Source organism: Microbacterium sp. NPDC059771 (assembly GCF_042732495.1).
GTDB lineage: Bacteria > Actinomycetota > Actinomycetes > Actinomycetales > Microbacteriaceae > Microbacterium > Microbacterium sufflavum.
Genome location: NZ_JBHWHK010000001.1, coordinates 1 through 56483 on the forward strand (window position 1 = coordinate 1; position 56483 = coordinate 56483).

The window sequence follows — 56483 nt, forward strand, 5'->3', positions numbered from 1 at the left end:
CTCCGACCGCGGTGCCCTCGGTGGTCGCCGTGAACCTCTACCGCATCGCCCAGGAGTCGCTCACGAACGCCCGCCGTCACGCAGGACCGGGAGCCACGGCCGATGTGCGGGTGCGCTACGACGACGACGGCGTCGAGGTGGAGGTCGTGAACACCGGCCGCGCGATCGCCCAGTTGCGACCGGGCCTCGGGCAGCTCGGGATGCGGGAGCGCGCGACGGCCTCGGGGGGCACGCTGGAGGTGGCGCCGCGGCCGTCCGGCGGGCTGCGCGTGCGGGCCCGGGTGCCCCTCGCCCCGGTCGCGGCGGGAGCGAGCCGATGAGCGCCGGCGCCATCCGCGTGCTGCTCGTGGACGACCATGCGCTGCTGCGCACCGGGTTCCGCACGATCCTGGAGACACAGCCCGACATCACGGTGGTGGGCGAGGCCTCGACCGGAGCGGAGGCCGTGGCCCAGGCGTCCGCCCTGCTCCCCGACGTCATCACGATGGACGTGCAGATGCCCGACATGGACGGCATCGAGGCCACCGAGCGGATCGTCGCGGATCCGGCGGTCCGCGCGGCCATCGCGATCATCACGACGTTCGACCGCGACGACTACCTGTACCGCGCGCTGGATGCCGGGGCCAGCGGCTTCCTGCTGAAGAACGCCGGGGCGGAGGACCTGATCGCCGCGGTCCGCGCCCTCGCCGCGGGTGACGGCATGCTGGCGCCCGAGGTGACGCGGCGCGTGCTCGCCCGGTTCTCCGCGGTGCCCGCGCCGGCCCCCGCGTCGCCCGCGCCGGTGCCGAGCTCCGCACGCACGAACCCCGCGCTCGCCGAGCCGCTCACCGAGCGGGAGGCCGAGGGGCTCGCGCTGCTCGCGGATGCCCGCAGCAACGGCGAGATCGCGCGGGCGCTGTACATCGGCGAGGCGACCGTGAAGACGCACGTGTCGCGCATCCTGCAGAAGCTCGGCGCGCGCGACCGGGTGCAGGCCGTGGTGCTCGCGCACCGGCTCGGGCTCGCCTGACGCGGCCGGGGACCGGGCTCCGCGATAGCCTCTGAGCCATGCCGGAAACCGCTCCCCTGTCGCGCCCGATCCTGGCCGGGGTGGTCACGGCACTGGTCGGTTTCACGAGTTCGTTCGCCGTGGTGCTCGCGGGACTCGACGCGATGGGCGCGACCGCGGCGCAGGCGGCCAGCGGGCTGCTGGCGGTGACGGTGACCATGGGCATCGCGTGCGTGGTGCTGGCGTGGCGCTACCGGATGCCGATCACGGTCGCGTGGTCGACCCCCGGCGCCGCGCTGCTGGCCTCCACCGGGGCGATCGAGGGCGGATGGCCGGCGGCCGTCGGGGCGTTCCTGGTCACCGCGGCCCTGATCCTGCTCACGGCGCTGTGGCCCGCGCTCGGCGCCCTGATCGCCCGCATCCCTCCGTCGATCGCGCAGGCCATGCTCGCCGGGGTGCTGCTGCCGCTGTGCCTCGCACCGATCACGGGCGTCGTCGCGAACCCGTGGGGCGTGGTCCCGGTCGTGCTCACGTGGCTGGTGTTCGCGCGCCTCGCGCCGCGCTGGGCGGTGCCGTTCGCGTTCCTCGCCGCGGCCGCGGTGGTCGCGGTGACCCTGGTGGCGGAGGGCGACGCGGTCGACCCCGCGGTGCTGCTGCCCCGGGTGGAGCTGACCGCTCCGGTGTTCACGGTCGGGGCGCTCGTGGGCGTCGCGCTGCCGCTGTTCATCGTGACCATGGCCTCGCAGAACGTGCCGGGCATCGCGATCATGCGCAGCTTCGGGTACGAGGTGCCGTGGCGTCCCGCGATGCTCGTGACCGGGCTCGGCACGGCGCTCGGCGCCACCGCGGGCGGACACGCGATCAACCTCGCCGCGATCAGCGCGGCCCTCGCGGCCTCCCCCGATGCCGATCCCGATGCGCGGCGCCGCTGGGTCGCCGGGGTGTCGACCGGGGTGTCGTACCTGGTGCTCGGCGGGTTCTCGGCGGCCTTCGCGACGCTCGTGGTGCTGGCCCCCCAGGCCGTGATCCCCGCCGTGGCCGGGCTGGCGCTGTTCGCCGCGTTCGGCTCGGCCGTGCAGCAGGCGATCGGCGACCCCGGCGAGCGCCTGCCCGCCGTCGTCACGTTCCTCGTCGCCGCGTCGGGCATCGCGGTGCTGGGTGTGAGCGCCGCGTTCTGGGCACTGGTCGCCGGCCTCCTGGTGCGCACCGTGCTGCACGCCTTCCACCGCTGATCCCCTCCGCCCCACGGCTGAGGAGGGAAGGTCCGCCGCACGGGGGATGCCCTGGAACACGGGGCTCCGTAGCGTGAGGGGCATGACAGGACTGCTCGAACTCTCCGGCATCACCAAGAGCTACGGCTCTCGGCGCGTGCTCGACGACGTCTCCTTCACGGTCGCCCCCGGGCGCCTGACGGGCTTCGTCGGCGGCAACGGCGCCGGCAAGACCACCACCATGCGGATCGTCCTCGGACTGCTGTCGTCGGACGGCGGCCGCGTCGACCTCGATGGCGCCCCGCTCACCACCGCGGACCGCCGCCGCTTCGGCTACATGCCCGAGGAGCGCGGCCTGTACCCGAAGATGAAGGTGCTGGAGCAGATCGTGTATCTCGCGCGACTGCACGGCTTCGCCAAGCAGGATGCCACCGCGCGCGCGACCGCGCTGCTCACGGAGCTCGGGCTCGGGGAGCGGCTGAACGACACGATCGAGTCGCTGTCGCTCGGCAACCAGCAGCGCGCGCAGATCGCCGCCTCCCTCGTGCACGACCCCGAGGTGCTGATCCTCGACGAGCCGTTCTCCGGGCTCGACCCGCTCGCGGTCGACGTGGTCGCCGGTGTGCTGCAGTCGAGCGCCGCGAAGGGCGCCTCGATCCTGTTCTCCTCCCATCAGCTCGACGTGGTGGAACGCCTGTGCGACGACCTCGTGATCCTCGCCGGTGGCACGATCCGCGCCGCGGGGTCGCGTGACGCCCTGCGCGCCGAGCACGCCCGCGACCGCTACGAGCTGGTGTCGGCGGGTGACGCGGGCTGGCTGCGCACCGAGCCGGGTGTCACCGTGATCGACTTCGAGGGCGGCTACGCCCTGTTCGACGCCGACGGTCCGGAGACGGCGCAGCGCGTGCTGCAGTCGGCGGTCGCCCGGGGCGACGTCGCGAGCTTCGCCCCCAAGCACCCGTCCCTCGCCCAGATCTTCAAGGAGGTCATCCAGTGAGCGCCCCCACCCCCTCCCCCACGCGCACGCCCAGCGGCATCTGGCTCGTCGCGGAGCGTGAGATCGGCTCGAAGCTGCGCAGCAAGGCGTTCCTGATCTCCACCGGGATCCTGCTCGTGCTCGCCCTCGCGGGTGTCCTGTTCGGCGGTTTCGCGAGCAAGAACACCGAAACCATGCCGGTCGCGGCGACGGCCGACACCGCCTCGGTCGTCTCGGCGATCCCGAACGTCGAGGTCACCACGGTCGCCGACGAGGCCGAGGCGGAGGAACTGGTCCGCGCGGAGAAGGTCGACGCGGCCGTGCTCCCGGCGAGCGGCACCGAGGGTCACACGGGTTACTCGATCGTCGCCCTGCAGGATGCTCCCGGCTCGCTGGTGTCGGCACTGTCGCTGTCGCCCGAGGTCGTGATCCTGGAACCGGTCACCACCAACCCGCTGCTGCGGTACTTCATCGCGATCGCGTTCGGCCTGGTGTTCATGATGGCCGCGGCGACGTTCGGCGGCACGATCGCGCAGAGCGTCGTCGAGGAGAAGCAGACCCGCGTGGTGGAGGTGCTGCTGTCGGCCATCCCCGCGCGCACCCTGCTGGCCGGCAAGGTGGTCGGCAACACGGTGCTGGCGATGGGGCAGATCCTCGCGCTGGCGGCCGTGGCGACGATCGGCCTGATCGTCACGGGTCAACGCGAGGTGCTGACCACGCTCGGTGCCCCGATCCTCTGGTTCGCGGTGTTCTTCCTGTTCGGGTTCATCCTGCTCGCGGCGATGTTCGCCGCGGCGGCCTCGATGGTGTCGCGCCAGGAGGACATCGGCTCCACGACCACCCCGATCACGATGCTGATCATGGCGCCGTACATCCTGGTGATCGTGTTCAACGACAACCCGCTGGTGCTGACGATCATGTCGTACGTGCCGTTCTCCGCCCCGGTCGGCATGCCCATGCGGCTGTTCGTCGGCGAGGCGCAGTGGTGGGAGCCGCTGCTGAGCCTCGTGATCCTGCTCGCGAGCTGCGTGGCCGCGATCGTGATCGGCGCGAAGATCTACGAGAACTCGCTGCTGCGAATGGGCTCGCGCGTCAAGCTCTCCGAGGCCCTGCGCGGCTGATCCCGCACGAGGAAGCCCCCTGCACCGCGGAGGTGCAGGGGGCTTCGGCGTGTGTGCGGCGGCGGGTCAGATGACGCCGTCGGACAGCGAGGTCGGGTTGCCGAAGCGGTGGTTGGTGATCGACACGGCCTGCTCGTGCAGGAACGGCAGGATCTCCACGCGACCCGCACCCGTCACCGCGTGCGACCACACGGCCACATCGGGCGAGCCCTCGAGCGCCTGGTACAGCGCCGTGGCGTCGCCGCCCACGAGCCGCACGCGCTGCCACGACCGGGCGCCCTTCGCGTAGCGCTTGGTCCAGGCCGCGTCGGACTCCGTCTTCACGGCGACCCCGGCGCCGGAGAGGGCCTTCGCCACGCGCGACGGCAGCGCCGCGGCCGACACGGTGAACGGGCTGCCGCTGCGCAGGGCGGCCGCGAGCACACGCACACCGTCGACGAGCGTCGCGCCCTCCGCGAGGCGCACGTCGACGGCGACCGGGCGGTAGCGGAACACGTTGCGCTCGACCCCGAGGCCGGACTTGTCGCTGACCGCCCCGAACTCGTCCACCCAGGCGCGCTCGTCGGAGGCGGCCGCGCGGTGCAGCCACTCGATCGCGGCCGGGTCGAGCTCGGGCGCGGCGGCCTCGAGCAGCCCCGACACCGCGGGGGTCATGGCGGCACCGGGCGCGGCGGCGGGCAGTTCGGCCGCCCGCCACTCGCCGAGGCCGAACAGGTAGTTCGGGCCGCCCGCCTTGGCGCCGGCGCCCACGGCCGAGCGCTTCCACCCGCCGAACGGCTGCCGCTGCACGATCGCGCCGGTGATGCCGCGGTTCACGTACAGGTTGCCCGCCTCGACCCGGTCGAGCCAGGTGGCGACCTCGGCGGAGTCGAGCGAGTGCAGGCCGGCGGTGAGGCCGTAGTCCACGGCGTTCTGCAGGCGGATGGCCTCGTCGAGGTCCTTCGCGTGCATGATGCCGAGCACGGGGCCGAAGAACTCCGTGAGGTGGAAGTACGAGCCCTCGCGCACACCGGTCTTCACGCCGGGGGTCCACTGCTTCCCCTCGTCGTCGAGCTTGCAGGGCTCGACCAGCCAGCGCTCGCCCTTGTCGAGCGTGGTGAGCGCCGTGAGCAGCTTGCCGTTCGCGGGTTCGATGATCGGGCCCATCTGCGTGGCGGGGTCGTCGGGGAGCCCCACGCGCATCGAGGTCACGGCGTCGACGAGCTGCCGCTCGAACCGCTTCGAGTCCGCGACCGAGCCCACGAGGATCGCGAGGGAGGCGGCGGAGCACTTCTGTCCCGCGTGGCCGAAGGCGCTGCGGGCGACGTCGGCGGCGGCCAGGTCGAGGTCGGCGGAGGGTGTGACGATGATCGCGTTCTTGCCGCTGGTCTCGGCGAGCAGCGGCAGGTCGGCCCGGAACGAGCGGAACAGCTGCGCGGTCTCGTAGGCGCCGGTGAGGATGACCCGGTCGACCTGCGGGCTGGCGACCAGGCGGGTGCCGAGGTCGCGCGAGGCCAGGTCGACGAGGGCGAGGAGGTCGCGCGGCACACCAGCGGCCCACAGCGCCTCCACCATCACGGCACCGCAGCGCTGCGTGAGCTTGGCGGGCTTGATGATCACACCGGAGCCCGACGCGAGGCCGGCCAGCACGCCGCCCGCGGGGATCGCGACGGGGAAGTTCCAGGGCGGTGTGACCACGGTGACCTTCGACGGCACGAACTCCGCGCCCGTCACGGCCTCCAGGTCCTTCGCGCGCTCGGCGTAGTAGTGGGCGAAGTCGATGGCCTCGCTCACCTCGGGGTCGGCCTCGGCGATGGTCTTGCCCGCCTCGTTGGCCATGATCTCGATGAGCTGTCCCCGGCGCGCGGCGAGCTCGTCGCCCGCGCGGTGCAGCACGGCGGCACGCTCGGCGGCCGGCAGCGCCGCCCACCGCTCGGCGGCGGCGGTCGCGGCGGTGAAGACCGCGTCGAGCTCGGCCTCGGTCTCGATGCGGGCGGCGGCGATCGCGTCACGCCCCAGCGTCGTGGAGACGGAGCGGCGCAGGATGTCGCGACCCCAGGCGCGGTTCGCGGCGAGCGCGGGGTCGCTGTCCGGCTGGTTCGCGAAGCCCTCGGTCACGCCGGCGGGGCGCTCGTCCGCCCGGTTCTGCGTGCGGTGCGGTGCCGGAACCCGCTGCGACTCCGGCAGCCCGGCGTCGGCGGCGAGGGCGGCGAGGGAGCGCTCGAACCGCTCGCGCTCACGCGTGAGCAGGGTCGGGTTCGACGCGAGTTCGAACACGGCCGACATGAAGTTCTCCGGGCTCGCGTTCTCCTCCAGGCGGCGCACGAGGTAGGCGATCGCGACGTCGAACTCGGCGGGGTTCACGACCGGCGTGTAGAGCAGCAGGCGGCCGACGTCCTTGCGCACGGCCTCGGCCTGACCGGTCGCCATGCCCAGCAGCATCTCGTACTCGACCGCGTCGGTCACGCCGCGCGCCTTCGCGAGGAGCCAGGTGTAGGCGATGTCGAACAGGTTGTGTCCGGCGACGCCGATGCGCACCGCGTCGAGGCGCTCGGGGGTCATGGCCCAGTCGAGCACCCGCTTGTAGTTCGTGTCGGAGTCCTGCTTGGTGCCGTAGGTCGCGAGCGGCCACCCGTGCACGGTCGCGTCGACCTCTTCCATCGCGAGGTTGGCGCCCTTGACGACGCGGACCTTGATGGGCGCCCCGCCCTTGGCCCGGCGGGCGGTGGCCCACTCCTGCAGGCGCTGCATGGCACCGAGCGCGTCGGGCAGGTAGGCCTGCAGCACGATGCCGGCCTCGAGGTCCTCCAGCCCGGGCTGGTCGAGGATGCTCGTGAAGGCCGCGATCGTCAGGTCGAGGTCGCGGTACTCCTCCATGTCGAGGTTGATGAACTTGGCCTTGCCCGCAGCCTCCGCCTTCGCGGCGAGCCGGTAGAGCGGCGTGAGCTTCTCGACCACGTCGGCGACGGCCTCGTCGAACGACCACATCGACAGCTGGCTGACGACGCTCGACACCTTGATCGACACGTAGTCGACGTCGGGGCGGGCGAGGAAGTCGTACGTGCCCTGCAGGCGGCGGCCGGCCTCGCGCTCGCCCAGCACGGCCTCGCCGAGCAGGTTGAGGTTCAGGCGGTTGCCGGTCTTGCGCAGCTTCGCGATCGCGGGCCCGAGCTTCGACGGGGTGGCGTCGAGCACGAGGTGGCCCACCATCGCCCGCAGCACGCGACGCGAGATGGGGACGACGACGCCGGGGAGCTTGGGCGCCCAGAAGCCGCCGGCCTTGATCGCGGCACGCAGGTAGCCGGGCAGCAGCGTGGGGGTGATGTCGCTGAGCTCGGCGAGCTTGCGGCCGGCGACGCGGAGGTCTTCCGGACGCATGACGCCGTCGACGAAGCCGACCGTGAAGTCGAGACCGTTCGGGTCTTTGAGCACCTCGGAGAGGCGCTGAGCGGCGGGCTCGACGGGGTGGGTCTCGCTCTCGGCGAGCCAGCGCTGCACGAGTGCGGCGACCTCTTCCGTGCGGGGCGTGGTGTCGTCGATGACGGTCATGGGCGGGGTTACCTTCCTCGGCAGCGCACACCCGGGTGACGTGTGCGGCTGGATCATTGTCCAGCCGCTCGGTAGGCTCCGTCTATCAACCGATTCGAGTGGATTCTGTTCACTCAGACTTAACGGACGCGAGGCCCCGTGCTCGACATCACCCGCCTGCGCATGCTCGTGGAGCTGTCGCGTCGTGGCACGCTCTCCGCGGTCGCCGACGCACTGTCCTACAGCAAGGCCTCGGTGTCGCAGCAGCTCGCGGCCCTCGAGCGCGACGTGGGCGTCCCCCTGCTGCGCCGGGTGGGGCGCGGCGTGCAGCTCACCCCGCAGGGCACCGTGCTGGTGACCGAGGCGATCGGCATCCTCGACCAGCTCGAGCACGCCAGGGTCGCGGTCGCGGAATCGCTCACCGAGGTGACGGGGACCGTGCGTCTGGCCGTGTTCCAGTCCACCGCCCACTCGCTCCTGCCCCGCGCCCTCGCCGCGCTCGCGGAACGTCACCCCGCCCTCCGGGTCGAGGTGACCGAGCGCGACCCGGAGTCCGCCCTCGACGCGGTCTCCGGCCGGGAGGACGACCTCATCCTCGCCGAGCAGTATCCGGGGCACAGCCGTCCGATCCACGCCGATCTCGACCGGGTGGCGCTCGCGCACGACGCGATCGCGCTCGCCCGGCGCCCCGGTTCCCCCGCGCACGGCGACCCCGCGACGACACTCCGGTCGACCAGCACGGCCCCCTGGGTGCTGGAGCCGGCGGGCACCGCCTCGCGCGCCTGGGCCGAGCAGCTGTGCCGCACCGCGGGGTTCGAACCGGACGTGCGCTTCGAGCTCGCCGACCTCACGGCGCACATCCGCCTGATCCACGCCGGGCTGGCCGTCGGGCTGCTCCCCGAGCTGGTGTGGGCGGGCGACACCCCGACCGTCGACCTCTCCCCGCTGCCGCGCTCCCCGCGCCGCGAGATCTTCTCCTCCGCGCGACGGGTGTCGGCCGCCGCCCCGTCGATCCGCGCCGTGCGGGCCGCCCTCGCCGACGCCGCCTCGCACAACCTCCTCGACTGATCCGCCCGGTCATCCGCGAGGAGGACGCGCCCCGGAGAGCCCCGGGCTATCCTCGGCAAGATGTCGCTCTTCCCTCCCCGCCTCCCGGCCGCCCGGCACTTCGCCCTCACCTGGGGCATCACGGAGCAGTACGGGGGGATGACGAGCGCGATGCTGCGCCGGTCCCGCTCGTTCCGCCGGATCGGGGGCGTCGACGTCGACCTGCTGACGCTCGACGACGGCCCCGACTACCCCGAGCTCTCGGAGCGGCTGCGGGCGAAGGGCGAGCTGATCGACGGGCTGCGCATCCGCAACCTGTGGGACGAGCTGCGCGCCACCCCGCCCGCACCCCGGGGCGTCATCCCGACGCTGCCGCCGCTGCTGGCCCCGGAAGACGACGACACCGTGCGCGAGCACGACGGCGTGGTGCTCAGCCGCGCACGCCGAGACGGGGACGGACACCTGTCGGTCGACCGGTTCCGCCGCGACGGCTCCCTCCTGGCGACCGAGCGCGAGGGGGCGGAGCGGCGCGTGGTCGTCTACGGCGTCGACGGGACCCCGCTGCGCTCCTGGCGCACCAGCTGGGGGCTGTACCGCTGGTGGTTCGACCGCCTGACGGCGGGGCGCGCGAGCTTCCTGCTGGTCGACTCGAAGACCGCCGCGCGACCGGTCGCGGGATACCGCCGTGACCACGTGACGACCCTGCACGTCGTGCACGCCTCGCACCGGGTGGCCGGACGCCCGCGGACGCTCCGCGCCTCCCGGGAGGGCGTCCTGCGGCGCGCGGGAGACTTCGACGAGATCGTGGTGCTGACCGAGCGGCAGCGCAGCGACCTCGTGGAAGACCTGGCGGCCCTGGGCGTGCAGGCCCGCGTGCGCACGATCCCGAACGAGGTGACGCTGCCGCCCGCGGTCTCCGCACCCCGTCCGGCCACGCGCGGCGTGGTGGTCGCGTCGCTGGACAAGCGCAAGCGCCTGGGCCACGCGATCGAGGCGCTCGCGAAGGCCCATGCGGCGGACGCCCGGATCGAGGCCGACGTCATCGGCGAGGGTCCGGACGAGCCGACGCTCGCGGCGCGCATCCGCGATCTCCGCGCCGAGGAGTGGATCCGGTTGCGCGGCTTCGACCCGCACGCACGGGAGGAGTTCGCGACCGCCGGGTTCAGCCTGCTCACGTCGACGTCGGAGGGGCTGCCCCTCGTGCTCGTGGAGAGCATGGCGGCCGGGTGCATCCCGCTCGCCTACGACATCCGCTACGGCCCGGCCGACATGATCCGCGACGGGGTGAACGGCTTCCTGCTCCCCGAGGGCGACGTGGACGGGCTCGCCCGGCGGATCGCGGGGCTCGCCGCGATGCCGCCCGGGCGGGTCGAGGGCATGCGGAGGAAGGCGCGGGCCAGGGCGGCCGAGTTCTCCGACCGGGCGATCACCCGGCGGTGGGCGCGCGAACTCCGGGCCGCGTACGACGCGAAGCTGCTGACGGCCGCACGGGAGGCGCCGATGGGCGTGCGGGCGCGGCGACTCGCGGGCGTGGTGCGGCGCCGGGCCCGGTGGGCGCTCGGCCGCTGAGCATCCGCCGCTGACGCGCGGGAATATGCATGCGCATGTATGAGTTGGGTGGGGAGTAGCCCGGACGACGGCGTCCGATCCATCCCACCGTCCGAAAGGCACTTCCGTGAGCACTCCCGTCATCGACCGCACCGCCCCGACCGAGCACCCCGTCCTCGACGTCCTCGCCGGCCGCTGGAGCCCCCGCGCCTACGACGCGCAGAACGCGATCGACGAGGACAAGCTCGCCACCGCCCTGGAGGCCGCCCGCTGGAGCCCCTCCGCCAACAACACCCAGCCCTGGCGCTTCCTAGTCGCCCGTCGCGGCACCGCCCTCCACGCGCAGATCGTCGACGCGCTGATGGGCTTCAACCAGGCGTGGGCCGGCAACGCCGCGGCGCTGATCGTCGCGATCGCCGAGACCGAGACCGCCGACGGCACCCCGCTCACCCACGCCCTGTACGACCTCGGCCAGGCCGTGGCCCACCTCTCCGTGCAGGCGCACCATGACGGCCTCGTCGTGCACCAGATGAGCGGCTTCGACCCGGAGGTCGTGCGCGAGTTCGCCGACCTGGAGCCGCGCTTCACCCCCACCACCGTCATCGCGCTCGGCGAGCTGGGCGACATCGCTGCGCTGCCGGAGCCGCTGCAGGAGCGCGAGGTCGCCCCGCGCGTGCGTCGCCCGATCGCGGAGACCGTGCTCCTCAGCGCCTGAGTCGCGCGCACGCCGGCGCTCCGCCGCGACAAGGCCCGGTCCCCGCACGGGGCCGGGCCTCGCCGTATCGGGCGGCCTTTTGTGAGGGGTGCGGCACGACCCCCCGCACCTACAATCGTCGGCATGGCATTCCAGCGCAGGGTCAAGTCCGTCGAGCAGTCGATCGCCGAGACCCACGACGAGCAGAGATCGCTGAAGCGATCCCTCGGCGTGTGGGATCTCGCCGTCATGGGTGTCGCGGTCGCGGTCGGCGCCGGCATCTTCTCCGTCGGCGCCGAGGCCTCCGCGCGACACGCGGGCCCGGCCGTCATCATCTCGTTCATCATCGCGGCGGCCGTCTGCGGTCTCGCGATCCTCTGCTACGCGGAGTTCGCCTCCTCCATCCCGGTGGCCGGGTCCGCATACACGTTCACGTACTCGACGTTGGGCGAGTTCCTGGCCTGGATCATCGGCTGGGATCTCATCCTCGAGATGCTGATGGCCTCCGCGGTGATCGCCAAGTACTGGGGCGTCTACCTGGGCGACGCCGTGTCGCTGTTCGACCTGCAGATCCCGATGACGCTGCAGCTCGGCCCGCTCAGCTTCGACTGGGGTCCCGTCGTGATCGTGGCGATCTTCACCGTGCTGCTCGCGCTCGGCACGCGGCTGTCCAGCCGCGTCAACAGCGTGTTCACGGTCATCAAGGTCGCGATCGTGCTGTTCGTCATCGTCGTGGGGCTGTTCTTCATCAACGGCGCCAACTACACCCCGTTCGTGCCGCCGGCGCAGCAGGGCGTCGCCTCGGAGAGCGCCTGGACGCAGTCGCTGTTCTCCTTCATGACCGGCGCCGACCCGTCGATCTACGGCGTGTTCGGGATCCTCAGCGGCGCGGCCCTGGTGTTCTTCGCGTTCATCGGGTTCGACGTCGTCGCCACCAGCGCCGAGGAGACGAAGGACCCCAAGCGCACCGTGCCGCGTGGCATCATCCTCGGGCTCGTGATCGTGACCGTGCTCTACGTGCTGGTCGCAATCGTCATCACCGGGATGGTGTCGTACACCGAGCTGGCCAAGCTCGACGAGCCGTCGCTGTCCAGTGCGTTCGAGCTGGTCGGGGCGACGTGGGCGGCGCAGGTGATCGCGATCGGCAGCCTCGTGGGGCTCACCACGGTGGTCATGGTGCTGCTCATGGGTCTGGCGCGCGTGGTCTTCGCGATGAGCCGTGACGGCCTGCTGCCCCGCTCGCTCAGCGTGACCGACGCCAAGCGCGGCACCCCCATCCGCATCCAGCTGATCGTCGGGGTGGTGATCGCGATCATCGCCGGATTCACCGACGTGCAGGTGCTGGGCGACATGATCAACATCGGCACCCTCTCGGCGTTCGTGCTCGTGAGCATCGGGGTGCCGATCCTGCGCAAGAGCCGCCCCGACCTGGAGCGGCCGTTCACGGTGCCGCTGTCGCCCTGGCTCCCGTGGATCTCCGCGATCGCCTGCTTCTGGCTGATGCTGAACCTCAGCACCGAGACCTGGGTGCGGTTCGCGATCTGGCTCGCGCTGGGCCTGGTGATCTACTTCGCCTACTCCCGCCGGCACTCGCTGATCGGCCGGGAGCTGGAGCGCGACGCCCTCGGCGGCCTCCGCAGCCGGCCGTCGGACTGACGGCGAAGAGCCCCGCCCCGGGTTTCCGGGACGGGGCTCTCGTGTGGCGACGGAGTCTCAGTCATCGAGCAGCTCGGCCTCGATCACGTCGTCGTCGTCCTCCGCGGGCTCGGGCTCGGGGGTCGTCGACGTGAGCACGAGTCCCGAGCCGTCGGCCGCCACGTCCACGCGGACGGTGTCGCCGTCGCGCACGCCACCCGAGAGCAGCGCCGTGGCCAGCTTGTTCTGCACCTCGGTCTGGATGAGCCGGCGCAGCGGCCGCGCACCGAACATCGGGTCGTAGCCGCGTTCGGCGAGCCACGCCCGGGCGTCCGGGGTGACGGCGAGCGTGAGCCGGCGGTCCTTGAGCCGGTCGTGCAGCTGATCGACCGACAGCTCCACGATCTGCGCGAGGTCGTCCTCGCTCAGCGCGCTGAACATCACGATGTCGTCGAGCCGGTTGAGGAACTCCGGGCGGAACGCCTGCCGCACCAGCGCCATCACCTGCTCGCGCTTCTCGTCGGGCGAGAGCACGGGGTCGATGAGGATCGGCGAGCCGAGGTTCGAGGTGAGGATCAGGATCACGTTCGAGAAGTCGACCGTGCGACCCTGACCGTCGGTGAGGCGGCCGTCGTCGAGCACCTGCAGCAGCACGTCGAACACCTCGGGGTGCGCTTTCTCCACCTCGTCGAGCAGCACCACGCTGTACGGGCGCCGCCGCACGGCCTCGGTGAGCTGGCCGCCCTGCTCGTAGCCGACGTACCCGGGAGGGGCGCCGACGAGCCGGGAGACCGAGTGCTTCTCGCCGTACTCCGACATGTCGATGCGCACCATGGCGTGCTCGTCGTCGAAGAGGAACGCGGCGAGCGCCTTGGCCAGCTCGGTCTTTCCGACACCGGTCGGCCCGAGGAACAGGAACGATCCGGTCGGACGGCCGGGGTCGCTGATGCCCGCACGGGAGCGGCGCACCGCGTCGGACACGGCCTTCACGGCGTCCTTCTGGCCGATCAGCCGCTTGCCGAGCTCGTTCTCCAGGTGCAGCAGCTTCTCGCTCTCGCCCTGGAGCAGACGCCCGACGGGGATGCCCGTCCAGGCGGCGATCACCGCGGCGATGTCCTCCTCGGTCACCTGCTCGTTCACCATGCGCGGCTCGGTCGAGGTGGTCGCCTCCGCCTGCTCCGCTTCGGCGATCTCGCGCTCCAGCCGCTTGATGGTCTCGTACTCGAGCTTGGACGCCTTCGTGTAGTCGGCGTTGCGCATCGCGAGGTCGCGCTGGGTGACGGCGTCGTCGAGCTGCTTCTTCAGCTCGCCGACGCGGTTGAGCCCCTGACGCTCGCGCGCCCAGCGGGCCTCGAGGCCGGCGAGCTCCTTCTCCAGCTCGACCAGGTGCTCGCGCAGCGCGCCGAGGCGCTCCTTCGAGGCGGCATCCTTCTCGCGCTTGAGGGCCAGCTCCTCCAGCTTGAGCCGGTCGACCTGACGCTTGAGCTGGTCGATCTCGACCGGGGAGGAGTCGATCTCCATCTTGAGCCGCGACATCGACTCGTCGATCAGGTCGATGGCCTTGTCCGGGAGCTGCCGAGCGGGCAGGTACCGGTTGGACAGGGCGGCGGCCGCCACGAGGGCGCTGTCCGAGATCGTCACCCCGTGGTGCGCCTCGTAGCGACCCTTGAGGCCGCGGAGGATCGCGATCGTGTCCTCGACCGAGGGCTCTCCCACGTACACCTGCTGGAACCGGCGCTCCAGGGCCGCGTCCTTCTCGATGAACTCGCGGTACTCGTTGAGCGTGGTCGCGCCGATGAGCCGCAGCTCGCCGCGGGCCAGCATCGGCTTGAGCATGTTGGAGGCCGCGACGGAGCCCTCCCCGCCGCCCGCGCCCATGAGCACGTGCAGCTCGTCGATGAAGGTGATGACGCGCCCGTCCGATTCGGTGATCTCCTTGAGCACCTGCTTCAGCCGCTCCTCGAACTGCCCGCGGTACATGGCACCGGCCACGAGGGCGGAGATGTCGAGGGTGACGAGCTCCTTGTCCTTCAGCGACTCGGCCACGTCGCCCGCGACGATGCGCTGCGCGAGCCCTTCGACGACGGCCGTCTTGCCGACGCCGGGCTCGCCGATCAGCACCGGGTTGTTCTTGGTGCGACGCGTGAGGACCTGGCTGACGCGTCGGATCTCGCTGTCCCGTCCGATGACGGGGTCGAGCTTGCCCTCGCGGGCGCGGTCGGTCAGGTTGATGCCGAACTGCTCGAGGGCGGACTGCTGTTCCTGGTTCGGGGATCCGGTCTGCGGGGTGGTCATGCGCTCCTCCTGGAGGTACTCCTTCTGGTCGGCCCCGCCGCCGAAGTCCGGGGACGGGATGAAAAGTTGAGCCGTGTTGACTCAAGTTTACCATTCCGGGGGTCGCGCCTCCAGCCCGTCGTCACCCCTCCCGGACGATGGCATCCCAGACCGCGGCGGCGACCTCGCGCTTCGACCCCGACGCGGTGCCGGCCGCGGTACCGCCAGGACCGAGGATGTGCACGGTGTTCTCCGCGCGCTCGAAGCCGCGGTCCCAGCCGACCTCGTTCACCACCAGCAGGTCGACCCCCTTGCGCTGCTGCTTCGCGCGGGCGCGGTCGAGCATCTCGGCCTCGTCCTCCGGCGTCTCCGCGGCGAACGCGATCACGAGCTGCCCCGCGCGCCGAGCGGCCGCGAGCCCGGCGACGATGTCCTCGTTCTCCACGAGCTCGATCGGCGGCACGCCCCCGGTGTCCTTCGTGAGCTTGCGCGCCGACACCTCGACCGGGCGGTAGTCGGCCACCGCCGCCGCCATGACCACGACCTGGGCGTCCGCGGCCGCCTCGGCCATCGCGGCGGACAGCTCCGCGGCCGTGCCGACCGTGACCACCCGGATGCCCGGATGCCGCGCGGCCTCGCACACGTCGCCCGACACGTTCGCCGCCACCAGGGTCACCTCGGCTCCGCGGGCGGCGGCTTCGGCGGCCAGGGCGACCCCCTGCCGCCCGCTGGAACGGTTGCCGAGGAAGCGCACCGGATCGATCGGCTCGCGCGTGCCACCCGCCGACACCACCACCCGGACGCCGGCGAGGTCGCCCGGCGTGAGGAGGGTCTGCGCCACCGCGAACACCTCCTCCGGCTCCGCCATCCGCCCCGGACCGCTGTCGCCACCCGCCAGCTCGCCGTCGGCCGGACCGACCACGTGCACGCCGCGCTCACGGAGCGTTCCCATGTTCGCCTGCGTGGCGGGGTGCCGCCACATCTCCGCGTGCATCGCCGGGGCCACCAGCACCGGCGCCTCGGTCGCGAGCAGGGTGGTGCCCAGGAGGTCGTCGGCCAGCCCGGCGGCCATCTTCGCGAGCGTGTTGGCGGTCGCGGGCGCCACCACCACGAGCTCCGCGGCCTGCCCGAGCGCGACGTGGCGCACCTTCGCCACATCGTCGTGCACGCTCGTGGTGACCGGGTGCCTGCTGATCGCCTCCCACGTCGGCAGCCCCACGAAACGCAGGGCGTCCGCCGTGGGCACCACTGTCACGTCGTGACCCGCCTTCGTCAGCAGGCGCACCAGGTGCACCGTCTTGTAGGCGGCGATGCCGCCCGTGACCCCCACCACGATGTTCACGTCTCGATTCTGCCCCAGCCCGCCCCCGCCCGGGCCTGCAGGATCGCAGAGGGGCCGGGGACGCCGGCCCCGCGCACGTCGTCGACGCCGCGCCGGGAGGGCCCCGGCGCGCGCGGGCGACCTAGACTCGGGAGGGTGTGCACGGTCGTGATCGATGTCGAGACTGCCGGTTCGGCACGGCTCCTGGCCGTGCGAGACGAGGATCCCCACCGCGAGTGGGACGCGCTCGGCCCGTGGTGGCCGGAGCAGTATCCGGGGGTGATCGGCATCCGCGACCGCCGGGCGGGCGGGGCCTGGCTCGCGGTGAACCCGCAGGAGCGCCGCCTCGCGGTGCTGCTCAACCGTGCCGACGTGAACGACCTCCCCGGCCCCGCGGCATCGCGCGGATCGCTGCCGCTCGAATCGGTGTCGGGCCGTTCGCCGCAGGGCCTCCCCCGCATGCACGGGTTCAACCTGCTCGAGGTCGGGCCCGACGGCGCGCGGGTGGTGTCGTGGGACGGCGCGACGCTGCGCGAGACCCCGGTGACGCCCGGAACCCACATGATCGCGCACGACGACCTCGACGACGAGCAGACGCCGCGCATCACCGCGTGGCTGCCGGAGTTCCGCGCCCTCGGGCCCGCCGCGGCGAGCGCCGACTGGGTCGCGGAGTGGACGGCGCTGCTCGGGGCCTCCGCGGAGCTGTCACCCGAGGACGACCGCGCGATCATCCGCGACAACCGTCCGCACGGGTATCCGACGCAGTCACTGCTGTACGCCGTGGCCGCGGTCACCCCCGCGGGGGTCGAGGTGCGCGACGTCACCCTCCCGTCCCCCGCGCACTGGACCGCCTGACCCCCGGCGCCCTGACCCACGGCGCCCTGGCCCGCGGCGCCCTGGCCTTCCGGATCGAAACCGCGCCTTCCCGCGCCTCCCCCGGCCCGTTATCCACCCCGCACCGCCCGGCACCGACCCGGCGCGCCCGCGACTCAGGCCGCGGGCACCGCGTCGTCCGCGCAGGAGAACCGCGCTCGATAGGCCGTGGGCGTCACGCCGAGCACCCTGGCGAAGTTCTGCCGCAGCACGGCCGCCGAGCCGAAGCCGCACTCGCCGGCGATGTGCTCGAGCGGCAGGTCGGTGCGCTCCAGCAGACGCTGCGCGTGGATGATGCGCTGCCGGGCGAGCCACGCGGCGGGTGTCGCACCGTACTCGGCCTTGAAGCGCCGCGCGAACGTGCGGGGCGACATGAGCGCCCGGCCGGCGAGGTGGTCGACGCTGAGCTCCTCGCGCAGGTTCTCCACGGCCCAGTCGGCGACCGCGGCGAGGGAGTCCGACGGCGCCACCGGGATGGGGCGGTCGATGAACTGCGCCTGACCGCCGTCGCGCTGCGGCGGCACGACCATGCGGCGGGCGATGCGGTTGGTGATCTCGGCCCCGAGCTCCTGGCGCAGCAGGTGCAGGCACGCGTCGATACCCGCGGCGGTCCCGGCGCTGGTGATGATGCGGTCGTCCTGCACGAACAGCACGTCGGGGTCGATGTCGATCCGCGGGTACATCTCGGCCATGGTGTGCGCGTACATCCAGTGGGTCGTGGCACGGCGCCCGTCGAGCACCCCGGCCGCCGCGAGGATGAACGATCCGCTGCACACGCTCATGACCCAGGCGCCCCGGTCGACCGCGGCGCGGGCGAGATCGGTCAGACGCTCGTCGATGCGACCCCAGGTCGAGCGGGGCACGGGGCAGAACACCACGAGGTCGGCTTCGTCGGCGAAGGTCAGGTCGTGCTCGACGTTGACCGAGAAGCCGATCTTGGAGCGCACGACCCCGGGCTCCGGTGCGACGATGCGGAAGTCGAAGTTCGGCACGCCGTCGTCCGAGCGGTCGAGGCCGAACGCCTCGCACGCGACACCGAACTCGAAGGGGGCGAATCCGTCCTGGATGACGCAGGCGACCGTCTTCATGCACTCTCCCGGTTGGCAGTTTTCTGTCGTAGAGGGTCGTTTCTGCCACTCGTGGCCGTAACCCGCTGCGCGTAGCTTTTCTGCCATGATACTCATCATCGCGCTTCTCGCCATCGCCGGGTGGGCGGTCGTCGCCACGATCGTCGAACTGCGCCGCGACGGCTACCGCCCCACCCCGACCGACTGGAGCCGGGTCTCCGGTCGCGACGTGCACCAGCAGGCCGAGCCGGGTCACGGCTACCGCTGACCGTCGCACAACCCCCTCGTCGCGCCACGGCGGCGCGGCTACGCTCGGGGCATGAGCGACCCCCAGCAGCCCGCCGAGTCCGCACCCGTGCCGCCGCCGCCCGCCCCTCCCCTCACGGCCGAGCCGCGCTACCCCGCCGCGCCGCCCCCGGGGTACCCGAGCGCCGCGCCCTCCTTCCCCCGCCCCGCCGCATCGCCGGCCGCCCCCGCCTCGACGACCGCGGCTCCCGGTGCGACCGGCCCGACCGCGAACCCGTACGCCACCGCCCCGTCCGCGGCACCGGACGGCACCCCCTACCCGCCCGCGTACCCCACGGCCGTCACGCCGGGAGGCCCCGGGTACCCGCAGTTCCCGGTCGGCGCCCCGCCCCGCACCGCCGCCGACCGTGGCAGCTCGCTCGGCCGGGTGGCGTTCATCGTCGCGGTCGTGGTGTTCGCCCTCGACCTGCTCCTGATCCTCGGGCGCCCGTTCCTCTACATGGGCGACCGCGGCTACTCGCTGATCGGATTCGTCGAGGGCGCGTCGTCCGTCGTCGGCTTCCTGGGCTACGCGGTCGCGCTCGTGCTCGGTATCGTCGCCGCGCGCCGCCCCGGCTCCCGGCTGTTCGCGGGGATCGCGATCGGCATCTCCGGCGCCGGACTGCTCGGGATCGTCACCGTCTGGCTGGCCTCGATGTTCTACCGCTTCGTCTGATCGACGCCGAGAGTCCCGCTCACCGGCCGTCCCGCACGCGCTCGTACACCGCGACCATGGCGGCGGTGCGCGACGACTGGCGGAACGCCTCGGCGACCGCCGGAACGGGGGACGGAGCGGCGCCCGCGGCGATGTCAGCGGCGGCACGACGCAGCGTCTCCGCGAGGGCGGCGGTCCGCTGCGCCTCGCGCTCGCGCTCCGACGCGGTGGGGTCCGCCTCCGGTACGGCCCACAGCCCGCCCTCGAGCTCGGCCGCGATGTCGGGGTCGCACACCACCGAGGGCGTGCCGAGCGTCGCGGCCTCGAACGGGGTCATGCCCTGCGTCTCGAAGCCGATGGAGGTCTGGACGAGCGCGTCGGCGTCGGCGATGCGCGCGAGCGTCTGCGCGTAGGTGAGGCGCCCCGCGAAGGTCACGCCGTCGCGACCGGCGACGATCCGTTCCGCGGCCGCGCGCTGCGCGCCGCCCCCGATGACCTCCAGGTCGGCGTCGACGCCCGAGGCCACGAACGCCTCCAGGAACGGCAGCAGGCGCTTCTCCGGGCTCATCCGTCCGAGCCACACGAAGCGCGGACGCCCCGGGCGGCGCTCGGCGGGCGCCGCGGCGAGGGTGCTCGCCCGCACGTCGTCGTCGATGCCGTTCCAGATCACGTCGACGTGCGGGAAAACGCCGTTCTGCTCCAGACGCCGGGCGAAGTGACCGGAGGGCGCGGTGACCGCCGAGGCCCCGGCCGCGAGCCCGCGCAGGTACGACCAGCCGTCACTGCCCCCCACGCGGATCCCGATGCCCCGCAACGCGCGGCGGCGCCACGCGTTGAGCACCGCGAGCACGGGACGGTGCAGCGGGGTGACCGCCGCGAGGCCCACATCGACGCGGTTGTGCATGGTGTGCACCACGGGGAGCCCGTGTCGCTGGGCGTAGCGGTGTCCGATGAACGCCCCCCAGAAGTCGGCCTGCACGTGCACGAGGTCGACGGGAGGGCGCTGCGTCATGGCCCGGTCGAGGGCGCGGTCGGTGGCGCGACCCGGCCAGCTCATCGCGTACTCGCGGTCGAGTGTGATCGGGACGGACGGGAGGTCGACGTAGGCACCGGCCGGCACGTCGCCCTCGGGATCGCGGTGCGCGTGCATGCGCGGCGCGACCACCGTCACGGTGTGCCCCGCCCTCTCCAGAAAGGTCCGCTGCAGCCGCATCGACACCTGCGCGCCACCGAGGGAGTCCAGGTGCTGATCGCCGAAGAAGACGATGTGCATGCGGTTACTCCGGCAGCGGCTCGTCGCGGTACAGCGCCTCGAAGGTGTCGAGCGTGCGGTTGATGTCGTGGATCGCGACGCCGTCGAGCGAGGCGTGCTGCATCCGCTCGTACTCGCCAGGCGAGGCGGTGAGGACATCGGTCAGTCGCGCGGCGAGCTCGTCGACGTTGCCCGGCTCGAACAGGTGGCCGTTCTCGCCGTCGTGCACCAGGTGCGGCAGTGCCACCGCGTCCGCGGCGACGATCGGCAGCGCCGACGCCATGGCCTCCATGGTCGCGATCGACTGCAGCTCGGCGATCGACGCGATCACGAACAGGCTCGCGCGCGACAGCAGGGCGCGCAGCTCCTCGTCGGTCGTGCGGCCGTGGAACGTGACCCGGTCGGCGAGACCGAGCTGCGCGGTGAGGCTCTCGAGCTGCTTGCGCTGATCTCCGCCGCCGACGATGTCGAACGTCGTGTTCAACGCGGGGTCGAGCTTCGTCATCGCCTTGAGGATGACCTCGACCTGCTTCTCGGCCGTGAGGCGCCCGACGAACACCAGGCGGTTCTCCTCGCGCGGCGCGATCACCGGCGTGTACTGCGAGCGGTCGATGCCGCAGCTCACCGGGATGACGCCCTGCACCTCGACCGTTTTCTCGAGGAAGTCGGCGGCGCGGCGGGTCGGGGTCGTGATGGCGCGGGTGAGGTCGAACGTGCGCTTCGCATCGGCCCAGGCGAACTTCAGCACCAGGTCGTCGATGAACTTCGGCATGGTCGTGTGATCGAGGATGTTCTCGGCCATCACGTGGTTGGTCGCGATGACCGGGATGCCGCGCTGCTTCGCGATGCGCGCGAGGCCGCGTCCGATCACGATGTGCGACTGGATGTGCACGACGTCGGGCTGCACGCGGTCGAGCACCTTCCGCGCGTAGTGCTTGGAGCGCCACGGCCACACGAAACGCAGCCAGTCGTGCGGGGCCCAGCGCACGGACGGCAGCCGGTGCAGCGTCATCGGCTCGCCCTCGATCACCTCGGTGTGAGGCGCCGAGCGACGGTACGCCTGGTTGGGGGCGACCACGTGCACGTCGTGTCCGCGCTGGACGAGGCCGGCCGCGAGACGCTCGGCGAAGCGGGCGGCACCGTTGATGTCGGGCGCGAAGGTGTCGCAGCCGATCAGGATCTTCAGCGGGCGGGGGGCTTCGGCGGCGTCGGGGGACGCCTCGGTCGGATCGTCGGAGGGGGTCACAGACATGCTGCCTTACGATGGGGCGGCCAAGGGAAAGCCCTGGTCGGGCGCACGCAACTCTACCCGAGGGCCCTGGCCGGGCCGCCGAGGCATACCGGCATCCGCCCAGCCGGAGCCGTTAGCGTTGGCGCATGCGACTGACTGCCGACGCCGACCCCCAGCTGTGGATCCCCGTCACCGACTCCCTCGGTTGGAAGGGGCGCCGGCACCGGAAGGCCGCGATCCGCATGCTGCTGGGACAGGTGAACGCGGCGGTGGGGGCGACCGAGCGCCCTGGATCGCGCTTCGGCGCGTGGGCCATGAGCCAGGCCGCCCCGATGCTCATGAAGAAGGCCGACGGCCGCGTGCTGGTGTGGACGTGGAAGGCCGAGCCCGAGCTGGTGGTGGCGATGGCGACCGCCCAGGTGCTGACGCCCGATGTGCGCATCGCCCGGGCATCGATGCCCATGGAGTACGACGACACCACCTCGTTCCCGACGCGGCTCGGGGTCGGCGAGAAGCTGGTGGTCGCGATGCCGCCCTCGCCCGCGACGCCCCCGTTCACGACGTACACGTGGGACACCGGCACGCACCTGATCACGCTGACGGCGGTGTGCGCCGACCGGGAGCGCTTCGGCACGCTCGGCACCGCGCTCGACGACCTCGCCCGGAGCATCCGCATCGCCGACGACCTCACCGGCGGCGAGTCGCCCGACGTGCTGCGGCTGCCTCCGGCCTGACACCCTCGACGTCCACCGCCGGGTGCGGGGAGGACTCACGCGAGGCCGTGCGCGGCGAGCCAGTCCTTCGCGACAGTGGCCGGAACACGCACGAGCCAGGCGTCGGTGACGAGCTCCGCCAGCCGGTCCGCGTCCACCACGTCCAGGCGTACGAGCAGCGCCGGGTAGCCGTCGAAGTGCGGGATCGAGAACAGCGCCTCCGGCTCCGCGGCCAGCAGCGCTTCCTTCTCGCCCTGATCCGCCACGCGCACCGACAGCACCTCGCCGTCGGGCCACTGCCGACCGAGCTCGGCCAGCTGGCGCAGATCGGCGCCGGTCGGGCCGCGCAGCCCCGCGAACTGCCCCTGCGTCACGCGCCACCCGGGCAGACCCGTGTGACCGTTGACGGCCTCGGTGACCCCGGGCAGCGCGAGCGCGATCCGCCGCACGTCGTCGATCGTCGCCATCCCGTCATGCTCCCGCACGCCCCGCCCGCGCACAACGCCCGGGCCTGCGCGGGGTCAGCGCGCGATGCGGAGGGTGCGCACCTCGAACGGACGCAGGTGCAGCGCTCCACCCGTCCGCGCGTCGTCGAGGTCGTCCTCGATCAGGCTCACCTCGCGCACCTCGCGATGCTCGAAGCCGACCGCCAGCTCGCCCGTGGTCCGACGCCCGAGAGCTTCGTACACGCGCACGATCACGTCGCCAGAGCCGTCGTCGGCGAGCTTGACCGCCGACACCACGATGCCCTCGCCCGACACGCTCACCAGCGGCTCGACCTCGCGGGCACCGCGCACGACGGTGGGCAGCGCGTTGAACCGGATTCCCTCGGCCGTGGCGATCGCGGCGTCCGCGCCGATCACGAAGCCGACCTCGATGGCGTGGTGCCCGTGGTCGGTGTCGGGGTCGGGGAACCGCGGCGCGCGCAGCAGCGAGAGCCGCACGGTCGTGGTCACCCCGTCGTCACCGACCTCGCGCGAGGTGTCGTAGCCGTAGATCGAGTCGTTGACGAGCGCGGCGCCGAAGTCCTGCTCGCGCACCAGCACGAAGCGGTGCATCGAGGTCTCGAACTTCGCGGCCTCCCAGCTCGTGTTCGTGTGGGTGACGCGGGCCTGGTAGCCGAACTGGGTCTCGGCCTCGGTGTGCGACGCCTGGATGTCGAGCGGGAAGGCGAGCTTGAGCAGCTTCTCGGTCTCGTGCCAGTCGACCTCGTTGCGCAGTACCACGGTGCGCGAGTCGGGAGCGAGGAGGATGGTCTGCGTGATCGTCGACTCCGAGAACCGCCGCTCGACCACGATCGTCGCGACGCCGTGCACCACCGAGGCCTCGATCGACGACACCGCGGTGAGGTCCTCGACGCTGTTGCGGTAGTAGCGGTCGATGTCCCACGCGTCCCACATGTTGGGGAAGTCCTGGTGCAGCTGGAACAGGTTCGCGGCCCTGCCGGGCGCAACCGTCTCGCGGCCGGACGCCCTGTCGACCGCCGACACGATGAGGCCCTCCGCCGACACCACGACCGACACGAGCTCGTTCTCCAGGCGCCAGCCGCCGTCCGCTTCGGTGAGCGTCACCGGGCTCGCGGTCGGCTCCCCGACGAACGCCGCGCCCAGCGCCCGTCCGCCCGCGACCGAGGTCGGCTCGAACCGCAGCTCACGCTCCCCTTCCCCCGCGAGCGACCGGCGTGCGCGCTGCGCGATGTCGCGCGCCTCCGACAGCACGTCGGAGAGCACGGCGACGGCCTCGCGGTGCACCCAGGCGATCGAGGTGCCGGGGAGGATGTCGTGGAACTCGTGCAGCAGCACGGCCTGCCAGAGCCGGTCGAGCTCCGCCTGCGGATACGCGGCCCCCGTGCGCACGGCGTCGGTCGCGGCCCACAGCTCCGCCTCGACCAGCGCGTGCTCGGCCCAGCGGTGCAGCGCCTTCGTGGCGTGCTGGCTGGTGAGGGTGCCGCGGTGCAGCTCGAGGTACAGCTCGCCCACCCACACGGCGGGGTGCGGCAGCTCGGCCTTCGCGGCGTCGAAGAAGTCGTCCGGGTGCTCCCAGACGACCTGCGCGCTGCCCTCGAGGTCGCGCAGGCGCGCGGCCTTGCCCGTCATCTCCCGGGTCGTGCCGCCACCACCGTCACCCCAGCCGACCGGGGCGATCGACCGCGACGTGACGCGGTTCTCCTTGAACTGCCGCGCGGCCTTGGCGACCTCCATGCCGCTGAGCTGCGAGTTGTAGGTGTCCATCGACGGGAAGTGCGTGAAGACCTGCGAGCCATCGATGCCCTCCCACAGGAACGAGTGGTGCGGGAAGACGTTCTGCTGGTTCCACGAGATCTTCTGCGTGAAGAACCACTCGAACCCGGCGCGGCGCATGAGCTGCGGCAGCGCGGGCGAGTAGCCGAAGCTGTCGGGCAGCCACACGCCCTTCGACCGGATGCCGAACTCGCGCTCGAAGAAGCGCTGGCCGTGCGAGAACTGCCGCACGAGCGACTCGCCGGTGGGCATGACGGTGTCGGACTCGACCCACATGCCGCCCAGGGGCAGGAAGCGCCCCGCGGCGACCGCGGCTCTGACCCGCTCCCACACCTCGGGGCGGTGCTCCTTGATCCAGGCGTACTGCTGCGCGCTGGACATGCCGTACTGGAACTCGGACTGCTCGTCGATGAGCGTGGTCATGGACGAGGTGGTGCGGGCGACCTTGCGGATGGTCTCGCGCACGGGCCACAGCCATGCGGAGTCGATGTGCGCGTGGCCGACCGCCGAGATGCGGTGCGCGCTCGCCTCGGCCGGGGCCGCGAGCACGTCGGCGAGTCGGGCGCGGGCGTCGGCGGCCGTCTCGACGAGGCGCTGGAGGTCGAGCACGTCGAGGGCGTCGTCGAGCGCCTGGAGGATGCGCATGCGCCGCGGCGAGGTCGCCGGCAGCTCGGCCTGCAGCTCGAACAGCACCTCGATGTCGAGGGACAGGTCGAACACCTCGGGCTCGAACACCGCGAGGTCCATGCGGCGCAGGCGGTACAGCGGCTCCTTCGACGAGGTGAGGATGTCGCCCTCCTGCGTCGGAAGGAAGGGGTGGTAGTCGAGCAGCACCGGGTTCGACGCCCCCTCGAGGTACAGCTCGACGGGCTCGCCGCCGTGGGCGTTCTCGGCGATCGGCACCCACTGGTTGCGCGGGTTGATGCTCTTGATCGGCGTGCCGTCGGGGCGGTACGCGAGGGCCTCGCACTGGAAGCCGGTCATGTTCACGTCGAAGCCGAGGTCGATCAGCGCCTCGACACGGCGCCCCTTCCAGTCGGCCGGCACGCGCCCCGTGAGCTTGAACCACGTGGTGCCCCAGGCCGGGCCCCACAGCGACCCGACCGCGCCCGGCGCGAAGTCGAGCGCCAGCCCCTCGGCCGGCGGAATCGGCTCCCCGGGCAGTTCGTGCAGCTCGACGGTCAGCGGCACGGAGGCCGAGTGGATCGCGGGACGGATGCGCTCTTCCAGCACGCGCTTGACGCGGCCGACGGTGAGCGAGGTGTCGTCATGCATGGCTGTTCTCCGGGCTCGACGGTGAGGGGGCGTTCTGATGCTATCCGATTTACTAAAACGATCTAGCGATTCGAGTCTACGGCACATCCACGACGCTCCCGCGAGGCTAAACCGATCAAGTAGGGTGATGCCTATGGCCTCGGGGAAACGCGTCACGATCGCGGACATCGCGCGACTGGCCGGCGTCTCCCCAGGGGCCGTCTCCTTCGCCCTGAACGGTCGCCCCGGCGTGAGCGAGGAGACCAGGCAGCGCATCCTCGCGATCATCGAGGAGCACCACTGGCAGCCCAGTTCCGCGGCACGCGCCCTGGTCGGCGCCCGTGCCAACGCGGTCGGCTTCGCACTCGCCCGCCCCGCCCGCTCGCTGGGCTCCGAGGCCTTCTTCACCGATCTGATCGCCGGCATCGAATCGCGGCTGTCGGAGAGCAAGGTCAGCCTGCAGCTGCGCCTGGTCGCCGACATCGACGAGGAGATGGAGGTGCACCGCCAGTGGCGGTCGTCGAACCAGGTCGACGGCATCATCTACATCGATCCGCGCGACGACGACCCGCGCGCGGCGAACATCGCGTCGCTGGACGCCCGCGCCGTGATGATCGGGTCGGAGCCGTCCGCGGAGGGCGACGTGCCGAGCGTCTGGATCGGCGACGAGGAGGTGGCCGAGACGCTGTTCTCCTACCTCGCGGCCCTCGGGCACACCCGCATCGCGTACGTCGCCGGACCCGCCGAGCTCGAGCACACGCGCCTGCGCGCCGAGGTGCTGGAGCGCCTCGCGGCGGACGGCATCGCGGGCGAGGTCATCGCGACCGACTTCTCCCCCGCACGCGCCTCGGCGGTCACGCGCACCCTGCTCTCCGGCAAGCAGCGCCCGACCGCGATCGTCTACGACAACGACGTGATGGCGGTCGCCGGACTCCGCGTCGCCCAGGAGATGGGGCGCACCGTGCCGCGCGACGTCTCCCTCGCCTCCTTCGACGACTCGGTGATCGCCGGGCTCATCAACCCGTCCATCACCGCCATGACGCGCGACACGTTCGAGCTCGGCGAGCAGGCGGCCACGCTCCTGCTGCAGCAGATCGAGGCGGGCGCGACCCTGCCCAGCGTCGCCGGTCCCACCCCCACCCTCACGGCGCGCGAGAGCACGGCGCCGCCCGCGTCCTGACGCGCGCCGACGGATGGTGTCAGGCGTCGACGACGGTGTTGACCGAGCCGTAGCGGCCGACCGCGTCGCCCGCGAGGTCGGGGCGGATCAGCTCCCGGATGCCCCGAGCCTCCAGCACCGCGGGGTCTGCCGCGTCGGCCGAGGTGACCAGGGCCGGGTCGAGTCCGGCTGTGCACGCATCGACCCACGCCTGGAACACCGCCCCTCCCGGGCTCAGCGCGGCCCGGCTCACCGGCACGTCGCGCTCGTCCACCTCGACCACGATCCCGGTCGACCGCGCCGGGGCAGTCGTGCGCGCGCGCAGCTCGGGGATCAGCTCCGCGAACCGCCGGCCGATCGGCTTGGCCGCGCCGGACTGGTCGACCAGGCCGAGCGAATACTCCAGGTCGGGGAAGTCGCCCAGGTCGCGGCTCACGTCGTGGGAGCACCACCACGTGACGCCCCAGAGGTTCTCGGTCCGCGCCGAGGAGCGCAGCGTCGCCTCCAGGAACCCGGGCATCTCGTCGGCCTCCAGACAGTTCGACGGCGCCCCCACCTCCTGCAGCCACACCGGGCGCTGCGGGTCGGTCGCGAACGCCCGCGACAGCTCGATCAGATACTCGGCGTGCCGGTCGGCGGCGACGGAGCGACCGCCGTAGCGCTGCGCCGTGCCGTTGAAGATCCACGAGTGGATCGTGGTCATGTCGCCCAGGCGCGAGGCGTGCGCCGGGGTGAACCCGTGCTCGTCCATGTACCAGACCGCGTCGTACTCGCTGTGCACGTGAGGGAGTCCGGGAGCGGCCTCCCCCGCGGCCGCGAGCAGGGTCTCGATCCACGCCCCGGCCTCGTCGACCGTGACCGGCCACGGCGCGGGGTGCGTGTGCGCCGAGAACTGGTTGACCTCGTTGCCGAGCGTGAGGCCGAGGAAGTTCGGGGCATCGCGCAGCGCCTCCGCGAGCCGCTGCACCAGGGCGACCTGCCCGTCGAGCGCCCTCGGATCGGTGAACATGTTGCGGTCGTGCCAGGTGTACAGCCAGGCGGGCACGAAGTCGAAGCTCGACAGGTGGCCCTGGATCACGTCGACGCTCGCGTCGAGCTCGAACTCGGCGGCGATGTCGACCATCGCCCGCACGTCGTCGAGAGCCTTCGGGCGGATGAGGGTGCGGTTCGGCTGCAGCACGGTCCACAGCGGGAACACGCGCACATGGTCGAGGCCCAGTTCGGCGAGGGCGGCGAAGTCGCGGCGCACGTCGTCGGGCGTGAAGTCGAGCCAGGAGTGCATCCAGTCCTTAGACGGCGTGTAGTTCGCCCCGAACCTCAGGGGAGCGTCGAGAGCGCCACGCTGCGTCATGTGTTCGCACCTTTCGGACAGAGCCCCCCGACGAGGGCGGATCGCACCACTATAACGCTTGAGCAGCGAGACTGCGGCACGAGATTCCGCTCGCCGCCTGCGCTCCCCGCGCCCTCTCTTGACACCGGTGGATTCGGATGGTTTCATCAGCTAAAGCGCTGTAGTCCCGTCCTGTCGGACCCGCGCCGAATCGCCCGCCTCGAGGAAGAAGCACGATGAGAGTTCCCGCACGCATGGCTGCACTGGCAACCTTCACGATCGGCGCCCTCGCGCTCGCCGGCTGCACCGGCGGTGGCGCCGGCGCCGGAGACGCCGGGCCGATCGACACCTCCGGCGACCTGAGCGGCACGATCCAGTTCCAGACCTGGTCGCTCAAGAACGAGAAGTTCACGCCGTACTTCGAAGACCTGATCGACGCGTTCGAGAAGGAGCACCCCGACGTGAAGGTCGAGTGGCTCGACCAGCCCGGCGACGGCTACCAGGAGAAGATCCTCAGCCAGGCCAACGCCGACACCCTGCCCGACGTGCTCAACCTGCCGCCCGACATCGCCTACCCGCTGGTCGCCGCGGGCAAGCTGGTCGACCTCGATACGGCCGACCCCGACCTGAAGTCGGCGTACAACACGGGCGCGTGGGAGGCCTACAGCCAGTACCCGGGCGTCGACGGCACCTACGGTCTGCCGTGGTACCTGTCGAGCGATGCGTCGTGGTGGAACCTGGCCCAGCTCGCCCCCTACGGCGTCACGGAGCAGAACCTGCCGACCACGGTCGACGAGCTGCTCACGCTCGCCACCGACGTGGCCACCGAGTCGGGCGGCAAGGTGCAGCTGCTCTCCTCGATCCCCGCGCTCGACACCTTCACGGCCGCGGGCATGGAGGTCATCAACGACAAGGGCGAGTTCGACTTCAACACCGACGAGGCCGCCGCGATCATCCAGAAGTACGCCGACGCGTACGCCGCGGGCGCCATGCCCGCCGAGGCCCTCACCGGCGACTACGGCGGCAACGCCGAGGCCTACATCCAGGAGAAGGTCGCCTTCACGACCGGCGGCACCGGCTTCACGACCGATCTGCAGAAGGACGCCCCGTCGCTGCTGGCGAACACCGTCGCCACCCCGCGCCTCGGCATCGCGCCGCTCTACGTGCAGGGCCTGAACGTCTCCGCCGACTCCGACAACAAGGAAGCCGCACTCGCGTTCGCCGAGTTCGCGACGAACCAGGAGAACCAGGTGGCGTTCTCGTCGCTCGCGGTCGGGACCGCGCCCGGAACGGCCGAGGGCGGCGACCAGGTCGTGGAGAACATCGCCTCCTCCGTCACCGACGAGAAGCAGCTCGCCGCGATCGACACGGTGTTCGGCGCGATGAAGGACGCCAAGGCCCTGCCGTTCCAGTGGACGTCGGACATGGCGACCTACATGACGCAGCAGATCGCGCTCGCGGTCAACGGCGAGGCCGACCCGAAGGCCCAGCTCGACAAGATCGTCGAGTACGCCAACGCGAACCGCGTGGACCAGTGACCATGAGCGCGAGCACCGGCACCCGGCAGCGAAGGACGACGATGAGGTCCCACCGGTGGTTCACCCCGTGGCTGCTCCTCGCCCCCGCCGTGATCTGGGTGCTGGTGTTCGCGCTGTGGCCGTTCCTCAACACGGTCGTCCTCAGCTTCACGAACGCCCGCCCTCTGCGCACCCCCGAGTTCGTGGGCGGCGCGAACTACGAGCGCATGTTCGGCGACGAGATGTTCTGGAACGCGCTGACGACGTGCCTCATCTATGTGGTCGTGTGCGTGCCGCTGCTCACGATCCTGCCGCTGCTGCTCGCCCTGCTGGTGCAGAAGAAGCTGCCGGGCATCTCGTTCTTCCGCACCACCTTCTACTTCCCCGTGATCGCCTCGGTCGTGGTGGTCGCCCTCATCTGGACCTGGCTGTTCGACAGTCGCGGCATCATCAACCAGACCCTGGAGTTCCTCGGTCTGATCGACAAGCCGATGGCGTTCCTCGTCGACCGCTGGCTGCTGCTGGGCTGCGCCATCCTGCTCACGGTCTGGAAGGGCCTGGGCTACTACATGGTCGTGTACCTCGCGGCGCTGGGGAACGTGGGCAAGGAGCTGCACGAAGCTGCGATGCTCGACGGTGCCGGCTCGTTCCGTCGCTTCCTCTCGGTGACGATCCCGTCCGTGCGCGGCGCCATGCTCCTCATCTCGGTGCTGATCGCGGTGTCGGCCATGCGCGTGTTCGCCGAGCTCGACGTGCTCTCCAAGAGCACCGGCGGCCCCGGCGGCTACGACATGTCGCTCGTGATGCTGATCCGCCAGGTGGGCTCCGGACTCAACGGCAACATCGGCTACGCCTCCGCGATCAGCGTGGCCCTGTTCCTCCTGACGCTCGTGCCCCTGGCCGCGATCGCGTTCATGAACCGCGAGAAGAAGGCGAAGGTCTCCGCATGACCACGCTCACTCCACCGCGCGCCGACGACCGCGCCGACGACGCCCCGGTCCGCCCCGCGCGCGAGCGCATCTTCCGGCACCGCGGCTCCGGCGACTTCAGCAAGCCGACCCTCGGCGGGCTGATCGGCCGCTACGCGCTGCTGCTCCTGGTGCTCTTCCTGGTGATCGGGCCGTTCGTGTGGCAGCTGTCCACGTCGTTCAAGGGTCCGCAGGAGAACATCTACTCGTTCCCGCCGGAGCTGATCCCGCGCGACCCCACCCTGCAGAACTACACGCGCGTCGCCGACATCGTGCCGGTGTACCTGTACGCGTGGCACTCCCTGCTCGTCTCGCTCGGCACGGTGCTGAGCAACGTGATCCTGGCGACCTTCGCGGGCTACGCGCTGGGCTGCATGCGGTTCCGCGGCAAGTGGATCGTGATGGGCATCCTGCTCTCCACCCTGCTGTTCCCCGGCGAGGTGACCGTGACCAGCAACTTCCTCACCATCCGCGCCCTCGGGCTCGCGGACACGCTGTGGGGCGTGTTCCTGCCCGGAGCGATCAGCGCCATGAACGTGCTGCTCGTGGCCACCGCGTGCCGCATGATCCCGAAGGACGTGCTCGACGCGGCGACCGTCGACGGCGCGACCACGTGGCAGCGCATCCGGCACATCGTGTGGCCCAACATCCGCGGCATGGTGTCGGTCGTCGCGATCTTCGCGTTCATCGGCGCGTGGGACGACTACCTGTGGCCGCTGATCGTGCTCTCCGACCCCGCGAAGTACACGCTCACGGTCGGCATGGCGTACCTGAACAGCAGCTTCTCGGTCGACCCGCGCCTGATCGCCGCGGGCACCATGATCGCCCTCGTGCCGATCATCATCATGTTCTCCTTCACGCAGCGGTTCTTCTTCAAGGGCGTGCAGGAGGGTGCGCTGAAGGGGTGACCGCGGCGCCGCTGACCCCGGCCGCCGGTCCGGCCGATCCCCCGTCGTCGCGCCCGCACGCCGGGGTGCTCCCCGGCGACGTGTTCGCGTTCGCTTTCGATCCCGCCCTGGGGCCGCAGCGGCTGGACGTGCCGGGGCTCTCCGACCTCACCGTCACTCCCGAGACCGTGCTGCACTGGGCGTTCTACGCCGACGGGCCGGACGCGACCCTGGCTCCGCACGCGGCGCTCGCGGTGACGGTGGACGTGCGAACGGCGGACGGGACCCGGCTGAGCGACCACACCGCCGTCCGCGACCGCTACGACGTGCCGCTCACGCCCGAGGCGCAGTTCGCCGCCCGCTGGAGCCTCCCGGAGCAGTGGAACGCCGATACGGTCGCGCTCGCCCCTCTGTCGACCGGAGGCGCGGTGCGGGCCACGGTCGAGCTGGTGCTGGGCGCGCCGTCGCTCACGGGCGCGGAGGGTCTGCCCGCCCGCGCGACCGGATTCGTGCAGGTCCGTGTGGAGGAACGCCGACCGGCGGACCCCGACCTGCCGCCGGTCGAGCGCGTCGACACCCGCCGCGGCACGCACTCCGGACCGCGGTTCTCGCGCGGCAACACGATCCCGGCGGTGGCGGTGCCGCACGGCTTCACGTTCGTCACGCCAGCGACCGACGCCGCGGACGCCCGCTGGCCGTACCGCCCGTTCGTGCACGACGATCCGCAGGGCCGCCGCCTGGAGGCCCTGCAGTTCTCGCACCAGCCGAGCCCGTGGATCGGTGATCGCTCGGTGCTGCAGCTCATGCCGTTCCTCGGCCGCGCCCGCTCGGAGCGCGCGGCACGGCGACGGTGGATCGTGCCGGGCAGCGAACGGGCGCGCCCCCACGAGTACGCCGCCGACCTCGGCGACGGACTGCACGTGGCGATGACCGCGACCTCGCACGCGGCGGCGTTCCGGGTGAGCGCCGACGACCCCACGGCCACCGTCGGCTTCGTGATCGATCAGCTCACCGACGACGGCCGCCTGACCTGGACGGACGACGGCGAGTTCGAGGGCTGGATCCCGGAGGGCGCGGAGGACTGGGGCAACGCGCCCCGCTGCTACTTCGCCGGGGCGACGGTCGGCGCGACCGAGGCGCGCGGCCGGCTCGACGACGACGGGCGCGGGCGCGTCGCCGGGCACCTCGACGGGCGCGGCAGCCTGGAGGTCCGCATCGCGGTGTCGTTCCTGTCGATCGCGCAGGCCCGGCGCAGCCTCGCCCAGGAGGCTCCGCCGTCCCGATCCTTCGAGGAGCTGCGCGCCGCCGCAGCCGCCGCGTGGGACCGCCTGCTCGGCCGTGTGACTCTCCCTCCGCTCGACCCGCGGCAGCGGCCGTACCGCGGTCTCGCCGACGAGGAGCATCGCGCCCGGATCGCGGCGGCCCTGCACCGCATGCACCTGTACCCGAACACGGCGAGCGAGAACGCGGGCACCACCACCGCGCCCGACCACCGCTTCGCCGACGTGTTCGCGCCGCGCGCGCCGTTCGGGGAGACCGAGACCAGTGCGCCCGTGGCCGAGGGCGAGCTCGTGGTGAACAACGGCTACTGGGACACCTACCGCACGGAGTGGCCCGCGCTGGCGCTGCTCGACCCCGCCCTGACCGGGCAGCTGCTGGACGGCCAGCTCGCCCAGTTCCGGCGGGGCGGGTGGATGGCGCGGTGGAGCGCCCCGGGGTACGTCGACAGCATGGTGGGCACGTCGAGCGACCAGATCTTCGCCGACGCCGCGCGCTGGGGTGTGACGTTCGACCGGGAGGCCACGTTCGAGAGCGGCTGGCGCCACGCGTGCGAGCCGGGGCCGGACGCCCGTCGCGGCCGCAAGGGCATCGGTCGCGGGCGCTTCACCGGGTACATCTCCTCCGACGTGCCGGAGGGCATGAGCTGGAGCATCGAGAACGCCGTGAGCGACGCGGCCCTCGGGCGGTTCGCGCGGCAGCTCGCCGATGACGCCGCCACCGCCACGGACGCCGCCCGCTACCGCGCGTTCGCCCGCTACCTCACCAACCGCGCCCGGTCGTACCGCACCCTGTTCGATCCCGACTCGGGATTCTTCCGCGGCCGCGACGCGCACGGGGCGTTCGCGCCCGGCTTCGACCCCCGGGTGTGGGGTGGCGACAACGTGGAGACCAACGCGTGGGGGATGTCGGTCGGCGCGGTGCACGACGGCCCCGCGCTCGCGACGCTGTACGGCGGCCCGGCCGGGCTCGGCCGCCACCTCGACGCGCTGTTCGCCGAGCCGGAGACCGCCGACGAACGCTTCGGCGGCGCCTACGGCACGGTCATCCACGAGCAGCGGGAGGCCCGCGCGCTGCGCTCCGGCATGTGCGCGATCTCGAACCAGCCCGCCCACCACATCCCCTTCCTGTATGCGTTCACCGACCGCCCGTGGGCGGGCGCTGCGATCGTGCACGACCTCGCGGGGCGTCTGTTCGCCGGCGCGCACATCGGGCAGGGCTTCCCCGGCGACGAGGACAACGGCGAGATGAGCGCCTGGTGGCTGTGGGCGGCGCTGGGCCTGTATCCGCTCGAGCTCGCCTCCGGGCGGCTGCGCATCGGCTCCCCGCTGTTCGACGACGTCCGCGTCGATCGCGGTGACGGGTCGACGCTGCGGATCCGCGTGCAGCGGAGCGAGCCGGGCGCCCACGTGCTCCGGTCGGCGCTGCTCGACGGCGACCCCCTCCCCACGGCCGACCTGCCCGTGGAACGACTGACCGGCGATGCGGTGCTCGACCTGACCTTCACGCTCGACCCCGCGGAGGCGCTGGAGGCCCCGGGGCCCGACGTCGCCGTCGAGCCGTGGCACCCGGACCTGACCTCGGAGGCGGGCGAGTCGATCGCCTCCCGGGGCCTCGACCACGCGGCGCGACTGTTCGACGACGGCGACCCCGCGGGGACCGACGGCGTGAGCCTGCGGCCGGGCGAGTGGGTGGGGTGGCGCTTCCCCGCGGCGCGCGACATCACCGACGTGAGCGTGACCGCGGTCACCGCGACGCCCGCGTCCGGGTGGCACTGGGAGGTCGAGCGGGCGGACGGCGGGTGGGAGCGGGTGGCCGCGACCCATGCCGAGGCGCTGCGGCCGGATCGCACGACCCCGTTCACCCTGGCCGCACGGACCGTGACCCCGGCGATCCGCCTGTGCGCGGACGCCGAGGTCACGATCCGTCAGCTCGAGCTGTTCGCCCTCGCGCCGGTCACTTCGTCAGCGTGAACGTCACCTCGGTGCTGTTTCCGGCGACGTCGACCACCTGCAGCGTGTTGACCCCGAGGACGGCACCGAGCACGCCGGGCTTCAGCACGTCGAGGTCGCGGGACTCCCCGTTCTCCAGGTCAGTCGGCACGCCGTTCAGCACGATCCGGTCGATGAGCCCCTCGTCGTGCAGCCGGAAGCTCACCCGCTTGTAACCGTCGTCCTTCTGCTTGGTGAACTGCGCGCCGCTCTTGAACGTCACGGTGGGCGCGGTCGTGTCTGCCGGAGGCGCCTGGAAGACCGTGGCCTCTCCCTTCAACGCCTGCGTGATCCCGGACAGGTAGGCGGACTGGTCGGTCGCCGTGAGGTTGTAGGCGACGTAGACGCCGTACCCGTCGGCGACCGTGCGCTGCGCGAAGTCTGCCGCGGTGGCGGCGCTCGTGTTCGACAGGTCGATCGCCGCGGCGCCGAGCCGCGCGCGATCGTCCAGGCCCGGCACGGTCGGGGCGTCATACGTCGGGTAGTACGGGTTCCAGGCGTGGTCGAGCACCCCGTCGACGTCGAACTGCGTGAAGTCGGTGGTGGTGTACGACGGGCCGATCGCGTAGAGCGTGATGAGCTTGTCGGGGCCGAGCCGCTCGCGCAGCGCGGTCGCCAGCCACCCGAACGACTGGGTATTGGGCTGCGGTGTGCCGTTGGCGCCGTACTCCGTCCACTCGTCGTCGAAGTCGATGCCGTCGAGGCCGTACGTGGTCACCGCGTCCGCGAGCTGCGCGGCGAAGGCGTCGGCGGCGGCGAACGAGGTGAAGTTCGCGAACCCGGCCCCCTGGTGGTTGCCGAGCACGGACAGCAGCACCTTCGTGCCCTGCGCCTGCAGCGGCCGGATCTGGTTCTCCGCATCCTGCAGGGTCTCGGTCACCCGCTCGTTCAAGTGCAGGTACGCCTGCTGGCCGTCGTAGTTGATGTTCGCGGCGAAGATCATCGCGAGATCCACGGCGGGGCGACCCGAATCGGCCAGGGTGTAGTCGGCGACGTTCGCTAAATCGTTCGAGTTGACCTCGACGTAGACCGCCAGCTTCGCCTCGTCGACGGTGGCGTCCGCAGCGGCCGGGCCCGTCGCGGCGACCGCGGTGAGGGCCACCGCAGCGGCGGAGAGGGCGGCCGTGAAGGCGCGCCGATGGCGGTGACTTCTGGATGAGGACGGATACATGGGGGTTCGTCTCCTTCGGCATCGTTGTCGAGCGCGAGCCGCATCGGCGCGACTCGCGGCCGACTATATCGCTTAAGTTCTGCGGGTGAAAGAGTGGACGATCCGCCCTTGGCCTCCGCCGCCGTTCCGCGGGATGCTGGGGGCATGCGTTCGCTCAGCCTGCTGTGGCGGTATCCGGTCATCACCCTCACCGTGCTGGCGTTCGCCCTGGTGGGCGTGCTGCACGCGGTCGATCAGCAGCAGGTCGGGCGCTGGATCGCGACGGTGTACGTCGCCGCGGTCGTGGTGTGGACCCTGATCGGGATGGTGCGCGACGTGCTCCGCGGCCACGTCGGCCTCGACATCCTCGCGGTCGTGGCGATGGTCGCGACGCTCGCCGTCGGCGAGTACATCGCGGCGCTCATCATCGTGCTGATGCTATCGGGCGGGGAGGCGCTGGAGGACTTCGCCGGCCGCCGCGCCCGCCGCGACCTGTCGGCCCTGCTCGACCGGTCGCCGCGCATCGCCCACGTGCTGCACGACCCCGGCGACGCGCAGTCGGACGAGGCGCACGACGTGCCGGTCGACGAGGTCGCGGTCGGTGATGTGCTGCTGGTGCGTCCGGCCGAGATCGTGCCGGTCGACGGCACGCTGCTGACGACCGAGGGCGAGTTCGACGAGTCCTCGCTCACCGGTGAGAGCCTGCCGGTCTCGCGGCACGCGGGCGAGGAGGTGCTGTCCGGCGCGATCAACGGCAGCCGGGCGATCCGCCTCCGCGCCCTGCGCACCGGAGCCGACAGCCAGTACCAGCAGATCGTCGCCCTCGTGCATCAGGCCGAGTCCTCGCACGCGCCCATCGTCCGTCTCGCCGACCGGTTCGCGATCCCCTTCACGGCCGTCGCGCTCGTCCTGGCCGGCACCGCGTGGGCGCTGTCGGGCGATGCGACGCGCTTCGCGGAGGTGCTCGTGCTCGCCACCCCGTGCCCGCTGCTGATCGCGGCACCCGTGGCGTTCCTCGGCGGCCTGTCCCGGGCCGCGAAGTCGGGCGTGATCATGAAGAGCGGGGCCGTGGTCGAGCAGATCGCGCGCGTCCGGTCGGCCGCGTTCGACAAGACCGGCACGCTCACGCAGGGCCGCCCGGAGCTGGTCGAGGTGCGACCGGCGCCCGGCTTCGACGCGTACGAGGTGCTGCAGCTCGCCGCCTCGGCCGAGCAGTACTCGTCGCACGTGCTGGCCGCGGGCATCCGCACCGCCGCCGAGGCGCGGGGGCTGCCCCTCGAGGCGGCCGCGGAGGCGAGCGAGACCGCGACCAACGGCGTCTCCGCGACGATCCGGGGCCGCACGGTCGTGGTCGGCAAGCCCGCCTACGTCGCGTCGCTGGCGCCCGACACCGTGCGCGCCGAGCTGGGCACGGGCGAGGCGGCCGCCTACGTCGCGGTGGACGGACGCTTCGCCGGAGCGCTCCTGCTCGCCGATGCGGCGCGACCGGAGGCCGCCGCGGTCGTCTCGTGGCTGCGGCTGCACGAGGTGGAACGGGTCGCGATGCTCACCGGCGACGTGCGGTCGACGGCGGAGTCGGTGGCGCACCAGCTGGGCATCGAGGAGGTCCACGCCGAACTGCTCCCGCCGGAGAAGGTGCGGCTCGCGGCCGAGCTCGAACCACGGCCCGTGCTGATGGTCGGCGACGGCGTGAACGACGCCCCGGTGCTCGCGGCGGCCGACATCGGCATCGCGATGGGCGCCAAGGGGGCGACCGCGGCGGGCGACGCGGCCGACGTGGTGATCCTCGTCGACTCGCTCGCGAAGGTCGTGGACGCGGTCGCCATCGGCCGGCACACCCTGCGCGTCGCGCTCACGGCGATCTGGATCGGCATCGGGTTGAGCGTCGGACTCATGGTCGTGGCGATGACGGGCCTGATCCCCGCGGTCGCCGGGGCGCTCGTGCAGGAACTCGTCGACCTCGCCACGATCCTCTACGCCCTCCGCGCCCTGAGCGGTCCGCCGAGCGGACTGCGCCCCGGTGCCGACGGCACGGGTGCGGACACGGTCCCTGCGGTCGCCGCGACGCCCGCGCCCGGCCGCTGACCGGCGCGCTCACCCCTCCTCCACGACGCCGTCCGGCGACGGTCACCGCACCGATGGGGTCTTCGCGCGCGGGCGCCTGCGGAATACCGTGACACCGTGGATGTCCTGGCAGACACTGGAGGCATGCCCGTGAACGACCCGCAGATCTGGACGCTGCTCGGCGTCTTCGCCGCCGTGATGCTCGGCGGGATGACCCTCCTGACGACGCAGCTCAGTCGTGTCATCCGCTCCGAGGTCGGTCGCGTCGAAGGCACCCTCTCCGCCCGCATCGACCGCGTCGAAGGCACCCTCTCGGCCCGCATCGACGGGATCGACGCCCGCCTCGGTCGGATCGAGTCGAAGGTGGAAGACCTCGACAAGGAGCTCACGAACCTCGCCGTGCGGTTCTGGCGCTCGCAGTGACGCCCCGCGCCCGTCTCAGACGCGCACGTCCCCCACGAGGTTCACCCGGATCCCCATCCCGTCGAACATGGCGGCCTTCGCGCTGAGGGCCCGGTCTGCGGTCTCGGCGTCGGGCGCATAGACGAGCTGCGCGTGGTTGGCCTTGTGCCGCGCCATGAACTGGTCGCGCGAGATGCCGTGCAGCACCACGTGGGCGATCGGCCACTCCGGGTTGGTGGCGTCCTTGCGGCGCTGCGTCTCCTCCTCCGGCAGCTCGACGACCGAGGCGCGGAAGATGTCGGCCTGCAGCACACCGTCCGCGATGAACACGCGCGACAGCACGACCTCGCCGGGCTTCGAGACGCCGTTGATGGTGGCGCCGCCCGCGGGGAAGAACACATGGCCCTGGCGCCAGCCCTCCGCGTGCTCCCAGCCGCCGAGGTGCGAGGCGGGCACGGACCCGGAGATCTCGTACACCCACACGAACTGCCCGTCGAAGTCTTCGCCCCAGCGCACGTCGTGCAGCGTGTTGTCTGGCACGAGGCCCATCGCCCGCCAGACCCGGTCGGTCACGAGTGCGTCGACCGCGACGCCCTCGTCGGCCTCGTTGAAGTGCGGGAACGCGCGCCCCTCGTGCAGCACGCGGGAGCCGTCGCGCGACGTGACCGGCGGGCGCTCCGTGGTGTTGAGGATGCCCTCGGCGAGGTCGGACGCGGGCACCAGGTCTTTGAGACCCTGCTGGTACTGGATGCCGACGGCGTCGAGCCCGAAGTCGTCGGCGATGCGCAGCGCGGCGATGTACATCTTGAGCTGCCACTGCACCTGCTCGCGCGTGAGCTCGGTCGCGGCGTCGTCACCGTAGCGGAAGGTCATGCCGTGGTCGATCAGCCAGTCGTACGCAGCGTCGGCCTCGTCCTCCGTCACGGTCAGCATCTCGGCGTACAGCGCCGACTGCGACAGCCGCTCCTTGTAGATGCCGGTGTGGTTGAGCAGTTCGTCGTCGAAGATCGCGTTGTACATGCCCATGCAGCCCTCGTCGAACACGCCGATGATGGCCTTGTCGGCGCGCAGCTGCGCGGCCAGGGCCTCACCGAGCTGCTTCTCCGGGCTGTCCGGCAGCGCGGGCAGCGGACGCACGTGCGACTGGTCGTGCGTGATCGCGCCGGTCTCGGTCCACTCGCGGATGCCGTCGATGAACCAGTCGTCGGTGTAGTCGACCGACCAGGTGGTGGCGTAGGGCTTGCCCATCTTCGTGAGCCCGGCGTTCAGGCCGAGCAGACCGACCAGCCCCGGCCAGTCACCGGCGAAGTTGGCGACCGTGAGGATCGGGCCCTCGTGCGTGCGCAGCCCGGCGAGCACGTGGTGCGAGTACTGCCAGTTGGCGATCGCGACCACCAGCGGGGCATCGGTCGGGATGTCGCGGAACACCTCGAGGCCCATGCGCTGGCTGGAGATGAAGCCGTGACCGGTCTCGGGGTCGACGCCGAACGGCCGGATCACCTCCCAGCCGAGGTCGTTCAGCACGCCCGTCACACCCGCTTCGAGCTCCACCTGGATCGGCCACCCGGCGACGTTCGCCGACTCGCGCAGATCGCCCGAGGTGATGAGGTACGCGGTCTTCGGTGCCGCGGTCGGGCGCGCGGCGGGCGCGGGCAGGGTGTACGTGGTCATGGTGCCTCCGGGGTCGGGGTGGTCGGGGTCGCGTCGCGCTGGTCCGCGGCGAGGTCGTGGACGACGGATGTGGTCCCCTCGTACAGCCGGACGTAGCGGTCGAACAGGGCGTCGTAGAAGGGGCGCAGCGCCGCGTCGGGCCGCACGGTCTCGGCGATCGGGTTCCAGTCGTCGATGGCGGGAGCAGCACCCGGGGTCGCGGTGGCTCCGGCGGCGAGGAACGCGGCGCCGTAGCTCGCGCCGATGGTCGTCTCGGGCACCTCCTGCACGAGTCCCGTGACGTCGGACACGATCTGGAGCCACAGGCGCCCCTGGGTGCCGCCGCCGACCGCGACGATGCGGCGGATGTCGGCGCCGGCGGCCCGCATGGTCTCGACGTTGTGGCGCACGCCGAGTGCCGTGGCCTCGAGGGCCGCGCGGTACAGGTCGCCGCGGGTGTGCTCCAGCGTGAGGCCGGCGATCACGCCCCGCGCATCCGGGTCCTGGATGGGCGTGCGCTCGCCCGCGAAGTACGGCAGCATCAGGAGCCCGCGGGCGCCGGGGCCGGACGTGGCGGCCTCGCCGAGCAGCTCCGGGTAGTCCGCGCCGGTGAGGTCCTTCAGCCAGGCGGTGAGCGCGCCGGAGGTCGAGAGTCCGCCGGCGAGGTTGCGCGTGCCGGCGAAGGCACCGGCGGTCGTCCACATCGAGGGCGTGCGCAGGGTCTCGGCACCGGTCGCGACGAGGAACATCGTGGTGCCGTACATCAGCATCAGGTCGCCGAGCTCGTGCGCGCCCACGCTGACGGCCTCGGTCCAGGCGTCGATGGTGCCGGTGATCACGGGGGTGCCGGCGGGGATGCCGGTGGCGGCGGCGGCCGCGTCGGTCACGGCGCCCGCCACGTCGCCCGCCCACCGCAGCTCCGGGGCCTCGATCGTGCCCGCATAGCGCTGCCACCACGGCTCGTGCCAGCGCTCGTGCTCGATGTCGTACAGGGGCGACACCTGGCTGGCGGACTGGTGGTCGAGCACGTAGGCGCCGGTCAGCCTGCGGGCGAGCCAGGACGCGGGCATGTAGAGGCGGCGGGCGCGCGACCACGCCTCCGGTTCCTCGTCGGCGACCCAGGCGATCTTGGGACCGCCCGCCTGCGACGTGAGCGTCGAGCCGCCCACGCGGGTGATGTCTTCGTCGCCCAGCTCCGCGGTCATCCGTGCGATCTGCGCGGTGGAGCGGGTGTCGACGCCGTAGAGGATGGCGGGACGGACGGGGTGGTCGTGCTCGTCGGCGAGCAGGATGCAGGGACCCATGCCGCTGACGCCGACCCCGGCCACCTCGGCCTCCGGCACTGCGGCCAGGAGCTCACGGGCCAGGCCGACGAACTCGTCCCACCAGACGTCGCCATCCATCTCGACCCAGCCGGTGCGGGGGCGGCTCACCTCGTGCGCGCGCGTCGCGGTCGCGAGGATCGTCCCCGCCTCGTCGACGAGCACGCCCTTGCTGCTGGACGTGCCGATGTCGACACCGATGGTGCAGCGCATGGTCCTCCTCGACGCAGGGCGGCCGGTGATCCGACCTTTCGCCATGGTAAACGAAATCGATTTCAAGCCGCAAGCCGACGCGTGAGCCTTTCACCGAAAGAGCCCCGCCCGCCCGCAGGGGCGTCAGGCGCGGGGCGTGCTCGCGGACTGCACCTCGTTGCGCAGCACCACCGTGCGCGCGGGCTGGGTGTCGCCCTTGATCCGCTCCAGCAGCATGCGCGCCGCCGTGACCCCCATGTGCCGCGCCGGGAGCCGGACGACGGTGACCGCCGTGGGCGAGAGCGTGGTGAAGGGCAGCGATCCGATCACCGCGACCCCGACCGCGGGCGGCGTGAGCCCCCGCTCGGTGAGCACCTGCAGGGCGCCGACGCCGATGAGGTTGTTGCCCGCGACCACCGCGTCGGGCGGCTCGGGCAGCGCCAGCAGCTCCTCCATGGCCGCGCGGCCGCCGTCGACCCGGAACGTCGCGAAGCGCACGAGCTCGTCCAGGTCGAGGTCGGGCTCTGCGGCGGAGAGCGCGGAGCGCCAGCCGGCCGCGCGCTCGGCCGCGGTGTCGATGTGTTCGGGCCCGCCGATGTAGGCGATGCGACGGTAGCCCGCGGCGATGAGGTTTTGCGTGGCGGAGGTGCCGGCGGCCCGGTTGGCCATCACCACGCCGTCGATGTCGTACGTGGTGCTGCGGTCGACCGCGACGACGGGGCGCCCGGTGGCGAGGATGCCGCTCAGATCGCTGTGCTCGTCGGCGGTCGCGATGATGACGCCCGACATGTGCTCGGCGATCGCGATGCGCAGGTACGTGGCCTCCTTCTCCAGCTGGGCGTCGGAGTTGCACAGCACCACCGAGTACCCGGCCTCGGAGGCGACGTCTTCCACGCCGCGCGCCATCTCGGTGAAGTACGGGTTCTCGATGTCGGGGATGACGAGCGCGATGACCTCGGAGCTCTGGGTGCGCAGGGTGCGGGCCGCGCGGTTCGGCGTGAAGTGCAGCTGGGCGGCGGCCTCGCGCACCGCGGCCACCTTCTCCTCCGAGACGCTCGTGCCGTTGAACACGCGGGAGACCGTCGCGGGCGAGACGCCCGCGAGCTCCGCGACGTCGTAGATCGTGGCCATGCACCCTCACTGCCTGTCCGGTGACCCCGGACGTGAAGCAACAGTATCGCGCGCTCGCGAGGTCTCTGGTGCATCGATCTGAAATCGATTACATTGGCGGCCATGACCCCTGCCCCCTCCTCTCTGTCCACGCTCGCAGCGCTGCGCACCGTGCAGACCCGGTCCATCTCGCCCGAGAACTTCGACGGCTCTCCCGGCGGCGGCGGCCGCGCCACCGAGGGCACCGGTGCGGCGAGCGCCCGCGACCTCGGCCCCGGCTGGAAGATCTCCCCCAGCGTCGACATCCCGGCCGGAGAGACCTTCGAGCTCGCCGCGATCGACGGTCCGGGCAAGATCACCCACATCTGGATCACCACCCACACCGACAACTGGCGCACCCTGCTGCTGCGCGCGTACTGGGACGGCGCCGCGGAACCCGCGGTCGAGGTGCCCTACGGCGACTTCTTCTGCAACGGATGGGGCGTGTTCGCCCAGGTGAACTCGCAGACCATCGCCGCGAACCCGCACGGCGGCTTCAACTCCTACTGGCCGATGCCGTTCCGCGACGGCGCCCGGCTCACGCTCGAGAACACGTCGACCGTCGACGTGCGCGTCTACTACCAGGTGACCTACGAGGTCGGGGGTGATCACTCGGAGGACGCCTACTTCCACGCGCAGTGGCGGCGCTCGAACCCGCTGGAGGACCGCACCCCGCACGTCCTGCTGGAGGGCATCGAGGGGCGCGGGCAGTACGTCGGCACCTACATCGCGTGGGGCGTGAAATCCAACGGCTGGTGGGGTGAGGGCGAGATCAAGTTCTACCTCGACGACGACACCGACCACCCCACGATCTGCGGCACCGGCACCGAGGACTACTTCGGCGGCGCGTGGAACTTCGACATCCCCGGCCAGGGCTACACCGCCTTCTCCACGCCGTATCTGGGGATGCCGCAGGTGATCCGGCCCGACGGCCTCTACGTGTCGCAGCAGCGCTTCGGCATGTACCGCTGGCACGTGCTCGACCCGATCCACTTCACCACCGGCATCCCGAGGGTCGACATCCAGGCGCTCGGCTGGCGCAGCGGCTGGCGATACCTGCCGCTGCGGGACGACATCGCCTCCACCGCGCTGTTCTACCTCGATCGGCCGACCGCGCGCCGCCCGCGCACGCCGAGCGCCGACGACCTGGAGGTGCACCTGGGCAGCGCGGCCGTGCCCGACATCGGCGCCTCCCCGTCGCGCCCGCCGCAGGGCTGACACCGAGCACGACGAAGGGCGCCTGCTTCCCGCGGGCGCCCTTCGGTGCGTTCAGTCCGCGCGCACCACGGTGAACGGGCAGTCGCCCTCCACCACGTCGACCTCCACCTGCTCCCCCACGGTGACGGTGCCGTAGCCCGCCGCGCTCACCCACGGCCAGCGGCCCTCGGCGCCGACGTGCAGCTCGCCCGTCCCCTCGTCCACGCGCACGCCGGAGCGCGCCTGCAGCAGCGTCCACCCCGCCATGGCCCTGGCGTAGTGATCGCCGCACTCGATCTCGTTGTAGGGGTTGCGGCGGCGGCCGTCGTGCCGGTCCCACAGCCCTTCGAGCACCGCACGGCCCTCCTCCTCCAGCCCCTCGAAGAAGCAGTGCGCCGCGACCTGCCACTCGATGCCCGTCCACACCTCGTCGGCGTAGCGCGTGGGCACCTCGGGTCGTCCGCCCTCGGGCCACGTGCACATCAGCAGCCCGACGTCGTCGGCCGTGTCGGCATAGACGCGGTACGGGTGCGCGAAGTCCGCGAAGCCGTGCCGCAGGTTCGAGGCGACCACGTGCCGGAGGGCGCTGCGCACGTGCTCGGGCGGCAGGATCGGCCCGAGCCCGAGCTGATGCGCCCACCACTGCCCGATCACCTGGTCGGACAGCACACCCGTGCGCCACTGGAAGTCCTCCGGGTCGCCCTCGTCGAGCACCTGGATGTAGTGGGTGCCGTCGAACAGCAGCTCGTCGTACCCCGCCGAGCCGGAGCGGAACCTCTCGGCCGCCTCCGCCGCGGCGTCGGTGTCGCCCACCCGCCGCGCGAGCTCCTCGTACGCCCGCAGCGCCGCGAGCCACAGCGTGCCCATGAACGGGTTGACCCCGGCAAGGTCGATGTCGTGCGTGCTGGGCTGGATGCCGCGCAGCACGCCATCACCGTCCGCGTCCCACTTCTCCCGGATGTGCGTGTACAACCGCACGAGCTGCGGCCAGCGGCGTTCGAGCCACTCCATGCCCGCCCCGCGCTGCACGTCGCGCAGCGACTTGAGGATCGTGGCGAGCATGCCGTCGAGCGCGGGCTCCTCCGGTCCGCCGATGAACTCGTCCGTCATCTGGTGCAGATACGTGGGCACGCGCAGGCGGTGCGGGATCGACCCGTCGGCCGCCTGCATCACGTCGAACTCGGTGTCGCGCATGTTCCGCTCCAGGCTCGGCCACAGCCCGGCGAGCGCGGCCTCGTACTGCCACACGTGCGTGCAGTTGAGCGGGCAGGAGCCGCCGAAGACGCCCGACCACATCCAGGTCGAGTCGCCGAGCGAGCCCTCGTAGCCGTAGAACCGGCCGTCGGCGCCGATGAAGCACGTGGGGCTGCGCACGTACGCGGCCTGGGCGGCCAGGTGCTCGACCTCCCGCGCGTCGAGGCTCGACCCCGCGAGGGTGCCGGTCCACCCGAGCGTGCGCTCGACGAGCTCGTCCCACCGGCGCTCGACCGTGGCCTGCACGTCGAGCGCGTCGAGGTAGCGCCGGCCGTACGCGTTGCCGAGGTAGAAGGTCGACGCTCCCCACTCCGGGTGCGGCGCCCCGAACTGCTCGATGTCGACGAACCGGTTGGGCAGGTGCCACGAGATCGAGAAACGGATCGTGCGCGAGGCGCCGGGGGCGAGGGCGAAGGGCACGCCGACCACCCCGAGCCACGACCGCCCCTGCGGGCTGGGGCCGGACCCGCCCTGCGGGGCGTTGAGCTGCGGGTCGCCGATGGTGGGGGCGAGCGCGAGCCGGGAGCGTCCGTCGTTGCCGGCGCGGGAGCGGAGGAACGCGTCGAGGTGCTCCAGACCGCTGCACCGCGTGAGCACGGCCGCGGTCTCGTCGTCGGCGGCGAGCACGAGCTGCCCGGCGAGGCGGTCGCTCTCGTCCAGGCCCGGGTTGTCCATGACCACGCGCGACCAGCCCGCGCCGCGGCGCAGCCGGTTGACGTTGCCGCCCAGCCCCGGGGTGCTGTCGGCGATGGGCGTGATGCCGTCCCACCCGATCGCGTTGAGCAGCGACCCCGCAAGCGTGCCGTGCACCCCGATCGGGCCGGTGTTGGTGAGCGTGAACTCGAACATCCCGGTCGGGATCGAGCTGAGCTCGACGTCGCGCGGGGCCATCGGGTTGAGCACGCGCATGCGCACCTCGACCGGATGGCGCGGATCGGTCAGCTCGACCTCGGCCACCGGGTAGGTGCCCCGGAACGCGGCGCTCTCGAAGGTGCTGAAGCTCTCGGCCGCCGCGGTCATCCACTCGGGCACGAAGCCGTCGGTCGTGAGCGATGCCTGCGGATCCCGGACCGGGGTGCCCTGCACCATCGAGATGACGTTGAGCGGCGGCTCGACCTGCGTGACCCGCAGCCAGAAGCCCGTGCCGGGGAGAGCGCCCAGGTGGTTCGGCATGCCCTGCAGCTGCCACTGGCGCAGCGACCCGTCGGCGTTCACCGCGAAGCCGCCGGTGCCGATGCCACCCACGGGCATCGCGAGCGCGGGGGCCTCGGTGTGGGGACGGGACGGGGACAGGCGGTCGGTCATGATTCTCCTCGTGCGGGTCGACGGCCGGGGACGAGCGGCGGCAGCGCCACTCCGGATGCCGCGGCGACCGGCCAGGCCGCGGCGACGGACAGCAGCACGAGCAGGGGTGCCGCGAGCAGCAGCAGCCCACCGAACCAGGTGAGCCCGAGCCACGCGACCGCGGCCGACGCGGCGAGCGCGGCCAGCGGTCCGAGCGGGCGACGCACCGCCGCGACGGCACAGACGACCGCGACCGTGCGCAGCCCCACGTCGTCGCGGAGGGCGGCGACGGGCACCGCGACCACCGCGACGAGGGCGACCGCGGCGGACAGCAGCAGCGCCGCGAATGCGAGCACGGCGAACAGGGGCACCGCGGCGGACGCGGCGATCGCGCTCGTGACCTGCGACCACGCCAGCAGCACCGCGGGCGCACCGGCACCGACCGCGACCGCGAGCACGCGGCGGCGGAGGCGCACGGCCGCGTGGTCGAAGATCCGGTCGTGCAGCGCGCCGAGGGCCCACGCGGCCGGAACCGCGCACGCGGCGACCACGAGCAGCGGCACCAGCGGCGACGCCGGCCCGAGCAGCGCCGCCCCGAACGCCCAGGCCGCGAGCGCCGCGGCTCCGGTCACCCCGAGCGGCGCGAGGGCCCGCCACGCCGCGGCCGGAAGGCGCAGCAGCACCGGGTCGACCGCAGCGGGAGCGGAACCGGCGGCACGGGCGGCCGCCGTCGCGTCGGCAACGCCCGCGGAGCCCGCAGCACCAGACCCCGCCGTGCGAGTACGCGCGTGCACCCTGCTCATCCCTTCAGCCCCGTCGATGCGACGCTCTCCACGATCTGCCGCTGGAACGCCAGGAACACCACGAGCAGCGGCACCACGACCATGGTGATGGCGGCGAACACGATCACCGCGGGTGCGGCGCCGAAGCCGTTCTGCAGCGTGACGAGCCCGAGGGGCAGGGTCATGTTCTCCGGGCTGGACAGGAAGATGAGCGGCCCGAAGTACCCGTTCCACGAGGCCTCGAACCCGAGGATCGCGAGGGCCGCGACCGCGGGGGCCGAGAGCGGGATGAGCATCCGGAACAGGATCCACAGGTGTCCGGCGCCGTCGAGCCGCGCGGCCTCGTCGAGTTCGCGCGGGATCGTCTTGAAGTACTGCGACAGGAAGAAGATCTGGAACACGTTGATCAGCGCGGGCAGCCACAGCGACGCGAGGGTGTCGACGAGTCCGAGCTGCCGCATCATGATGAAGATCGGGATGATGACGAGCTGTCCCGGCACCATGAGCGCCGACAGCATCACGACCAGCAGCACGCGGCTGCCGCGGAAGTCGATGCGGGCGAACGCGTAGGCGGCGAGCACCGAGAAGAACAGCGCTCCGACGGTGGAGATGAGCGCGAGCGCGAGCGAGTTGCCGAACTGCTGGAAGAACGGCATGTACTCGAACACGTCGGCGAAGTTCTGCGTGGTGAACGGGATCGGCAGCCAGCGCGGCGGGTCGGCGAACGCGAACTCCGGCTCGGTGAAGCTCTGCACGATCAGCCAGAACAGCGGCGACAGCATCAGGATGCCGAACACCACGAGCACCACGTCGACGATCACGCCGCCGACGGTGGGACGGTGGCGGCGGCGGCGGCGCTGCCGCTCGACGCGGGTGAGCACGTCGGTCCGCGGCTCCACGGTGGGAGGAAGAACGGTCATGATTCGTGCACCCACTTCCGACGGCCGAGGAACTGCAGCACGGTGACGCCCATGATGATGACGAACACGAGCAGGGCGACCGCGGCGGCGTACCCCATGTCGAAGGCCTGGAAGCCCTTCTCGTAGAGGTACATGATGATCGTCGTGGTGGAGTTCTGCGGTCCGCCCTTGGTGATGATCTGGATCGGGTCGAAGATCTGGAACGCACCGATGAAGGTGATGATCGTGGCGAAGAACATGGTGGGCGACATGAGCGGCAGCGTCACGTTCCAGAAGATCTGCCACGATGTCGCGCCGTCGGTGCGGGCGGCCTCGACGAGCTCGGTGGGCACGGTCTGGAGTCCGGCGAGCATGATGATGAACGTGAAGCCGACCGTGTGCCACAGGTCGATGAAGATGATCGCGGGCATGGCCCAGGCCGGGTCGGCGAAGAAGTTGGGCAGCTCGATGCCGAACGTCGCCGCGTACTGCGCCACGTAGCCGAACGTCGGGTCGAGCACGTACTTCCACAGCAGGGCGACCGCGGCCCAGGAGATCAGGAACGGGAAGAAGATCGCGACGCGGGCGAAGTAGCCGAGCACGCGGCTCGCGACCCGGTTGACCGCGAGGGCGAGCAGCAGCCCGAACACCAGGTGGGTGACGATCGAGGCGAACGCGAACACGAACGTGTTCAGCAGCACCTGCGGCAGGATCGGGTCGGAGAACAGGCGCACGAAGTTGTCGGCGCCGACGAACTCCGGGGTGGTCAGCATGTCCCACTTCAGGAACGCCAGCGCGATCGCGAACACGAACGGCCCGGCGACGAAGACGAGGAACAGCAGCAGCGCGGGACTGACGAACATCCAGCCCGCGGTCGCGGTGCGACGCCGCAGGAGCTCTGCTCCCGGGCGCCGCACCGTGGGGGCGGCGGCGATGCTACTCACCGACCAGCTGCTCCAGCTCCGCCTGCGCCGCGTCGAGGGTCTTCTGCGCCTCGCCCTGACCGGCGATGATCGTGCCCCACGCCTCCTCGATGACCTTCTGCGCCTCGGCGCCCTGGTCGATCGAGGGGATCGGGGTGGCGAAGTCCATCGCCTCGCTCAGCCGGATGGTGCCCTCGGGGGCGTTGTCGGTGAAGGCGGGCGAGTTCGCGACCGACTCCCGCGCCGGCACGATGGTGCCGCCGATCTCGGCGAAGTAGCTGCCGGCCTCCTCCGACATGAGGAACTTGATGAAGGTCCACGCGGCCTGCTTGTTGTCGCTGTTCTTGGCGATGTTCCAGGCGTCCCAGCCGACCGGCGAGCCGTTGCCGGTCTTGGTGGGCCAGTTCACGACCACGGTCTTGTCGACCATGTCGAGCTCGCGCACACCGAGCACGGGCCAGCGTCCGCCGCTGAGGATCGCGAGCTTGCCCTGCTTGAACGCGGTGTTGCCGTCGAACTGGCCGCCGGGCTTCGGTGCCAGGCCCATCTCGACGAGGCTGCGGGCGAACTCGGCCGACTCGACCGCCTCCGGGGAGTTGTAGGTGGGCTCGCTCCAGTCGGCGTTGAACGTGCTGCCGCCGTTGGTGGTGAGCCACGGCATCACGTCGACGAAGTAGCCGGAGCCCGCGCCGACGAGGTAGGCGCCGGTCTTCTCCTTGATCTGCTTCCCGGCCGCGACGAACTCGTCCCACGTCCAGTTGCCGTCTTCGGGGATGGCGACTCCGGCCTTCTCGAACACGTCCTTGTTGAGGTACATGGCCATGGTGTTGAACCCGCCGGGGATGAACACGGTCTCGCCGTCGGGGCCCGCCGCGAACTCCTCGTTGAACTTCTGCAGGTTGGGGCTGATGTCGTCCCAGTAGTCGTCGACGACCTCTTGGTCCTGCTCGATGTAGGGCGCGAGGTCGGCGAGGATGCCCTTCGAGGCGAACAGCCGCTGCCCCTCGGTGGCGACCTGGATGATGTCGATCTTCTGTCCGCCGGCGAGACGCGTCGCGACCGTGGTGGAGAACGTGGCCCAGTTGCCGCTGGGGATGCCGACGGCCTTGAGCTTGATGTCGGGGTACTGCTTGTTGAACTCGGCGAACAGCGCGTTGAACGCCTTCTGCTGGTCGGCGTCTCCCATGTAGACGAAGTTGAGCTCGCCGCTGTCGGGCTCCCCCTCGGCTCCGGCGCCTCCGCCCCCGCCGCCGCCCCCGGAGCATCCGCTGAGGGCGATGCCCGCCACCACCACGGATGCTGCGACCTTCCACATGCGACTGCGTGTCTTGCGCATTGGTCCTCCTCAGGACGTCACTCGTCTTCGAGTCATGCTGTGTCCCGGCTGCCGCCGGGTGGGGGTGCCGACCAGCTCGCGTCGATCCACTCTGATCGGGTATGCGCCAGGTTAGGCGAAATCGATTTCATGCGCAATAGTCGGCGACTGGCTGCTCATCCGTCGGCGCGGTCGAGGTCGGCGGCGAACCAGAACACGTTGTACGGATCCCAGAGCGAGAGCGTGAAGTAGATGCGCCGACCGTCGTCCGAGACGTACCGCGGGTCGAGGTAGGGGCCGTAGAGCCCCGGGTAGTCGTCGCCGGGCACGAGCTCGATCGGGTCGCCCCAGGGGCCCCACGGGGTGATGCCCTCGCGGATGTAGGCGTTGCCGGCGTCGGAGTAGGTCATGATCCAGCGCTCCAGGTACGTCGACCACATCGCCGACAGCTCACCGATCGTGCCCTCGACCACGACCTGCGCGTCGTCCAGGTCGTCCGACCACGCCGGTTCGTCGCCGTCGAGGCCCGCGAAGTAGGAGTAGGAGCCCTGGTCCTCCACAGCCTCCTCGGTGGCCGGCACCCGCATCAGCCGCACCTCCCCGAACCGCCCGGAGGGGATCGCCCACAGGTAGATCCAGTCCTCGCCGTCGGCGGCGACGGGGGCTGTCGCGAACTGCACGAAGCCGGAGTCCCCTGGCCACTCGATGCCCTCGACGGGAGCCCAGGTCTGCCCGTCATCCCGCGAGACGACGAGGGCGGAGCGGTTGGCATCCCACGCGCCGGGGTCGCCCCAGTAGCTCACCGACATGTAGGAGACGTAGATCGTGTCGCCGATCGCGAAGCCCGCGGTGGGGATCTTGGTGACCTCGCCGGAGCCGTCGTTGGGGCCGTGGTCACCCTCGATCAGCGGGGCCGCGAGCCCGATCCCGTCGGCCACCCAGCCGTCGAAGAAGATGCCGTCGGCCGGGTCGTCGTCGGTCGTCCAGGCGGCCACGTTGGAGCGCCACTGCCCGCCCTGACCGCCGGTCGTGCCCGGCGCGCGCTCGCCGAACGTGTCGCCGAAGAAGAACCAGGTGCGGTCGCCCACGGTGGTCATCGAGCCCAGATCGGTGCCCGCGACGCCGACCGCCTCGGTGTCGTTGATGCCCGCCGGTCCCGTCAGCTGCGCGACCTCAGTGAGCCCGGAGATCCCGGTCAGCACGAACGGCTTGTCGGGGTCGGGGTCGAGTTCCACCGGTGCCCCTCCCCCGGCGCACGCGGTGACCGTGACGGCCAGGGCGGCAGCGGCGAACAGGGTGGTCGAGCGACGTGCACCGGTGCGGGACATGCGGCTCCTCCGCGAGCGACAGGGGGCGTGGAGGCCGACGATACCGAAATCGATTTCAGTGCACCAGGCCCTCTGCGTGGAGGTCGGCCGCGTCACGCACGGTCAGCGGCGTCGCGGCTCCACCAGCCGCCGCGGGGGCATGACATAATCTCCCCGTCCAGGTTCGCCGATCCTGGATCCGCGCTTGACCTCAGTCCGAACCCGGCCGCCGACGACGACGTGGCGGCGTCCTCACCCGAAGGGCTACGCATTCGATGACCAGACACGGGCAGGCGGTCGCGCCCTTCTCCGCGCACGTGGCACCGCACTCACGTCCCGTCACACCGGCCGCGTTCGTGAGCTCATGGGATGCCTGATGGCCGGGTCGTTCCCGAACGCGCGAAAGGAGCTCGAGCCCTTCCTGCACGCACGCCTGCGCCCCGGCGAGACGCTGGATGAGCGAGTGTTGGTGTACCAAGACGGCGCAGCCATGCCGATGGACGACACCGCCATGACCGGCATCAGCCGTAGAAGCTCTCTCTCGATGCCGGAGTACGTCGGCTTCTTCATCGATAGCAAGGGGGCCTGATGTCTGCGGATAACTACTTCTCGCTCGGATTGGGGGTCGTCCTCCTTGTTTTCGGCCCGCTCGTGGTGCGCCACCGTCAAAGGCTCTTCGATATCACCGCGGACGCCAATCGCGCCCTCGGTGGCGCCCCGGGCCGCGAGGTCGCCAAACGTGGCAGCGCCGCGTGGGTGGGCGCGTGCGGCATCGCGATGATCGCATTCGGGGTCATCGCACTCCTCGCGGGCGTGTTCGTGCGGGTGTGAGGGAATGCACACGTTCGCGGTGGCGTGTATCGCCAGTGGCATCGCCATCCTCCTGGCGGGATCCACCATGCTCCTGGCACGAAAGCGCCTGCTGAGGTTCGTACGCGCACGCTACGCCGTTGTTCTGAGCGAGGACCAGCTCTCCCCGCGGGAGGTCTCCCGGAGAATGCCCCGAATGCGCGCCATCATCGTCATCGCGACCGGGTTCCTGCTCTTCGGTGGCGCCCTGTTGACCCTGGGGTTGTTTCGAGTGCTGGCATGACCGCAGAGATTGATTGGAGTGCCATGAGCGAGGACCTCCTCAGCATCGATCTGGATGGCGATGACATCTCACGCCGGTCGCGGATGACGCTGCCCGAGTTGGATCTCGGCTTGCGGAAGGGGTGGGTCCGCCCTTCCGAGGGGATACGGCTCGTGGATCAGGCGATTCGCGAGGATCAGCGTATGCGACCCGAGGTTTTCGAGTTGACAGCGGCCGACGAGTGGAACTTCGCGGAGAAGGTGAGCCGACTCGTCCCCACGCCCACGGAGGAAAGCGACCGAAGTGCCCTGGGTATCTGGACCTACCTTTTCATGGCGTGGCTCTCCGACAATCGAGACAGATTCGCCGACGTGCTCGGCATCGTCGAACTTCTGGCCGCAGATCTGGAGTTTCCGCCCGAGATCTCCGGAATGGTGAGGTGGATGCCGCCACCGGAAGGAGAGGAAGTGGGGATCGATGCTCTGATGCGCCACTGGGAACGGTATGTGGCGTCACGCCGCGAGGTGTATTCCGCACCGGAGCGGATGTTGGATGCTCCCCGTCGGACCTTTCCCGCATGAGCGGATTTATGCCACAGTGTCGGAAGAAACGCCACCATCGACAGGAGCGGTGAGAATGCCCGACATCGGTGTCGATACCGTCGTTCCGAATCTGCTGGTCGGAGTGCTGGTGATCGTGTTGGGCATTGTGGTGATTCGTCACCGCGCCCGTCTCAACGGGTTCATGTTCTCCGCGCAGAAGTCAATGCTCGGCGAGCGGTATGCGCGGGCGTCGGCAGGTCGGCAGACGCCGTGGATGATGGGCACGGTCGGGGTCGGCATCATCTGTATCGGACTGGCGATGACGGCAGCCGGAGTTGCCGGCGCGATCCAGAACATCGTCCTGTGACACGTCGACGGATGTACGGGGCACAGGGATTCGGCGAGCGCGGCTTCCTGTCTTTCCTTCGCGACAACGCGCGCCCTTCCGGTGACGTCGATCGTGAGCTTCTCCGGGCACCGATTCCGGACCTCAGTATCGATCACCTTCCCGAACGGATCGACCCCAACGCGGATGGTCTCTTTCACCTGGCAGCGATCGTCTGGGATGTCGATGAACGTCTGGCGCTGTCGATGTTCCGTGAGGCCGCGAGCGCCGGGTCGTGGGATGCCCTCGCTGCTCTCGGCGAGGGCGAGAACTGGCTGGGTGATCACGACCAGGCGGTGGTGCACCTTCGAGCCGCACTCGATCTTCGCCCGGACGGTCACGCACGGCTGGAGGGTCTACTCGGGGAGAGCCTGGTCCTCACTACGGAACCCGGCGATCCACGAGAGATCGAGCGCCTCCTCACGGCGGGCCTCCAGGAGTCTCCGGAGTTCGCGCTTCCGTTGGCGCGGCTCCTGCTGAGTGAGGGGCTGGTCGGGGAGGGGCGGGCATGGACGGAGTGGGCCGGCGAGGCCGAGGTATACGGAGCGGCGCTCCTCCTCGGCAACCTCCTGAGCGAAACGCCGGACAGCACCGACGCGGCCGAAGCGGCGTACTGGCGCGGGATCGCCACCGGTGACGCGCACAGCGGCCCACAATCTCGCGGTGCTGTTGCAGCAGCGGGGCAACGAGGAACGCTCCAGAGAACTCCATCGACTCGCCCGTTCGATGGGCGACCGTCGCCCTTGGACTGACGGGCGGGCCGTCATGATGATCGCGTCGTTCTCGTCCGCGCCCGCGTAGGCGGCTGATGCACAGAGCGCATCGACCGGAGCACGGATCGGGGCACTTCTGTGGGGAGCAACGGCGACCGGACTGTTCGTGCTGCTGGGGCACGAGAGCAGCATGTGGTGGATCGGGCTTCCCGTCTACGCATTCGTCGCCGCCGCGCTCGTGCGTTCCGCCTGGCTCGGCGTCTGGGTCTCGCCTGGAGCGGTGAAGGTGGTCTCCTGGTTCCGTACGCAGCGCTTCAGGGCCGGCGAGGTGTCGGCTGTGGAGCTGGTCCCCTACTTCGGCATGGGCGGTGCCTCCGTCGGATGGCTGCCTGTCGTCGGGTCCGTCCGGATGATCGAGGTCGAGTTGACGAGCGGTCGGCGCGTCTGGCTGCCCTCAACCATCGGCAGGCGGAACGGCGTCCTCCGGCTCGCGAGGACGATGCGCGCGGCGCTGGGCCTCAGCATCCATTGACCTCAGCGGTGAGCCGGCAGACGAACACCCTGGCGCGGGAAGGAATGCGTGCTTCTCCCTCCCGGAAGCCCGCAGGCCGTTGCCACTGGTTGACCGACCTCACGGTCGGGAATGATGGGGTCGTGGAGATAATCACCCTCGACGACGTCGACGACCCCGTCCTCGACCTGCGTACGGCGCGCATCAGCGCTGGGGTCTTCGAGGTGACGGGCTGGGTGGATCTTCAGGGCGGACGGCTTCTCTACGAAGCGAGGAAGACTGGCGGCCGCAAATTCCCCTCGTTTCGGGGGGCGAGCTGGGAGCGATTTCCCTTCACCGTGACGATCACCGGCGCTACCGACTTCCACGTCCACGATCCGGAGGGACTCGGCACGATCGTGCTGGACCGCGTGACGCAGCGTCCGGGCTCCGTCATCCTGCGCGGTGTGATTCCGGGCGAGATTCACATCGCGAGGACAGAATCCTCGGCGCCGGTGCTCACCATCGATCGAATGATCAGGCCGGACGAATGTCCACGCTCCTGACGGTCGCCTTCCTGACAATGGGTGCGCTTCTGGTGGCCTCCGCTACCGTCGTCGCAGTTCATCGCGAACGCGTGGGGCGGAATGTGAAAGCCGCGGGGATGGCGGGGCGGCTCGCGCTGCCTGCATCCACGGTCGGTCTGGGCGTGAGCCTGATCCAGTTCCTCGTGGCGATCGGCTGCTTCCTTCTCGCCGTCTCTCTGCCTCGACGGCTGGGCGATGGCCGAGGAGAGGCATCACTCGTGCATCTCGTGGAGATAGGGCCGCCGTGGGGTGAGGTATTGACCGCCGGCGTGGTCGCCGTCGGTCTCGCCACCTGCATCACTGGCGCACTCCTGTTGAGCCGGTGCTGGTCGCACCGCGCGACGTGGCACACCGATCGCGGCCTGTCAGGGCTTCCGCATCTCGACCGCCGCCTGCTCTACGGCGGGAGTGGCCTTCTCCTGGTCGGCGTGGTGGTCTTCGTGGGCGGCGTGCTCTTTCTCTTCTCGACCATCGCATGACCGACTGCCTCGCCGTCGTGAAAGGAAGGGAACCATGCTGACCCTCGACTACCGGATACATCGGGACGCGAGCGCAGACGACGTGGCGTGGGATCGGATCGACGACGTGTCGCTGGGCTACTGGCGTTTCCTCGGTGACATCGTGCTCATGACGGACGCAGACCACAGCATGCGCTGGGCTGGTTGCCGATACTCGGCTTCGCGCTCCAGATGACGAACGCGGCCCACGTGATCCAGCGCGGTGAACCGCACACGCTGGAGATCCTCGGATCGGAGCGGTGCCTCCACTTCGCCCCGCGAGGC

49 protein-coding genes are annotated in these 56483 nt (G+C 71.3%); 30 read left to right on the forward strand and 19 right to left on the reverse strand.

Going from position 1 to position 56483, the window contains the following annotated elements; genetic code table 11:
* The 5 genes from ACFV3I_RS00005 to ACFV3I_RS00025 all read left to right on the forward strand — a co-directional run.
* The coding region (locus tag ACFV3I_RS00005; protein WP_378822112.1) for an ATP-binding protein at positions 1-320 on the forward strand (320 nt) is incomplete at its 5' end.
* A complete protein-coding gene (locus ACFV3I_RS00010; RefSeq protein ID WP_378822113.1) occupies positions 317-1009 on the forward strand; it encodes a response regulator in 693 nt (230 codons plus the stop codon). The genes ACFV3I_RS00005 and ACFV3I_RS00010, both read left to right, overlap by 4 nt.
* A gap of 38 nt (positions 1010-1047) precedes the next feature.
* A complete protein-coding gene (locus tag ACFV3I_RS00015; RefSeq protein WP_378822114.1) occupies positions 1048-2220 on the forward strand; it encodes a benzoate/H(+) symporter BenE family transporter in 1173 nt (390 codons plus the stop codon).
* Positions 2221-2311: 91 nt separating this feature from the next.
* The gene (locus ACFV3I_RS00020) at positions 2312-3196 is read left to right on the forward strand and encodes an ABC transporter ATP-binding protein (RefSeq protein WP_136028486.1); all 885 of its coding nucleotides are present in this window, start codon (positions 2312-2314) and stop codon (positions 3194-3196) included.
* Entirely contained in the window at positions 3193-4296 is a 1104-nt protein-coding gene (locus ACFV3I_RS00025; protein WP_247982337.1) for an ABC transporter permease, read from the forward strand. The genes ACFV3I_RS00020 and ACFV3I_RS00025 overlap by 4 nt, the downstream gene beginning before the upstream one ends.
* A 66-nt stretch (positions 4297-4362) precedes the next feature.
* On the opposite strand, the gene ACFV3I_RS00030 is transcribed toward ACFV3I_RS00025, so the two are convergent.
* Positions 4363-7824: a proline dehydrogenase family protein gene (locus tag ACFV3I_RS00030; RefSeq protein ID WP_378802921.1), complete on the reverse strand. Its 3462-nt coding sequence runs from the start codon at positions 7822-7824 to the stop codon at positions 4363-4365.
* 138 nt (positions 7825-7962) lie between these two features.
* Here ACFV3I_RS00030 and ACFV3I_RS00035 point away from each other — a divergent pair, with 138 nt between their 5' ends.
* The 4 genes from ACFV3I_RS00035 (at position 7963) to ACFV3I_RS00050 (ending at position 12748) form a co-directional block, all read left to right on the forward strand.
* Positions 7963-8871, forward strand: a complete 909-nt coding sequence (locus ACFV3I_RS00035; protein ID WP_136035157.1) for a LysR family transcriptional regulator — start codon at positions 7963-7965, stop codon at positions 8869-8871.
* A 60-nt stretch (positions 8872-8931) separates the two neighbouring features.
* Positions 8932-10419, forward strand: a complete 1488-nt coding sequence (locus tag ACFV3I_RS00040) for a glycosyltransferase (RefSeq protein WP_378802922.1) — start codon at positions 8932-8934, stop codon at positions 10417-10419.
* Between the two features lie 106 nt (positions 10420-10525).
* Entirely contained in the window at positions 10526-11113 is a 588-nt protein-coding gene (locus ACFV3I_RS00045; RefSeq protein ID WP_136035155.1) for a nitroreductase family protein, read from the forward strand.
* A 123-nt stretch (positions 11114-11236) separates the two neighbouring features.
* Positions 11237-12748, forward strand: a complete 1512-nt coding sequence (locus ACFV3I_RS00050) for an APC family permease (protein WP_136045401.1) — start codon at positions 11237-11239, stop codon at positions 12746-12748.
* 57 nt (positions 12749-12805) lie between these two features.
* Here the strand turns inward: ACFV3I_RS00050 and ACFV3I_RS00055 are convergent, their stop codons facing one another.
* The gene (locus ACFV3I_RS00055; RefSeq protein ID WP_136035153.1) at positions 12806-15022 is read right to left on the reverse strand and encodes an ATP-dependent Clp protease ATP-binding subunit; all 2217 of its coding nucleotides are present in this window, start codon (positions 15020-15022) and stop codon (positions 12806-12808) included.
* Between the two features lie 121 nt (positions 15023-15143).
* Complete coding sequence (gene coaBC / locus ACFV3I_RS00060; protein WP_378802924.1) at positions 15144-16343, reverse strand: bifunctional phosphopantothenoylcysteine decarboxylase/phosphopantothenate--cysteine ligase CoaBC; 1200 nt, start codon at positions 16341-16343, stop codon at positions 15144-15146.
* A 135-nt stretch (positions 16344-16478) separates the two neighbouring features.
* On the opposite strand from coaBC, the gene ACFV3I_RS00065 reads away from it, so the two are divergent.
* Entirely contained in the window at positions 16479-17177 is a 699-nt protein-coding gene (locus tag ACFV3I_RS00065; protein ID WP_378802925.1) for an NRDE family protein, read from the forward strand.
* Between the two features lie 134 nt (positions 17178-17311).
* Here the strand turns inward: ACFV3I_RS00065 and ACFV3I_RS00070 are convergent, their stop codons facing one another.
* On the reverse strand, positions 17312-18283 hold the full coding sequence (locus tag ACFV3I_RS00070) for a GlxA family transcriptional regulator (protein WP_136035150.1): 972 nt from the start codon (positions 18281-18283) through the stop codon (positions 17312-17314).
* Between the two features lie 85 nt (positions 18284-18368).
* Here ACFV3I_RS00070 and ACFV3I_RS00075 point away from each other — a divergent pair, with 85 nt between their 5' ends.
* Together ACFV3I_RS00075 and ACFV3I_RS00080 are read left to right on the forward strand one after the other, a co-directional pair.
* Entirely contained in the window at positions 18369-18530 is a 162-nt protein-coding gene (locus ACFV3I_RS00075) for a hypothetical protein (protein ID WP_168387248.1), read from the forward strand.
* Positions 18531-18581: 51 nt separating this feature from the next.
* Complete coding sequence (locus ACFV3I_RS00080) at positions 18582-19223, forward strand: hypothetical protein (RefSeq protein ID WP_378822115.1); 642 nt, start codon at positions 18582-18584, stop codon at positions 19221-19223.
* A 19-nt stretch (positions 19224-19242) separates the two neighbouring features.
* On the opposite strand, the gene ACFV3I_RS00085 is transcribed toward ACFV3I_RS00080, so the two are convergent.
* A complete protein-coding gene (locus ACFV3I_RS00085) occupies positions 19243-20475 on the reverse strand; it encodes a glycosyltransferase (RefSeq protein WP_136035148.1) in 1233 nt (410 codons plus the stop codon).
* A gap of 4 nt (positions 20476-20479) precedes the next feature.
* Positions 20480-21706 (reverse strand): glycosyltransferase, encoded by a 1227-nt coding sequence (locus ACFV3I_RS00090; protein ID WP_136035147.1) that lies wholly within the window; start codon positions 21704-21706, stop codon positions 20480-20482.
* A gap of 125 nt (positions 21707-21831) precedes the next feature.
* Between ACFV3I_RS00090 and ACFV3I_RS00095 the strand changes: the two genes are divergently transcribed.
* Complete coding sequence (locus tag ACFV3I_RS00095) at positions 21832-22419, forward strand: hypothetical protein (RefSeq protein WP_206252422.1); 588 nt, start codon at positions 21832-21834, stop codon at positions 22417-22419.
* A 35-nt stretch (positions 22420-22454) separates the two neighbouring features.
* On the opposite strand, the gene ACFV3I_RS00100 is transcribed toward ACFV3I_RS00095, so the two are convergent.
* The gene (locus ACFV3I_RS00100; RefSeq protein ID WP_168443120.1) at positions 22455-22865 is read right to left on the reverse strand and encodes an MmcQ/YjbR family DNA-binding protein; all 411 of its coding nucleotides are present in this window, start codon (positions 22863-22865) and stop codon (positions 22455-22457) included.
* Between the two features lie 54 nt (positions 22866-22919).
* On the reverse strand, positions 22920-25913 hold the full coding sequence (locus tag ACFV3I_RS00105) for an alpha-mannosidase (protein ID WP_378822116.1): 2994 nt from the start codon (positions 25911-25913) through the stop codon (positions 22920-22922).
* Positions 25914-26046: 133 nt separating this feature from the next.
* Between ACFV3I_RS00105 and ACFV3I_RS00110 the strand changes: the two genes are divergently transcribed.
* On the forward strand, positions 26047-27072 hold the full coding sequence (locus ACFV3I_RS00110) for a LacI family DNA-binding transcriptional regulator (RefSeq protein ID WP_136035143.1): 1026 nt from the start codon (positions 26047-26049) through the stop codon (positions 27070-27072).
* A 19-nt stretch (positions 27073-27091) separates the two neighbouring features.
* Here ACFV3I_RS00110 and ACFV3I_RS00115 read toward each other — a convergent pair whose 3' ends face one another.
* The gene (locus ACFV3I_RS00115) at positions 27092-28402 is read right to left on the reverse strand and encodes a glycosyl hydrolase (RefSeq protein ID WP_378822117.1); all 1311 of its coding nucleotides are present in this window, start codon (positions 28400-28402) and stop codon (positions 27092-27094) included.
* 233 nt (positions 28403-28635) lie between these two features.
* Here ACFV3I_RS00115 and ACFV3I_RS00120 point away from each other — a divergent pair, with 233 nt between their 5' ends.
* The 4 genes from ACFV3I_RS00120 to ACFV3I_RS00135 are packed head-to-tail and all read left to right on the forward strand — an operon-like array spanning position 28636 to position 35004.
* The gene (locus ACFV3I_RS00120; RefSeq protein WP_168442904.1) at positions 28636-29919 is read left to right on the forward strand and encodes an ABC transporter substrate-binding protein; all 1284 of its coding nucleotides are present in this window, start codon (positions 28636-28638) and stop codon (positions 29917-29919) included.
* 41 nt (positions 29920-29960) lie between these two features.
* Positions 29961-30848, forward strand: coding sequence for a carbohydrate ABC transporter permease (locus ACFV3I_RS00125; RefSeq protein ID WP_136035139.1), 888 nt, complete (start codon positions 29961-29963; stop codon positions 30846-30848).
* Positions 30845-31774 (forward strand): carbohydrate ABC transporter permease, encoded by a 930-nt coding sequence (locus tag ACFV3I_RS00130; protein WP_136036573.1) that lies wholly within the window; start codon positions 30845-30847, stop codon positions 31772-31774. Before ACFV3I_RS00125 ends, ACFV3I_RS00130 begins: the two co-directional genes overlap by 4 nt.
* Complete coding sequence (locus tag ACFV3I_RS00135) at positions 31771-35004, forward strand: GH92 family glycosyl hydrolase (RefSeq protein ID WP_378822118.1); 3234 nt, start codon at positions 31771-31773, stop codon at positions 35002-35004. Before ACFV3I_RS00130 ends, ACFV3I_RS00135 begins: the two co-directional genes overlap by 4 nt.
* On the opposite strand, the gene ACFV3I_RS00140 is transcribed toward ACFV3I_RS00135, so the two are convergent.
* Positions 34988-36193: an endo-beta-N-acetylglucosaminidase H gene (locus ACFV3I_RS00140; protein WP_378822120.1), complete on the reverse strand. Its 1206-nt coding sequence runs from the start codon at positions 36191-36193 to the stop codon at positions 34988-34990. The genes ACFV3I_RS00135 and ACFV3I_RS00140 overlap by 17 nt on opposite strands.
* 144 nt (positions 36194-36337) lie before the next feature.
* On the opposite strand from ACFV3I_RS00140, the gene ACFV3I_RS00145 reads away from it, so the two are divergent.
* Positions 36338-38257, forward strand: coding sequence for a heavy metal translocating P-type ATPase (locus ACFV3I_RS00145; protein WP_378822121.1), 1920 nt, complete (start codon positions 36338-36340; stop codon positions 38255-38257).
* A gap of 123 nt (positions 38258-38380) precedes the next feature.
* On the forward strand, positions 38381-38659 hold the full coding sequence (locus ACFV3I_RS00150) for a hypothetical protein (RefSeq protein ID WP_136036303.1): 279 nt from the start codon (positions 38381-38383) through the stop codon (positions 38657-38659).
* A gap of 15 nt (positions 38660-38674) precedes the next feature.
* On the opposite strand, the gene ACFV3I_RS00155 is transcribed toward ACFV3I_RS00150, so the two are convergent.
* From ACFV3I_RS00155 to ACFV3I_RS00165, 3 genes are all read right to left on the reverse strand, one after another.
* A complete protein-coding gene (locus tag ACFV3I_RS00155; protein WP_378822122.1) occupies positions 38675-40309 on the reverse strand; it encodes a fucose isomerase in 1635 nt (544 codons plus the stop codon).
* Positions 40306-41823: an FGGY-family carbohydrate kinase gene (locus tag ACFV3I_RS00160; protein WP_378822123.1), complete on the reverse strand. Its 1518-nt coding sequence runs from the start codon at positions 41821-41823 to the stop codon at positions 40306-40308. The genes ACFV3I_RS00155 and ACFV3I_RS00160 overlap by 4 nt, the downstream gene beginning before the upstream one ends.
* A 123-nt stretch (positions 41824-41946) precedes the next feature.
* Positions 41947-42933 (reverse strand): LacI family DNA-binding transcriptional regulator, encoded by a 987-nt coding sequence (locus ACFV3I_RS00165; RefSeq protein ID WP_378822124.1) that lies wholly within the window; start codon positions 42931-42933, stop codon positions 41947-41949.
* A 102-nt stretch (positions 42934-43035) separates the two neighbouring features.
* Here ACFV3I_RS00165 and ACFV3I_RS00170 point away from each other — a divergent pair, with 102 nt between their 5' ends.
* Positions 43036-44169: a glycoside hydrolase family 172 protein gene (locus tag ACFV3I_RS00170; RefSeq protein WP_378822125.1), complete on the forward strand. Its 1134-nt coding sequence runs from the start codon at positions 43036-43038 to the stop codon at positions 44167-44169.
* Between the two features lie 51 nt (positions 44170-44220).
* On the opposite strand, the gene ACFV3I_RS00175 is transcribed toward ACFV3I_RS00170, so the two are convergent.
* The 6 genes from ACFV3I_RS00175 to ACFV3I_RS00200 all read right to left on the reverse strand — a co-directional run bounded on the left by ACFV3I_RS00175 (position 44221) and on the right by ACFV3I_RS00200 (position 51933).
* Positions 44221-46707, reverse strand: coding sequence for a GH116 family glycosyl-hydrolase (locus ACFV3I_RS00175; protein ID WP_378822126.1), 2487 nt, complete (start codon positions 46705-46707; stop codon positions 44221-44223).
* Complete coding sequence (locus ACFV3I_RS00180; protein WP_378822127.1) at positions 46704-47489, reverse strand: hypothetical protein; 786 nt, start codon at positions 47487-47489, stop codon at positions 46704-46706. The genes ACFV3I_RS00175 and ACFV3I_RS00180 overlap by 4 nt, the downstream gene beginning before the upstream one ends.
* Positions 47486-48388, reverse strand: coding sequence for a carbohydrate ABC transporter permease (locus ACFV3I_RS00185; RefSeq protein ID WP_136028683.1), 903 nt, complete (start codon positions 48386-48388; stop codon positions 47486-47488). Before ACFV3I_RS00185 ends, ACFV3I_RS00180 begins: the two co-directional genes overlap by 4 nt.
* A complete protein-coding gene (locus ACFV3I_RS00190) occupies positions 48385-49311 on the reverse strand; it encodes a carbohydrate ABC transporter permease (protein ID WP_205828199.1) in 927 nt (308 codons plus the stop codon). Before ACFV3I_RS00190 ends, ACFV3I_RS00185 begins: the two co-directional genes overlap by 4 nt.
* Positions 49304-50626, reverse strand: a complete 1323-nt coding sequence (locus ACFV3I_RS00195; RefSeq protein ID WP_378822128.1) for an ABC transporter substrate-binding protein — start codon at positions 50624-50626, stop codon at positions 49304-49306. Before ACFV3I_RS00195 ends, ACFV3I_RS00190 begins: the two co-directional genes overlap by 8 nt.
* 155 nt (positions 50627-50781) lie before the next feature.
* Entirely contained in the window at positions 50782-51933 is a 1152-nt protein-coding gene (locus ACFV3I_RS00200; RefSeq protein ID WP_378822129.1) for a DUF4185 domain-containing protein, read from the reverse strand.
* Positions 51934-52288: 355 nt separating this feature from the next.
* Here ACFV3I_RS00200 and ACFV3I_RS00205 point away from each other — a divergent pair, with 355 nt between their 5' ends.
* The 9 genes from ACFV3I_RS00205 to ACFV3I_RS00245 all read left to right on the forward strand — a co-directional run bounded on the left by ACFV3I_RS00205 (position 52289) and on the right by ACFV3I_RS00245 (position 56394).
* A complete protein-coding gene (locus tag ACFV3I_RS00205) occupies positions 52289-52501 on the forward strand; it encodes a hypothetical protein (protein ID WP_206252395.1) in 213 nt (70 codons plus the stop codon).
* The gene (locus tag ACFV3I_RS00210; protein ID WP_206252394.1) at positions 52501-52743 is read left to right on the forward strand and encodes a hypothetical protein; all 243 of its coding nucleotides are present in this window, start codon (positions 52501-52503) and stop codon (positions 52741-52743) included. Before ACFV3I_RS00205 ends, ACFV3I_RS00210 begins: the two co-directional genes overlap by 1 nt.
* A gap of 258 nt (positions 52744-53001) precedes the next feature.
* Positions 53002-53565, forward strand: a complete 564-nt coding sequence (locus tag ACFV3I_RS00215; protein WP_378822130.1) for a DUF2247 family protein — start codon at positions 53002-53004, stop codon at positions 53563-53565.
* A 55-nt stretch (positions 53566-53620) separates the two neighbouring features.
* The gene (locus ACFV3I_RS00220) at positions 53621-53893 is read left to right on the forward strand and encodes a hypothetical protein (RefSeq protein WP_247637914.1); all 273 of its coding nucleotides are present in this window, start codon (positions 53621-53623) and stop codon (positions 53891-53893) included.
* 11 nt (positions 53894-53904) lie between these two features.
* Positions 53905-54663 carry a hypothetical protein gene (locus ACFV3I_RS00225; protein WP_378822131.1) on the forward strand — a complete coding sequence of 253 codons (759 nt, stop codon included), beginning with the start codon at positions 53905-53907 and terminating at the stop codon, positions 54661-54663.
* A 127-nt stretch (positions 54664-54790) separates the two neighbouring features.
* Positions 54791-55156, forward strand: coding sequence for a hypothetical protein (locus ACFV3I_RS00230; RefSeq protein ID WP_378822132.1), 366 nt, complete (start codon positions 54791-54793; stop codon positions 55154-55156).
* A 122-nt stretch (positions 55157-55278) separates the two neighbouring features.
* On the forward strand, positions 55279-55680 hold the full coding sequence (locus ACFV3I_RS00235; RefSeq protein ID WP_378822133.1) for a hypothetical protein: 402 nt from the start codon (positions 55279-55281) through the stop codon (positions 55678-55680).
* Complete coding sequence (locus ACFV3I_RS00240; protein ID WP_378822134.1) at positions 55665-56180, forward strand: hypothetical protein; 516 nt, start codon at positions 55665-55667, stop codon at positions 56178-56180. The genes ACFV3I_RS00235 and ACFV3I_RS00240 overlap by 16 nt, the downstream gene beginning before the upstream one ends.
* Before the next feature lie 34 nt (positions 56181-56214).
* Complete coding sequence (locus ACFV3I_RS00245) at positions 56215-56394, forward strand: hypothetical protein (RefSeq protein WP_378822135.1); 180 nt, start codon at positions 56215-56217, stop codon at positions 56392-56394.
* Positions 56395-56483: the final 89 nt, after the last annotated feature.

What these genes read in the sequence shown, in the direction of transcription:
- ACFV3I_RS00010 (WP_378822113.1), top strand. Translation starts at nt 317, where the DNA reads ATGAGCGCCGGCGCCATCCGCGTGCTGCTCGTGGACGACCATGCGCTG.
- ACFV3I_RS00015 (WP_378822114.1), top strand. Translation starts at nt 1,048, where the DNA reads ATGCCGGAAACCGCTCCCCTGTCGCGCCCGATCCTGGCCGGGGTGGTC.
- ACFV3I_RS00030 (WP_378802921.1), bottom strand. Translation starts at nt 7,824, where the DNA reads ATGACCGTCATCGACGACACCACGCCCCGCACGGAAGAGGTCGCCGCA.
- ACFV3I_RS00040 (WP_378802922.1), top strand. Translation starts at nt 8,932, where the DNA reads ATGTCGCTCTTCCCTCCCCGCCTCCCGGCCGCCCGGCACTTCGCCCTC.
- ACFV3I_RS00050 (WP_136045401.1), top strand. Translation starts at nt 11,237, where the DNA reads ATGGCATTCCAGCGCAGGGTCAAGTCCGTCGAGCAGTCGATCGCCGAG.
- ACFV3I_RS00055 (WP_136035153.1), bottom strand. Translation starts at nt 15,022, where the DNA reads ATGACCACCCCGCAGACCGGATCCCCGAACCAGGAACAGCAGTCCGCC.
- ACFV3I_RS00070 (WP_136035150.1), bottom strand. Translation starts at nt 18,283, where the DNA reads ATGAAGACGGTCGCCTGCGTCATCCAGGACGGATTCGCCCCCTTCGAG.
- ACFV3I_RS00075 (WP_168387248.1), top strand. Translation starts at nt 18,369, where the DNA reads ATGATACTCATCATCGCGCTTCTCGCCATCGCCGGGTGGGCGGTCGTC.
- ACFV3I_RS00080 (WP_378822115.1), top strand. Translation starts at nt 18,582, where the DNA reads ATGAGCGACCCCCAGCAGCCCGCCGAGTCCGCACCCGTGCCGCCGCCG.
- ACFV3I_RS00085 (WP_136035148.1), bottom strand. Translation starts at nt 20,475, where the DNA reads ATGCACATCGTCTTCTTCGGCGATCAGCACCTGGACTCCCTCGGTGGC.
- ACFV3I_RS00090 (WP_136035147.1), bottom strand. Translation starts at nt 21,706, where the DNA reads ATGTCTGTGACCCCCTCCGACGATCCGACCGAGGCGTCCCCCGACGCC.
- ACFV3I_RS00095 (WP_206252422.1), top strand. Translation starts at nt 21,832, where the DNA reads ATGCGACTGACTGCCGACGCCGACCCCCAGCTGTGGATCCCCGTCACC.
- ACFV3I_RS00100 (WP_168443120.1), bottom strand. Translation starts at nt 22,865, where the DNA reads ATGGCGACGATCGACGACGTGCGGCGGATCGCGCTCGCGCTGCCCGGG.
- ACFV3I_RS00105 (WP_378822116.1), bottom strand. Translation starts at nt 25,913, where the DNA reads ATGCATGACGACACCTCGCTCACCGTCGGCCGCGTCAAGCGCGTGCTG.
- ACFV3I_RS00110 (WP_136035143.1), top strand. Translation starts at nt 26,047, where the DNA reads ATGGCCTCGGGGAAACGCGTCACGATCGCGGACATCGCGCGACTGGCC.
- ACFV3I_RS00115 (WP_378822117.1), bottom strand. Translation starts at nt 28,402, where the DNA reads ATGACGCAGCGTGGCGCTCTCGACGCTCCCCTGAGGTTCGGGGCGAAC.
- ACFV3I_RS00120 (WP_168442904.1), top strand. Translation starts at nt 28,636, where the DNA reads ATGGCTGCACTGGCAACCTTCACGATCGGCGCCCTCGCGCTCGCCGGC.
- ACFV3I_RS00125 (WP_136035139.1), top strand. Translation starts at nt 29,961, where the DNA reads ATGAGGTCCCACCGGTGGTTCACCCCGTGGCTGCTCCTCGCCCCCGCC.
- ACFV3I_RS00130 (WP_136036573.1), top strand. Translation starts at nt 30,845, where the DNA reads ATGACCACGCTCACTCCACCGCGCGCCGACGACCGCGCCGACGACGCC.
- ACFV3I_RS00140 (WP_378822120.1), bottom strand. Translation starts at nt 36,193, where the DNA reads ATGTATCCGTCCTCATCCAGAAGTCACCGCCATCGGCGCGCCTTCACG.
- ACFV3I_RS00145 (WP_378822121.1), top strand. Translation starts at nt 36,338, where the DNA reads ATGCGTTCGCTCAGCCTGCTGTGGCGGTATCCGGTCATCACCCTCACC.
- ACFV3I_RS00150 (WP_136036303.1), top strand. Translation starts at nt 38,381, where the DNA reads ATGCCCGTGAACGACCCGCAGATCTGGACGCTGCTCGGCGTCTTCGCC.
- ACFV3I_RS00155 (WP_378822122.1), bottom strand. Translation starts at nt 40,309, where the DNA reads ATGACCACGTACACCCTGCCCGCGCCCGCCGCGCGCCCGACCGCGGCA.
- ACFV3I_RS00160 (WP_378822123.1), bottom strand. Translation starts at nt 41,823, where the DNA reads ATGCGCTGCACCATCGGTGTCGACATCGGCACGTCCAGCAGCAAGGGC.
- ACFV3I_RS00165 (WP_378822124.1), bottom strand. Translation starts at nt 42,933, where the DNA reads ATGGCCACGATCTACGACGTCGCGGAGCTCGCGGGCGTCTCGCCCGCG.
- ACFV3I_RS00170 (WP_378822125.1), top strand. Translation starts at nt 43,036, where the DNA reads ATGACCCCTGCCCCCTCCTCTCTGTCCACGCTCGCAGCGCTGCGCACC.
- ACFV3I_RS00175 (WP_378822126.1), bottom strand. Translation starts at nt 46,707, where the DNA reads ATGACCGACCGCCTGTCCCCGTCCCGTCCCCACACCGAGGCCCCCGCG.
- ACFV3I_RS00180 (WP_378822127.1), bottom strand. Translation starts at nt 47,489, where the DNA reads ATGAGCAGGGTGCACGCGCGTACTCGCACGGCGGGGTCTGGTGCTGCG.
- ACFV3I_RS00185 (WP_136028683.1), bottom strand. Translation starts at nt 48,388, where the DNA reads ATGACCGTTCTTCCTCCCACCGTGGAGCCGCGGACCGACGTGCTCACC.
- ACFV3I_RS00195 (WP_378822128.1), bottom strand. Translation starts at nt 50,626, where the DNA reads ATGCGCAAGACACGCAGTCGCATGTGGAAGGTCGCAGCATCCGTGGTG.
- ACFV3I_RS00200 (WP_378822129.1), bottom strand. Translation starts at nt 51,933, where the DNA reads ATGTCCCGCACCGGTGCACGTCGCTCGACCACCCTGTTCGCCGCTGCC.
- ACFV3I_RS00205 (WP_206252395.1), top strand. Translation starts at nt 52,289, where the DNA reads ATGGCCGGGTCGTTCCCGAACGCGCGAAAGGAGCTCGAGCCCTTCCTG.
- ACFV3I_RS00210 (WP_206252394.1), top strand. Translation starts at nt 52,501, where the DNA reads ATGTCTGCGGATAACTACTTCTCGCTCGGATTGGGGGTCGTCCTCCTT.
- ACFV3I_RS00215 (WP_378822130.1), top strand. Translation starts at nt 53,002, where the DNA reads ATGACCGCAGAGATTGATTGGAGTGCCATGAGCGAGGACCTCCTCAGC.
- ACFV3I_RS00220 (WP_247637914.1), top strand. Translation starts at nt 53,621, where the DNA reads ATGCCCGACATCGGTGTCGATACCGTCGTTCCGAATCTGCTGGTCGGA.
- ACFV3I_RS00225 (WP_378822131.1), top strand. Translation starts at nt 53,905, where the DNA reads ATGTACGGGGCACAGGGATTCGGCGAGCGCGGCTTCCTGTCTTTCCTT.
- ACFV3I_RS00240 (WP_378822134.1), top strand. Translation starts at nt 55,665, where the DNA reads ATGTCCACGCTCCTGACGGTCGCCTTCCTGACAATGGGTGCGCTTCTG.
- ACFV3I_RS00245 (WP_378822135.1), top strand. Translation starts at nt 56,215, where the DNA reads ATGCTGACCCTCGACTACCGGATACATCGGGACGCGAGCGCAGACGAC.